This is a genomic window from Paenibacillus turicensis (assembly GCF_050461185.1).
In the GTDB taxonomy this organism is placed as follows: Bacteria; Bacillota; Bacilli; order Paenibacillales; family Paenibacillaceae; genus Fontibacillus; species Fontibacillus turicensis_A.
The window spans coordinates 57,672-115,342 of record NZ_JBCMOR010000020.1 but is presented as its reverse complement, the minus strand read 5'-3'; the positions used below and the strand labels follow the sequence as shown (position 1 = coordinate 115,342).

General features: G+C 38.8%; 56 protein-coding genes, 1 riboswitch and 1 other annotated feature (2 of these 58 cut by a window edge). Of the genes, 18 read left to right on the top strand and 38 right to left on the bottom strand.

What is annotated here, in order from left to right:
• Nucleotides 1-432, bottom strand: partial view of a YheC/YheD family protein gene (locus ABE099_RS20465; RefSeq protein WP_430033478.1) — the 5' portion only. It extends 237 nt beyond the left edge of the window; only the first 432 of its 669 coding nucleotides appear in the window; the start codon lies at nt 430-432; the stop codon falls past the left edge of the window.
• 203 nt (nt 433-635) lie between these two features.
• Here ABE099_RS20465 and ABE099_RS20460 point away from each other — a divergent pair, with 203 nt between their 5' ends.
• Both ABE099_RS20460 and ABE099_RS20455 read left to right on the top strand, forming a co-directional pair.
• Entirely contained in the window at nt 636-1,847 is a 1,212-nt protein-coding gene (locus tag ABE099_RS20460; RefSeq protein ID WP_430033476.1) for an AI-2E family transporter, read from the top strand.
• Nucleotides 1,848-1,892: 45 nt separating this feature from the next.
• Nucleotides 1,893-4,535, top strand: a complete 2,643-nt coding sequence (locus ABE099_RS20455) for a cation-translocating P-type ATPase (RefSeq protein ID WP_430033473.1) — start codon at nt 1,893-1,895, stop codon at nt 4,533-4,535.
• A gap of 110 nt (nt 4,536-4,645) precedes the next feature.
• Here the strand turns inward: ABE099_RS20455 and ABE099_RS20450 are convergent, their stop codons facing one another.
• Complete coding sequence (locus ABE099_RS20450) at nt 4,646-5,683, bottom strand: copper amine oxidase N-terminal domain-containing protein (protein WP_430033470.1); 1,038 nt, start codon at nt 5,681-5,683, stop codon at nt 4,646-4,648.
• 222 nt (nt 5,684-5,905) lie between these two features.
• On the opposite strand from ABE099_RS20450, the gene ABE099_RS20445 reads away from it, so the two are divergent.
• On the top strand, nt 5,906-6,475 hold the full coding sequence (locus tag ABE099_RS20445; RefSeq protein ID WP_430033468.1) for a hypothetical protein: 570 nt from the start codon (nt 5,906-5,908) through the stop codon (nt 6,473-6,475).
• A gap of 126 nt (nt 6,476-6,601) precedes the next feature.
• On the opposite strand, the gene ABE099_RS20440 is transcribed toward ABE099_RS20445, so the two are convergent.
• Nucleotides 6,602-6,958, bottom strand: a complete 357-nt coding sequence (locus tag ABE099_RS20440; protein ID WP_210089235.1) for a HesB/IscA family protein — start codon at nt 6,956-6,958, stop codon at nt 6,602-6,604.
• Between the two features lie 410 nt (nt 6,959-7,368).
• Between ABE099_RS20440 and mqnE the strand changes: the two genes are divergently transcribed.
• Complete coding sequence (mqnE, locus tag ABE099_RS20435) at nt 7,369-8,475, top strand: aminofutalosine synthase MqnE (RefSeq protein WP_210089234.1); 1,107 nt, start codon at nt 7,369-7,371, stop codon at nt 8,473-8,475.
• Nucleotides 8,476-8,578: 103 nt separating this feature from the next.
• Nucleotides 8,579-8,824, top strand: a complete 246-nt coding sequence (locus ABE099_RS20430) for a NifU family protein (protein WP_210089233.1) — start codon at nt 8,579-8,581, stop codon at nt 8,822-8,824.
• Nucleotides 8,825-8,898: 74 nt separating this feature from the next.
• On the opposite strand, the gene ABE099_RS20425 is transcribed toward ABE099_RS20430, so the two are convergent.
• The 10 genes from ABE099_RS20425 to ABE099_RS20380 form a co-directional block, all read right to left on the bottom strand.
• Nucleotides 8,899-9,045: a hypothetical protein gene (locus tag ABE099_RS20425; RefSeq protein ID WP_430033464.1), complete on the bottom strand. Its 147-nt coding sequence runs from the start codon at nt 9,043-9,045 to the stop codon at nt 8,899-8,901.
• 122 nt (nt 9,046-9,167) lie between these two features.
• Complete coding sequence (locus ABE099_RS20420; protein WP_430033462.1) at nt 9,168-10,019, bottom strand: MetQ/NlpA family ABC transporter substrate-binding protein; 852 nt, start codon at nt 10,017-10,019, stop codon at nt 9,168-9,170.
• Nucleotides 10,020-10,103: 84 nt separating this feature from the next.
• A complete protein-coding gene (locus ABE099_RS20415) occupies nt 10,104-10,772 on the bottom strand; it encodes a methionine ABC transporter permease (protein ID WP_430033460.1) in 669 nt (222 codons plus the stop codon).
• Nucleotides 10,769-11,782 (bottom strand): methionine ABC transporter ATP-binding protein, encoded by a 1,014-nt coding sequence (locus ABE099_RS20410; protein ID WP_430033457.1) that lies wholly within the window; start codon nt 11,780-11,782, stop codon nt 10,769-10,771. The genes ABE099_RS20415 and ABE099_RS20410 overlap by 4 nt, the downstream gene beginning before the upstream one ends.
• An 82-nt stretch (nt 11,783-11,864) precedes the next feature.
• Nucleotides 11,865-12,001: riboswitch (SAM riboswitch) on the bottom strand.
• A 102-nt stretch (nt 12,002-12,103) separates the two neighbouring features.
• Nucleotides 12,104-13,561, bottom strand: a complete 1,458-nt coding sequence (locus tag ABE099_RS20405; RefSeq protein ID WP_430033454.1) for a glycoside hydrolase family 1 protein — start codon at nt 13,559-13,561, stop codon at nt 12,104-12,106.
• Nucleotides 13,562-13,576: 15 nt separating this feature from the next.
• The gene (gene licT, locus ABE099_RS20400; protein WP_430033452.1) at nt 13,577-14,416 is read right to left on the bottom strand and encodes a BglG family transcription antiterminator LicT; all 840 of its coding nucleotides are present in this window, start codon (nt 14,414-14,416) and stop codon (nt 13,577-13,579) included.
• A gap of 43 nt (nt 14,417-14,459) precedes the next feature.
• Complete coding sequence (locus ABE099_RS20395) at nt 14,460-16,370, bottom strand: beta-glucoside-specific PTS transporter subunit IIABC (protein WP_430033449.1); 1,911 nt, start codon at nt 16,368-16,370, stop codon at nt 14,460-14,462.
• A 249-nt stretch (nt 16,371-16,619) separates the two neighbouring features.
• Entirely contained in the window at nt 16,620-17,336 is a 717-nt protein-coding gene (locus ABE099_RS20390; RefSeq protein ID WP_430033446.1) for a Cthe_2314 family HEPN domain-containing protein, read from the bottom strand.
• Nucleotides 17,337-17,338: 2 nt separating this feature from the next.
• On the bottom strand, nt 17,339-18,016 hold the full coding sequence (locus ABE099_RS20385; protein ID WP_430033443.1) for a hypothetical protein: 678 nt from the start codon (nt 18,014-18,016) through the stop codon (nt 17,339-17,341).
• A 111-nt stretch (nt 18,017-18,127) separates the two neighbouring features.
• Nucleotides 18,128-18,472, bottom strand: coding sequence for a thioredoxin family protein (locus tag ABE099_RS20380; protein WP_430033440.1), 345 nt, complete (start codon nt 18,470-18,472; stop codon nt 18,128-18,130).
• Nucleotides 18,473-18,606: 134 nt separating this feature from the next.
• Here ABE099_RS20380 and ABE099_RS20375 point away from each other — a divergent pair, with 134 nt between their 5' ends.
• On the top strand, nt 18,607-19,803 hold the full coding sequence (locus ABE099_RS20375; protein WP_430033436.1) for a DUF2515 family protein: 1,197 nt from the start codon (nt 18,607-18,609) through the stop codon (nt 19,801-19,803).
• A 27-nt stretch (nt 19,804-19,830) separates the two neighbouring features.
• On the opposite strand, the gene ABE099_RS20370 is transcribed toward ABE099_RS20375, so the two are convergent.
• The 6 genes from ABE099_RS20370 to ABE099_RS20345 all read right to left on the bottom strand — a co-directional run bounded on the left by ABE099_RS20370 (nt 19,831) and on the right by ABE099_RS20345 (nt 26,131).
• Nucleotides 19,831-21,447 carry a putative polysaccharide biosynthesis protein gene (locus ABE099_RS20370; protein ID WP_430033433.1) on the bottom strand — a complete coding sequence of 539 codons (1,617 nt, stop codon included), beginning with the start codon at nt 21,445-21,447 and terminating at the stop codon, nt 19,831-19,833.
• An 85-nt stretch (nt 21,448-21,532) separates the two neighbouring features.
• Complete coding sequence (locus ABE099_RS20365; protein ID WP_430033430.1) at nt 21,533-22,276, bottom strand: Cof-type HAD-IIB family hydrolase; 744 nt, start codon at nt 22,274-22,276, stop codon at nt 21,533-21,535.
• Nucleotides 22,277-22,475: 199 nt separating this feature from the next.
• A complete protein-coding gene (locus tag ABE099_RS20360; protein WP_430033427.1) occupies nt 22,476-23,360 on the bottom strand; it encodes a metal ABC transporter permease in 885 nt (294 codons plus the stop codon).
• Complete coding sequence (locus tag ABE099_RS20355) at nt 23,360-24,313, bottom strand: metal ABC transporter permease (protein ID WP_430033424.1); 954 nt, start codon at nt 24,311-24,313, stop codon at nt 23,360-23,362. Before ABE099_RS20355 ends, ABE099_RS20360 begins: the two co-directional genes overlap by 1 nt.
• Before the next feature lie 4 nt (nt 24,314-24,317).
• A complete protein-coding gene (locus tag ABE099_RS20350) occupies nt 24,318-25,109 on the bottom strand; it encodes a metal ABC transporter ATP-binding protein (protein ID WP_430033421.1) in 792 nt (263 codons plus the stop codon).
• A gap of 41 nt (nt 25,110-25,150) precedes the next feature.
• On the bottom strand, nt 25,151-26,131 hold the full coding sequence (locus ABE099_RS20345; RefSeq protein WP_430033418.1) for a metal ABC transporter solute-binding protein, Zn/Mn family: 981 nt from the start codon (nt 26,129-26,131) through the stop codon (nt 25,151-25,153).
• 229 nt (nt 26,132-26,360) lie between these two features.
• On the opposite strand from ABE099_RS20345, the gene ABE099_RS20340 reads away from it, so the two are divergent.
• On the top strand, nt 26,361-26,786 hold the full coding sequence (locus tag ABE099_RS20340) for a hypothetical protein (RefSeq protein WP_430033416.1): 426 nt from the start codon (nt 26,361-26,363) through the stop codon (nt 26,784-26,786).
• 71 nt (nt 26,787-26,857) lie between these two features.
• Here the strand turns inward: ABE099_RS20340 and ABE099_RS20335 are convergent, their stop codons facing one another.
• The 3 genes from ABE099_RS20335 to ABE099_RS20325 all read right to left on the bottom strand — a co-directional run bounded on the left by ABE099_RS20335 (nt 26,858) and on the right by ABE099_RS20325 (nt 30,636).
• Complete coding sequence (locus ABE099_RS20335; protein ID WP_430033413.1) at nt 26,858-28,897, bottom strand: peptidoglycan D,D-transpeptidase FtsI family protein; 2,040 nt, start codon at nt 28,895-28,897, stop codon at nt 26,858-26,860.
• 126 nt (nt 28,898-29,023) lie between these two features.
• Entirely contained in the window at nt 29,024-30,175 is a 1,152-nt protein-coding gene (locus ABE099_RS20330; RefSeq protein WP_430033411.1) for a CvpA family protein, read from the bottom strand.
• Nucleotides 30,176-30,192: 17 nt separating this feature from the next.
• A complete protein-coding gene (locus ABE099_RS20325; protein WP_430033407.1) occupies nt 30,193-30,636 on the bottom strand; it encodes a hypothetical protein in 444 nt (147 codons plus the stop codon).
• A gap of 160 nt (nt 30,637-30,796) precedes the next feature.
• On the opposite strand from ABE099_RS20325, the gene ABE099_RS20320 reads away from it, so the two are divergent.
• The 3 genes from ABE099_RS20320 to ABE099_RS20310 all read left to right on the top strand — a co-directional run bounded on the left by ABE099_RS20320 (nt 30,797) and on the right by ABE099_RS20310 (nt 32,612).
• Nucleotides 30,797-31,939, top strand: coding sequence for an MFS transporter (locus ABE099_RS20320; protein WP_430033404.1), 1,143 nt, complete (start codon nt 30,797-30,799; stop codon nt 31,937-31,939).
• Nucleotides 31,940-31,999: 60 nt separating this feature from the next.
• Nucleotides 32,000-32,131 (top strand): hypothetical protein, encoded by a 132-nt coding sequence (locus ABE099_RS20315; RefSeq protein WP_280921127.1) that lies wholly within the window; start codon nt 32,000-32,002, stop codon nt 32,129-32,131.
• Nucleotides 32,132-32,258: 127 nt separating this feature from the next.
• The gene (locus ABE099_RS20310; RefSeq protein WP_430033400.1) at nt 32,259-32,612 is read left to right on the top strand and encodes a toprim domain-containing protein; all 354 of its coding nucleotides are present in this window, start codon (nt 32,259-32,261) and stop codon (nt 32,610-32,612) included.
• Here ABE099_RS20310 and cyoE read toward each other — a convergent pair.
• From cyoE to trpS, 3 genes are all read right to left on the bottom strand, one after another.
• Nucleotides 32,607-33,545 carry a heme o synthase gene (cyoE, locus tag ABE099_RS20305; protein ID WP_430033397.1) on the bottom strand — a complete coding sequence of 313 codons (939 nt, stop codon included), beginning with the start codon at nt 33,543-33,545 and terminating at the stop codon, nt 32,607-32,609. The two genes, ABE099_RS20310 and cyoE, sit on opposite strands and share 6 nt — an antisense overlap.
• A gap of 448 nt (nt 33,546-33,993) precedes the next feature.
• On the bottom strand, nt 33,994-35,370 hold the full coding sequence (gene fumC / locus ABE099_RS20300; RefSeq protein WP_430033394.1) for a class II fumarate hydratase: 1,377 nt from the start codon (nt 35,368-35,370) through the stop codon (nt 33,994-33,996).
• Between the two features lie 14 nt (nt 35,371-35,384).
• Nucleotides 35,385-36,371 carry a tryptophan--tRNA ligase gene (gene trpS / locus ABE099_RS20295; RefSeq protein WP_430033391.1) on the bottom strand — a complete coding sequence of 329 codons (987 nt, stop codon included), beginning with the start codon at nt 36,369-36,371 and terminating at the stop codon, nt 35,385-35,387.
• 65 nt (nt 36,372-36,436) lie between these two features.
• Nucleotides 36,437-36,703: a binding site (T-box leader), on the bottom strand.
• Nucleotides 36,704-36,844: 141 nt separating this feature from the next.
• On the opposite strand from trpS, the gene ABE099_RS20290 reads away from it, so the two are divergent.
• On the top strand, nt 36,845-37,813 hold the full coding sequence (locus ABE099_RS20290) for an aldose 1-epimerase (RefSeq protein WP_430033388.1): 969 nt from the start codon (nt 36,845-36,847) through the stop codon (nt 37,811-37,813).
• A gap of 200 nt (nt 37,814-38,013) precedes the next feature.
• Nucleotides 38,014-38,247 (top strand): alpha/beta-type small acid-soluble spore protein, encoded by a 234-nt coding sequence (locus tag ABE099_RS20285; protein ID WP_210089212.1) that lies wholly within the window; start codon nt 38,014-38,016, stop codon nt 38,245-38,247.
• Nucleotides 38,248-38,380: 133 nt separating this feature from the next.
• On the opposite strand, the gene ABE099_RS20280 is transcribed toward ABE099_RS20285, so the two are convergent.
• The 3 genes from ABE099_RS20280 to ABE099_RS20270 form a co-directional block, all read right to left on the bottom strand.
• Nucleotides 38,381-38,791 (bottom strand): O-methyltransferase, encoded by a 411-nt coding sequence (locus tag ABE099_RS20280; protein WP_430033497.1) that lies wholly within the window; start codon nt 38,789-38,791, stop codon nt 38,381-38,383.
• Between the two features lie 203 nt (nt 38,792-38,994).
• Nucleotides 38,995-40,377: an ABC transporter substrate-binding protein gene (locus ABE099_RS20275; protein WP_430033384.1), complete on the bottom strand. Its 1,383-nt coding sequence runs from the start codon at nt 40,375-40,377 to the stop codon at nt 38,995-38,997.
• A gap of 491 nt (nt 40,378-40,868) precedes the next feature.
• The gene (locus ABE099_RS20270; protein WP_430033381.1) at nt 40,869-42,677 is read right to left on the bottom strand and encodes a M3 family oligoendopeptidase; all 1,809 of its coding nucleotides are present in this window, start codon (nt 42,675-42,677) and stop codon (nt 40,869-40,871) included.
• Between the two features lie 98 nt (nt 42,678-42,775).
• Here ABE099_RS20270 and ABE099_RS20265 point away from each other — a divergent pair, with 98 nt between their 5' ends.
• On the top strand, nt 42,776-42,964 hold the full coding sequence (locus tag ABE099_RS20265; protein WP_430033378.1) for a YycC family protein: 189 nt from the start codon (nt 42,776-42,778) through the stop codon (nt 42,962-42,964).
• The gene (locus ABE099_RS20260) at nt 42,961-43,194 is read left to right on the top strand and encodes a hypothetical protein (protein ID WP_430033375.1); all 234 of its coding nucleotides are present in this window, start codon (nt 42,961-42,963) and stop codon (nt 43,192-43,194) included. The genes ABE099_RS20265 and ABE099_RS20260 overlap by 4 nt, the downstream gene beginning before the upstream one ends.
• 92 nt (nt 43,195-43,286) lie before the next feature.
• Here ABE099_RS20260 and ABE099_RS20255 read toward each other — a convergent pair whose 3' ends face one another.
• Together ABE099_RS20255 and ABE099_RS20250 are read right to left on the bottom strand one after the other, a co-directional pair.
• A complete protein-coding gene (locus tag ABE099_RS20255) occupies nt 43,287-43,985 on the bottom strand; it encodes a DUF2225 domain-containing protein (protein WP_430033372.1) in 699 nt (232 codons plus the stop codon).
• Between the two features lie 52 nt (nt 43,986-44,037).
• Nucleotides 44,038-44,436 carry a globin gene (locus tag ABE099_RS20250; RefSeq protein WP_430033369.1) on the bottom strand — a complete coding sequence of 133 codons (399 nt, stop codon included), beginning with the start codon at nt 44,434-44,436 and terminating at the stop codon, nt 44,038-44,040.
• Between the two features lie 393 nt (nt 44,437-44,829).
• Between ABE099_RS20250 and ylbJ the strand changes: the two genes are divergently transcribed.
• The 3 genes from ylbJ (at nt 44,830) to ABE099_RS20235 (ending at nt 48,525) form a co-directional block, all read left to right on the top strand.
• The gene (gene ylbJ, locus ABE099_RS20245) at nt 44,830-46,056 is read left to right on the top strand and encodes a sporulation integral membrane protein YlbJ (protein WP_430033366.1); all 1,227 of its coding nucleotides are present in this window, start codon (nt 44,830-44,832) and stop codon (nt 46,054-46,056) included.
• 99 nt (nt 46,057-46,155) lie between these two features.
• The gene (locus ABE099_RS20240) at nt 46,156-46,953 is read left to right on the top strand and encodes an NAD kinase (RefSeq protein WP_430033363.1); all 798 of its coding nucleotides are present in this window, start codon (nt 46,156-46,158) and stop codon (nt 46,951-46,953) included.
• Nucleotides 46,954-47,031: 78 nt separating this feature from the next.
• Nucleotides 47,032-48,525, top strand: coding sequence for a S41 family peptidase (locus ABE099_RS20235; protein WP_430033360.1), 1,494 nt, complete (start codon nt 47,032-47,034; stop codon nt 48,523-48,525).
• 280 nt (nt 48,526-48,805) lie between these two features.
• Here the strand turns inward: ABE099_RS20235 and ABE099_RS20230 are convergent, their stop codons facing one another.
• On the bottom strand, nt 48,806-49,117 hold the full coding sequence (locus tag ABE099_RS20230) for a YutD family protein (protein WP_430033357.1): 312 nt from the start codon (nt 49,115-49,117) through the stop codon (nt 48,806-48,808).
• Between the two features lie 140 nt (nt 49,118-49,257).
• Between ABE099_RS20230 and ABE099_RS20225 the strand changes: the two genes are divergently transcribed.
• Nucleotides 49,258-50,343, top strand: a complete 1,086-nt coding sequence (locus ABE099_RS20225; RefSeq protein WP_430033355.1) for a M23 family metallopeptidase — start codon at nt 49,258-49,260, stop codon at nt 50,341-50,343.
• A gap of 159 nt (nt 50,344-50,502) precedes the next feature.
• On the opposite strand, the gene yunB is transcribed toward ABE099_RS20225, so the two are convergent.
• The 7 genes from yunB to ABE099_RS20190 all read right to left on the bottom strand — a co-directional run.
• Complete coding sequence (gene yunB / locus ABE099_RS20220) at nt 50,503-51,294, bottom strand: sporulation protein YunB (RefSeq protein ID WP_430033353.1); 792 nt, start codon at nt 51,292-51,294, stop codon at nt 50,503-50,505.
• A 72-nt stretch (nt 51,295-51,366) separates the two neighbouring features.
• Complete coding sequence (locus ABE099_RS20215; RefSeq protein WP_430033351.1) at nt 51,367-53,541, bottom strand: ATP-dependent helicase; 2,175 nt, start codon at nt 53,539-53,541, stop codon at nt 51,367-51,369.
• A 429-nt stretch (nt 53,542-53,970) separates the two neighbouring features.
• Complete coding sequence (locus ABE099_RS20210) at nt 53,971-54,606, bottom strand: ketohydroxyglutarate aldolase (protein WP_430033349.1); 636 nt, start codon at nt 54,604-54,606, stop codon at nt 53,971-53,973.
• Nucleotides 54,607-54,636: 30 nt separating this feature from the next.
• Nucleotides 54,637-55,515, bottom strand: coding sequence for a 4-hydroxy-tetrahydrodipicolinate synthase (gene dapA, locus ABE099_RS20205; RefSeq protein ID WP_430033347.1), 879 nt, complete (start codon nt 55,513-55,515; stop codon nt 54,637-54,639).
• A 78-nt stretch (nt 55,516-55,593) separates the two neighbouring features.
• Entirely contained in the window at nt 55,594-56,193 is a 600-nt protein-coding gene (locus ABE099_RS20200; protein ID WP_430033345.1) for an SIS domain-containing protein, read from the bottom strand.
• A 143-nt stretch (nt 56,194-56,336) separates the two neighbouring features.
• Entirely contained in the window at nt 56,337-57,608 is a 1,272-nt protein-coding gene (locus tag ABE099_RS20195) for a PTS ascorbate transporter subunit IIC (protein ID WP_430033342.1), read from the bottom strand.
• A 34-nt stretch (nt 57,609-57,642) separates the two neighbouring features.
• Nucleotides 57,643-57,671: the final stretch of a PTS sugar transporter subunit IIB gene (locus ABE099_RS20190; RefSeq protein ID WP_430033340.1), read on the bottom strand. The gene runs 259 nt beyond the window's last position; 29 of the gene's 288 nt are visible here — the last part of the coding sequence; its start codon lies off the right edge, out of view; its stop codon occupies nt 57,643-57,645.

The following is a 57,671-nucleotide window of genomic DNA, read 5'->3' as shown; positions in this document are numbered from 1 at the left end:
AAGTCCTGGTCTTGCCAATCTACCTACCATTGATCGATAAATCCAATTTCCTTCAGGCTGTTTAGCTACTTTAACTCTATAATCAATAGGACGATTATGAATGCGAGCTAATTCGATTCCTTGCTGGATCATATATTTCCGTCTTACCTTCACCTTATTTAATGCGCGGAACATCTCATTAAAGTTACGAAAACTTCTCTTCCTTGCTAAATAAGTAAACGTATACACACCCATGTAATACGTTATTTTGATGACACCATATCCACCACCACCTACGAGTGGCTTAATCACAACCATACCAAATTGATGTAACATTTGTTGCAAATCGTGTTCGCTATACATTCGGGTTTGCGGAATGTGAGGTGCTACTTCTCCATGCTGCAGCAATGCTTCCGTTTTGAGCCACTTATTTGCTAGCTGTCTTCCTGCCATTGATCCATGCCCCCTTTCAGCTTTATATCCTATACATACTCAACTAGGGCAATTTGTTCCTGTATGATTGTCCAAGGCATATGCCTTTTTTGAATTTTCTGAAACCAAATGAATTTTATACGTATTATTTATATAGGATAGGAGCACAGCTATATTTAGAAGAGAGAGAACTATATTTTATAAATAGGGGGCGCTAAATATTAATGGCAGAATCTTCGACTAACAACACTAGGAGCAATCGTTTTTTTCAATTTTTCATTAACAATCGGCTTGTTGTTTTTCTCATGATCTTGCTTCTAATTGGTCTAAATATTTTTATCTTTTCAAAAATATCATTTATATTTAATCCACTTACTGTTTTTATTAAAACGATTTTATTCCCGATTTTACTCACAGGGGCGCTTTACTATTTGCTTAATCCACTTGTGAATATCCTTGAAAAAAGAAAAATCCCTCGTGTTTACACGATTGTTGCTTTATATCTAAGTATTGCGATGCTTATCACATTGTTATTAAACACCGTCATTCCACTTGTGCAGGAGCAAATTAATTCATTAATTCTTAATTTCCCTAAATACAGTGAGGAAGTACAGATCCAATTTGAGAGCTTAGTCGGCAGTGACCTCTTTGGTAAAATATCAAGCTCCAGCGGCTTTGATCCTTCGAAAATTGGGCAAACAGTGGCTGACCAAGCAACCGCTTTATTTAACGGTGCAGTTAGCGGTTTAGGCGGATTTATTGGTGCAGTGAAGGACATTATTTTAACGATCGCTACCATTCCGTTTATTTTGTTTTATCTATTAAAGGATGGCAAAAAATTACCTAGCTTTATTTTACGATTTGTCCCTGTAAAATTCCGTAAGCAAAGTGGTCGTGTAATGGCTGAAATGAATGATCAAATCAGCTCTTATATTCGTGGTCAGATTATCGTAAGTATGTGTATCGGTTTATTGCTATATATTGGATTTGTAATTATCGGAATAGAGTATTCACTCATTTTAGCAATTATTGCCGCTTGTACATCGATTGTGCCTTATCTCGGTCCAGCTATCGCGATTACACCTGCATTAATTATCGCGATCGTAACTTCGCCAATGATGTTGCTTAAGTTAATCGTAGTATGGACAGTGGCTCAATTTGTTGAAGGAAAATTTATCTCACCACAAATTATGGGTAAAACGTTAAAAATCCACCCGATTACAATTATTTTTGTCATCTTAACTGCGGGGAACTTATTTGGTTTCCTCGGTATCATTTTGGCGGTACCAGGTTATGCTGTCTTAAAGGTCATTTGTACACACCTGTTCCACTGGTTCGAACGAAGAACGCATTTATATGATGAAGAACCAGAACTTGTAGAGATGAATGAGAATGAAAATAATGAAGTTGTGCTAGAACCAAATAAGCTAAACTAAATCAATACACCTTAATGAACTTTACTACCTAAGGGGCTGGTTTTTTTGGAACACTATCGACATAGTGTAGACAAGACACTGCAAGAAGTACAAAGCTCTGTTTCAGGACTTACAGATGAAGAAGCTTTGGCACGTTTACAAGCTAATGGATACAACGAATTAAAAGGAAAAAGTAAAATACCACTCTGGAAATTATTTCTTGAAAATTTTAAGGACCCTATGGTAATTGTGTTGCTGATTGCTGCAGGCGTGCAGGTTGTATTAGGTCATCTAATTGAATCCCTCATTATTTTTTTAGTTATCATACTCAATGCAATTATAAGTGTTGTCCAAACAAAAAAAGCTGAGGGCTCGCTGGATGCTTTAAGACAGATGTCTGCCCCTCAAGCCAAGGTCATTCGCAAGGGTGAAAAGAAAACGATACCTGCTAGGGAACTCGTTGTAGGTGATATCGTATTACTCGATGCTGGAGATTATGTGCCTGCGGATGGACGGATCATAGAAGCGGGTAGCCTTAAGGTTAATGAAGGGATGTTAACTGGGGAATCCGAGCCTGCAGAAAAAAATGTGGAGCTGCTGCAAGAAGAGGCTCCCATTGGTGATCGCCTGAATATGGTATTTAGCGGTTCACTTGTTGTATATGGACGAGGCGTTTTTGTAGTTACAGGGACAGCATTAGATACAGAAATCGGGAAAATAGCTCAGTTAATTGAAAATGCTGAGGCGAAGGAAACCCCGCTACAACGTAAGCTGGAAGCTTTTAGTAAAAAGCTAGGGTTTTTCATTCTTGGCCTATCTATTCTTATTTTTGCCGTTGAGGTAGGTCGGGTATGGTTAGTGCAGGGGACAGAAAATATCGGTACGTCCGTTATTAATGCGGTGATGTTTGCAGTTGCTGTTGCCGTGGCCGCCATTCCTGAAGCCCTTTCTTCGATCGTTACGATTGTATTGTCTTTAGGAACAAATAAAATGGCAAAGCAACATGCCATTATTCGTCGTCTTCCTGCTGTAGAAGCGTTAGGCTCAACAAGTATTATTTGTACCGATAAAACGGGAACACTCACACAAAACAAAATGACCGTTGTGGATTACTATATTCCGCATGGAACCAAGGATGAATTTCCTACTAATCCTGAGGAGTTATCCAAAGAGGAGCAAAGATTGCTGCACATTGCAGTGCTTTGTAACGATTCGAATATTAATCAGGAGGGCAAAGAAATTGGTGACCCAACTGAGGTTGCCCTCATTGCCTTTAGCAATCGCGTAAACAAGGATTATCGTGAAATTAGAGATCAATTTCCGCGTGAAGCAGAGCTTCCCTTTGACTCCGATCGCAAGCTGATGAGTACAGTACATACGTTTGAAGGAGGAACTGCTCTACTGACTAAGGGTGGACCAGATGTCTTATTTAATCGTTGTACAAGTGTATTTATCCATGGTGAGGTCAAGCCGTTAACAGACGAGATTCGTAAACAGTTTGAAGAGCAAAATGAAGCCTTCTCCAAGCGAGCTTTTCGTGTTCTTGCCTATGCGTATAAGCCAATTCAAGATCAGAACTCACTTACACACGAGGATGAAAATGATTTGATCCTTGTTGGTTTAACGGCAATGATTGACCCGCCACGTGAGGCGGTATATGGCTCGATTGCAGATGCAAAAAAAGCGGGTATTCGAACGATCATGATTACAGGTGATCACAAGACGACTGCCCAAGCGATTGGCGTTGATATTGGACTTGCAGAAAAAGAAGACATTGCCGTTACAGGCAGTGAATTAGATCAAATGTCCGATGCCGAATTGGATGAAAAGCTAGAGCAAATTTCAGTATATGCGCGTGTATCTCCAGAAAATAAAATCCGTATTGTTCGTGCATGGCAAAAAAAGGGCAAAATTACAGCAATGACTGGCGATGGTGTTAATGATGCACCTGCTCTTAAGCAAGCGGATATTGGCGTTGCAATGGGAAGTGGAACCGATGTGGCAAAGGATGCTTCTGCCATGATTTTGACGGATGATAACTTCGTTTCCATTGTCCAAGCGGTTCACGTTGGCCGTATGGTATTTGATAATATCAAAAAATCGATTGCTTATTTGTTTGCTGGCAACCTTGGTGCGATTTCCGCTATCCTATTTGCACTTGTTGTAGGTTGGGTTAACCCATTTACGGCGTTACAGCTTCTATTTATTAACCTTGTTAATGATTCTTTACCCGCTATCGCATTGGGGACTGAAAAAGCTGAGCCTGACGTCATGGAGCGGAAACCACGTGACATAAATGAAGGTATATTTGCAGGTGGAATGCTTCAAACGGTGTTGATTAGAGGTTTACTAATTGGTGTAGCTGTTATTGTTTCACAATATATTGGACTTGGCACATCACCTGAGATTAGTGTAGCGATGGCATTTACAACGTTGATCTTAGCTCGTACACTACAGACCTTTACTGCAAGATCCAACACACAAACCATTGTACAGGTTGGGTTCGGGAGTAATAAGCTTGTGCTTGGCTCCATTTTGATTTGCCTCTGCCTTTATGGCGTCACCCTATTGCCTGGAATAAGAACAATTTTCGCGATTCCTGACGCGTTTGGTTGGGATGAGTTCCTCATTGCGGGTGGCTTGGCGTTAGGAGCGGTTATTTTGATGGATGTTATAAAATGGGTGCGTAATCGAAAATTCAGCAGTTAATAACATTTAAAAAAACAGATGCACAGATGAAGTCCCCAAAAGTTAATCAGTATCAACAAATGGGTGCAGTTCATCTTGCATCTGTTTTTTGCGATTTGTGGAATCGTAATTTATGGGATCGTTATCTCATCAATCACTGACGGATAACCACCATTAATATCGAAGGTTAATGTTGCCTTGTTTTTTTCATATTCATAATAAGTAGAATAGACAACAGCAGTAACAACATACTTTCCACCTACATATTTCACATTGACGGGGTCATGCATCATGTCATTTCCAGGACCTGACGGATCACGATCATAAACACCTCTATATGCCTGATTCACATTAATATTGCTGTATTGATACTTATCACGTAAAGCTTTTGCAATCGGAGCGGTCATATAAATTGAGGCTTGACGGTTTTTAGTGTTTGCATTTAACACATGATCGATCCCTTCAAGATCATATAACATCGTAATTTCAACGCTATCTTTATCCCAAATCTTCACTAAATAATTAACATTATACTGGATTCCATCGTACATGAGTTGACTGTTATTGCCGCTTAATTCTTTTAAAATAACATCCGCAGTCACTTTACTAGCAGGGCTCGCAGGCTTAGAGGACGGTACTGCTTCTGAAGTTGGTGCAGGTATAGTACTAGGAGCAGAATTAGAGTTTGCTGTTGCAGTCTTGCTTGTTGTTGTGCTTGTACTTGTATTTGAAGTCGTCCCAGTAACAATAAAGATCGTATTATTTTTAATTGAGATGCCTGCCCCTGTTGCCTCACTTACTAGACGTAACGGGATAAACATCTTCCCTTTTACAATGCGAGGTGCAACCTGTAAGTTGCTCACACGTCCATCTATAATCGCTTGCTTCTTCCCTGCTGTAAGCTCAATCTTTAAGTTTTCTTTTACTGCGGTGACAGTTTTAGTCCCACCATCCCACTGAAAAAATAAATCTAGTTTTTGAAAAATCGGAGTAAACTGCACTAACGTTGTGCCCTCCGTTTGAATCGGCTCTACCTCAAATTTCACCCTTTCACCATTAACAAAAATCGGAATCTTGGTTGATGCCTCTGCCTTCCCTTGAGCATTGGGTAACCCAAACATAGTAAATGCGAGTATTAATGTAATACAGTATATTGCTAATTTCTTCATTTCTAAATCCCCTTATCTTGATGTCTATGTAGGTAGTAGTAGGTATAAGTTCCTATTTCATCCTTAAGATTATATCGGTAGCAGAAATAACTTAATTAACATTCAAGAGTTCTGAACATATCTTATTGTATTATTGTAATGTGGAAAATCTAACAAGCATTCTTAAAGGTGTTGCCTATTAAAATTTTCCATGGTACGATGTGGAAAAACAGGGGGTTCAAAATGCATAAAATTTTATTAATACTTTTTTCCGTTTTTATTATTGCAGGATGCACTAACAAAACTGAGTCTGAGTTTAAAGAACTAGTTACACAAGCTGAGACGCATTACAACAATGCAGACTATATGTCGTCTTTAGAAGTTTATAAAAAGGCTCTGACAATTAAGGAAGACGTTGAAGTCCGTAAAAAAGCAAAAGACATTGAGGACGAAATTACAACAATTAAAGAAATAGTTAAACTTCATTCTAACATACTAGACATTTCAACCGATCTAAAAAGTATAACAACAGACTCTCAGCTTGTAGACTTATCTGAAGGTTTGATTTCCAATCTACTTAAAATAGAGGACATGGAGACTTCAAAAGGTCTTGCTGTTGATCAATACATAGAGACATTAAAAGCTTCTACTCAAATAAGTCTACTCAAACTTCAAGCTGGAACCTACTCACTGACACACTCAACAAGATCAGCAAGTAAGGATGCCTACACCGATGGTTCGGAGCTAAATAATAAGATAAAAGATTTTATGGAAAAGTATCCTCTTCCTGAAGGATTCTCATCATTTAAATAACAAATAAAAAGACGCAGTGTATGGGAATTCCCAATATACCTGCGTCTTCTTTTTATTATCAAGTATTTATATTTCTATAGGATTAAAATCGCCATTCTCTATTAACACCTCACTACATCAACGATTTCAATCACAAACCTCAGGCTTGCCTTCCTCATTCCGCATTTTAAATGACTGTCCACAGCCACAGGAAGCGACTGCATTTGGATTGTGGATGGTAAAGCCACCACTCATACCAGATTCCTGGTAATCAATTTCAAGTCCGTTTAAAAAACGTACACTTTCCTTATCTACGACGACCTTAACGCCTTTGATGTCCATGAATACATCTTGATCACTTTCTTCATTGTCAAGTCCCATGCCATAAGAAAACCCGCTACATCCACCTTCATTAACACCTAAGCGCAAAAACATATTTGGTGTTTCATCCTGTGCAATCATGTCTTGAATACGTGCTAAGGCACTATCTGAAATATTAATCATAATATACCTCCTATAATTAAGGCTCAGTCTTTAAATCACTACATGACAACCAACCTATGGTAGCGAAGAGACAGAGGGATTCTGGAGATTGTCTCTTAAAATCAAATTCCACCAATTCATTATTTCAATAAAAGGAATAAGATTTTAACAACAATCGAAAGAACTCTCTGGATCGTAGCTTCTATCCTCCAGTCGTTGTCAGGTATTGATTTATAAATAGAGCCAAAATAATTAATCAAGCTTATATTTAAAAGTATACTCCTTTTGTCACCCAATAGTAAATGAATGAGCAATTGTGATATTTTACACAGACATACATAATATTCAGCAGTAACATTTGTTGCCCTTCTATGAAATGGAGGTTTATAATAGAATGAGCTTTGGATTTAGGAAACGGAGGTAGCTTGCTAATGTTAACAGTCGAAACAACAGGTATGGATAAAAGAATGGCTGAAATTGTAGAGAAGGTAACACATGGAGAACGATTAAGCCTCGAAGATGGCGTTTATTTATATAAAAGTGATGATCTACTCACCATCGGTCAACTGGCAAACCAAGCAAATTTAAAGAAAAACGGTAAAAAAGTATATTTTATCGAAAATATGAGCCTTTACTTCACAAATGTATGCGAATCCTATTGTGCGTTTTGTAATTTCCGCAAGGATCAAGGTGAAGAAGGCTCCTACACCCTATCTGGACAACAAATGGTGGACTATGTGAATCAACATATTCATCCTAACATTCGCGAGTTTCATATTGTAGGTGGACATAACCAACACGTACCGTTCCAATATTATGTGGACTCCTTACAAGCATTGAAGGATAACTTCCCAGATGTAACGATTAAGGCTTATACCGCAGCAGAAATTGACTTCTTCACTCGTATAAGTGGATTATCGATTACGGAGGTGCTTAGAGAGCTACAAAAAGCAGGTCTTCAAACCCTGACTGGTGGCGGTGCTGAAATCTTATCAGACCAATATCGTGAAAAAATGAAGGTGGATAAGGCAAACGTAGAGCGCTATTTAGAGGTACACCGTACAGCACATCAGCTTGGTATGAAAACACATACGACCATGTTATACGGCTCTATTGAATCCCATGAGGACCGGATTCGCCATATGCTGCATGTACGTGATCTGCAGGATGAAACTAACGGCTTTATGGTCTTTATTCCATTATCTATGCAGCCACGCAACAAAAATGCAGGCATTATGCGCCGTAATTCCGCTTATGAAGATTTAAAAACATTAGCAATTAGTCGCTTGATGATAGATAATATTCAGCATATTAAGGCGTATTTCATTAACATTGGTGTACAGCTTACCCAAGTGGCAATGTCCTTTGGTGCATCAGATGTACATGGCACGATTGTAAAGGAAAGAATTAGCCATGCGGCAGGCGCTTTGACACCTGAAGGCTTAACACGTAAAGAATTAATTTGGCTCATTCAAGGTGCAGGACGAATTCCAGTTGAACGTGATACGTTCTATAATGAGATTAAGGTTTACGAATAAAAGTGAACAGAAGAGATTGCTTAGAACTTTTTAACTGTGATCTGAGCCATTTAAATTTAAACTTTTTTATACTATAATAGGGGAAAGAAAGGAGTTGAAACTAATGAGTGAAAAAACACATGACCAATTGTATGATGAAGTATTGGAAGTGTTAGATAAACTTCGTCCGTTCTTACAACGTGACGGTGGCGACGTGGATCTCGTAGATGTTGAGGACGGGATTGTTAAATTGAAACTGCTCGGCGCATGCGGCGGTTGCCCAAGCTCCACCATTACTTTAAAAGCAGGGATTGAACGTGCCTTGTTCGAAGAAGTTGAAGGTGTAGAAGAGGTCGTTCAAGTATTTTAATAAATAGCTATTAGCAACACAGACATCGCAATTGGTCTGTGTTGCTTTTTTATGCGTAAACTCTGTAGAGTTAATCATTTTGTTTTGCTCAAAAACCCCTCAAAAACAAAGACAATTCCAACAACACCAGTAAGAAGTGCAATAAAATTTAATCCAGTTGAACATAACGCAAGTAAAATAGCAAATAAAAGAATTCCTATTCCTAAACCTTGGCTCTTCATTTTATCCCCCTTTACCCTTGATAAACAAAAAAGACCACACCTAATTTAAATATTATAATGGGTGTGGTTTGAAAAATGAATAAATAGTATGTTTTTTATTGTTTTTTGCGTTGTTCTGTCACTTAAAATACAGGCACTAACGCACCTTTGTACGTATCATTGATGAAGGTTTTTACTTCATCGGAAGTTAAAGCCTTCACTAGCTTTTTGATTGCATCAGAATCTTTATTGTCTGGACGAGTTACCACAATATTTGTATACGGAGAATCTTTATCTTCGATAAATAAAGCATCCTTCGTTGGGTTAAGTCCTGCTTCAATTGCAAAGTTTGTATTTATAAGTGCAAGGTCAACTTCATCTAACTGACGTGGAAGCATTGCCGCATCATTTTCAGAAATGACAAGGTTTTTGGAGTTTTCTACGATATCATTTTTAGTTGCTTCATTGCCTACGCCATCTTTTAGCTTAATTAAGCCTTGTTTTTGAAGCAATAACAACGCACGACCACCATTAGTTGCATCGTTAGGAATCGCAACCTTTGCTCCGTCAGGAATTTGGTCAACGGATGTAATCTTTTTAGAATAAGCACCAAACGGCTCAACATGAATACCAGCAACAGAGACTAAATCAAAGTTGTTATCTTTGTTTTGTTGATCAAGGTAAGGTTGATGTTGGAAATAGTTTGCATCAAGCTGCTTTTCAAACAATTGACGGTTAGGCTGATTGTAATCAGTGAACTCGATTACCTTCAAATCCACGCCTTCTTCCTTCAACTTAGGTGCAATAAACTTCAAAATATCAGCATGAGGTACAGTTGCGCCAACCTTTAATTCCACAGTTTCTGTCTTTGTATTATTGCCTGCGGCTGCTCCAGTATCGGAACCTGTTGTACCCTTATTTTCTGCCTTACTGCCACATGCAGACAGTACCAGAACAAGTGCTAAAGTTAAAAACGTTAATGACCATTTTTTCATAACTACGATTCCCCCTAAAAGTGTTTTTAAAATAAGGTTGGTATACATGGTATATGTGGTATATGTGATGTTTCCTTATTTCCATTATTTCCGTGTAAAATGACTTACTAATCGATCCCCTACCATTTGTAGTATTTGTACGAGGATGACCATTAATACAATGGCAACAATCATAACTTCAGATTGATATCTATAATATCCATAGCGAATGGCAAGATCCCCTAATCCTCCACCGCCAACCATCCCCGACATCGCTGTGTAGGATACAAGCGTAACCACAGTAATGGTCATCGCCGCGATAATGCCTGGTAACGATTCAGGTAACAATACTTTGCGAACAATTTGCCAAATTGAAGCCCCCATCGCTTGTGATGCCTCAATAACACCACGATCTACCTCACGCAGGGCAGTTTCAATCAATCTTGCAAAAAATGGTGCAGCTGCAATTACTAAAGGAACGATGGTCCCTTTTACACCCATTGAAACGCCAACAATTGAACGAGTGATCGGAATAAGTGCAACGATTAAAATAATAAATGGAATGGAACGTAATATATTAACGACTAGCGATAACACTCTGTAAACCCATCTTGATACCCAGAAATTAGACCTCGATAGGACAAAAAGCAATACACCAAGCGGCAATCCCACTAAAAAGGTAAAGAGCGCGGAATACCCTAACATGAGCAAGGTATCTGTAGAGGAAGTGCCTATCTCCTCCCAATTTACCTGTGAAAAGTCTATCCCTTTCATGACTCTATTACCTCCACATCTAAATCACGTTCTCTTAATTTTTGTATCGTCGTATCGATATTACTTGCTTCCCCTTCAAATGAAACAATCAATTGACCATACGGTGTTTCTTTAATTTTGGAAATTGTACCTTGTAGGATCGCAAAATTCACATTTGTTTCCTGTACAATTTGTGATAATACAGATTCATAAGTGGCTTTACCAAGGAACGTAATTTGCACTAAGCGTCCAGATTTCTCTAGCTCTAGATCACTCCATTTTTGACTGCCACCCTGCACATCACGATAAATAAAATCTTTAGTGACATGATGTTGTGGCTTCAAAAATACTTGTGTAACAGGACCTTCCTCTACAATATTGCCATCATGGATGACAGCTACTCGATCACAAATACTTTGAATGACATGCATTTCATGCGTAATCAACAAAATCGTCAGGTTAAACTTTTTATTAATATCCATAAGTAGCTTTAAGATTGAATCGGTAGTTTGTGGGTCCAGAGCAGAGGTTGCTTCGTCACATAATAATACATCAGGATCACTAGCAAGTGCTCTTGCAATACCAACACGTTGTTTTTGTCCACCAGATAATTGGGCTGGATATTTATTACGATGCTCCTCTAATCCAACAAGCTGGAGTAACTCATTTACCTTTTGCTCTATTTTTGCCTTGGGTGTACCAATTAAGGTTAAAGGAAAAGCAATATTGTTAAACACGGTTGCTGACGATAACAGATTAAAGTGTTGAAAAATCATTCCAATCTTTTGTCTTTGTTGCTGTAACTGCCACTTTTTAAGTTTCGTAAGCTGTATGTTACCAACCCATACCTCACCTTTTGTTGGACGCTCAAGTAAGTTAATACAGCGAATCAAGGTGCTTTTCCCTGCACCAGAATGTCCAATCACTCCAAAAATTTCACCTTTATTTACTTTAAGGTTTAAATTGGACAAGGCGGTTGTCTTTTTGCCTTTAGTACCGTAAACCTTCGTCACTGATTTTAGCTCAATCAAAGAAATTTCCCCCTGGAACATCAAAAGTTTATCAAAAAACCCTCCGAATAAGATTCGAAGGGTTGAAATTCCTAAATTCTCCTTCTCATCTGCCAAAACCGTATATCCATACGATTTTGAAGGATTTAGCACCATGACACTCTACCTCGTTAAAGCAAAAACAGTAGAATCGGTTGCTGGGCTTCATCGGGCCTTTCCCTCCACCACTCTCGATAAGAAAATATGCTGTTGTCTTAAACTTATTTCTGAGTATAGATTCTTTCTCTCATTTTGTCAAAAGAAAAATAATAACAAATTTAGTTATGTTCATTTAAAGTTAACCTATAAACCATTTTTCTCAATAACCTCTTTATACCAATAAAAGCTATCCTTCTTCATCCTAGCTAATGTTCCGTTACCATCATCGTCTTGATCTACATAAATCATCCCGTATCTTTTTTCCATTTCAGAAGAGGAATAGCTAATGAGATCAATAATGCCCCAAGCTGTATAGCCCATTAATTCAACACCATCTAGAACAGCCTCATGCATTTCTTCAATATGGGATTTAAAATAACTAATACGATAATCATCCTTAATACGCCCATCCTCTTCAACCTTGTCATACGCACCTAGTCCATTTTCAACAACGAACAGCGGAATTTGATAGCGATTATATAACGTATTTAAAATGATTCTTAGGCCCGTCGGGTCAATCTGCCATCCCCATTCGCTTAGAGGTAGATATGGGTTTTTTACACCCCCCATCGTATTGCCACTTACCTTTTCCAAGCCTTCACTATCCTTACTAGCCACAAAAGAATTGTAGTAGCTAAAGGATAAGAAGTCAGCCCTGTAGGTCTGTAATAGCTCTTCATCACCCTCCAATTGCTGGAGCTCTATTCCTTTTTCTTTGAAAAAACGTTTCATATAGTTTGGATATTTCCCTCTAATCTGTACGTCTGAGAAAAATAAATTAAACTCATTATTGCGGTGTGCAGCTAATACGTCGTCAGGGCTGCATGTATGCGGATAATGTAACAAGCTCGTGAGCATACAGCCAATTTTAGCCTCTGGCATAAGCTCATGACCGTACTTAACAGCAAGTGCACTTGCTATAAACTGGTGATGAAGCGCCTGATAGACTGCTTGCTCAACGTTCTCAAAGCGATCTGGAACAATTCCACCATTCGTAAATGGATGACGAACGATCCCATCAATCTCATTGAAGGTAATCCAATATTTCACTTGATTCTTATATCTATCAAATACGGTCTTGCAGAAGTTACCAAAGAAATCCACAACCTTACGTGATGTCCAGCCTCCGTATTCATTAACTAAATGCATCGGCATTTCATAATGTGATAAGGTGACAAGCGGTTCAATCCCATGTCTGTGCATTTCAGCAAATAATGAATCATAAAACTGCAAACCAGCTTCATTAGGCTGCGCTTCGTCTCCATTAGGATAAATCCGTGTCCATGCAACCGAAAGACGCAATACCTTTAAGCCCATCTCAGCCATTAACGTTAGATCCTCAGGGTAACGATGATAAAAATCAATCCCTCTACGTTTAGGATAATTAGCATCAGATGGATCAACCATCGCTTGTTGGACTTGATTATCATCGATTGCATTTAAACCCTTATAGTCATTTTTATTTATATTTTTTTTGTTCGTTGCGATATCGGCAGTGGACATCCCTTTACCGTCTTTGTTCCATGCTCCCTCCGCTTGGTTAGCAGCTATCGCACCTCCCCACATAAAGCCTGTAGGAAAAACTCTTTTTGCTTGTTGCATTCCTCTACATCCTCCTTAAATCGACCGATTCATAACTCTTCCAAGATGTATAATCAAATACATCATTTCATCATTAGACATGTCACTATTAAACTTAGCATGAATATAGCTTTTAATTGACTCAACACATTTTGCTTCCTCAGGATACTTTTCAATGATTTGCGGTAAAAGATCAAATTCTTGTGGCTCAAGCATTTTATTTTCTAATAAACGCTGCACAAAAAATTGAAGATGAGTTAAAAACCGTGAATAATTGATACTCATCGTATCCATTTCCATCCCATAATGTATCTTAATAATATTTAAAATGTCTTTAACTGTATTGGTCATGAGCATAACCTGATTCATGTTGTCATCCGTTTGCTGCGCATTCACTAAATGAAATGCAATATTAGCCGCCTCTTCTTCAGGCAAATGGACGTCAAGTCGTTCATTGATGAGAGCTACGCCATATTGTCCAATCTGAAACTCCTGTGGATAAAATTTGCGTACCTCCCACAGCATACGATTTTGAATTTGAATGTTAGCTTGCGATCGTTTGACAGCCATATGCAAGTGATCCGTCAAAGAAAGATACAACGTTTCACTCAGATGCTTTGATAACACTCCTTTAGCATGCGATATGATTTCATCTGTCAAAATCAAGTACTCTTTAGGAGTTTCTCTCATCAATGCAACCATCTCAGAGGACATACCTTCGTTTTCAAGGACATAGACCTTTTCAATCTCTGCTGGATTGACGAGATCCCCTGGCTTGCTTTTAAAGCCAATGCCTTTCCCCATAACTATGACCTCTTTTTGATCTTGTCGCTTAGCTATGATGACACTCACATTAAGGACTTTAACTACTCTCATATCGCTTCTCATCTTTCGTGCACCTCTTTTATATAGATTTACACTACAATACAGTAATTAAAGGCTTAGAGGGCCCTGTTACACTTTCATTTTGATGACCTAAAACTTCTAAGTACTGTGCTGTATTGGTAATAATGACTGGTGTTGTAACATCATAACCGGCTTGCTTAATCGCCTCAAGATCAAACTCGATCAGTAAGTCTCCATGCTGAATAGTAGCGCCTTCTTGGACATGAACCTCGAAATGTTGTCCTTTTAATTTAACAGTATCAAGACCGATATGAATTAAAACCTCGACACCCTCAAGGGATCTTAAGCCAATGGAATGTTTTGTTTTAAAAATGGTGTCTACTACACCGTCAAATGGAGCAACAACCTTTCCATTTGTAGGTCTAATTGCCATCCCTTTTCCCATCGCTTCTTGAGAGAATGCCTCATCATTCACTTCCGCCAAAGGAATGACCTCTCCTTCAAGTGGCGCAAACACAACCGTTCTAGTCTTTGCTTGATTAACATGGTTCACAGCACTTTCTTTATTCACAACGATTTCTTTTTCTACTGTTGAAGTTTTAAAAGCTCCTTGTGTTGCTAATTCAGGTTCTGGATTATCAAAACCGATAAAGTATACGGCAATCGGTGTTACGACAAGTGAAATAGCTAACGTGATCAAGGCATAAATAAAGTTATTTCCTTCACCTATAAACATAGGTAGTGAAGCTACACCCGGTCCAACTGGTGCATATGCTTTTAAGCCAACATACCCAGCAAAAGCGCCTGCAGTTCCTGCACCAATCATACATGCAATGAGCGTCTTCTTGAGACGTAAGTGTACCCCATATAGCGCAGGCTCAGTAATTCCAAATAAACCTGAGATACCAGCAGGTAACGCAACTTGTTTCAATTTAACATCCTTAGCCATCACCCATACTGCTAGTGCACCAGCACCTTGCGCAATATTGGAGGAAAGCATTGCACTATGAATTAACATTTCATATCCAGGTGATGCCATTGCCGCGAAAATAATAGGATAAAATACTTTGTGCATCCCAAACATAACGATTAATGGCATTAAGATAGAAAGCAATGCTACAGTAGGCCAACCAATTTGATCTTGCACCCAAAATAATCCTGTGGATAAGCCTTGACCTAAATAGTTGCCTAAAGGTCCTAAAACAATAAGTGACAATGGCGCCATAACTAGAATAACAATTAATGGCTGTAAAAATATTTTTACGGGTTTTGGAGATATTTTACCCGCAAAGCGTTCGACATAAGACATAATCCAAATCGTTAAAATGACTGGTAGCACAGAAGATGCATAAGCGACATTGGGTACAGGTAAACCAGCGAAATAAACTGGTGTTTCTCTCCCAAGTAAAGCAATTAGCTTAGGATGGACAAGCACACTTGCTAATGCTACGGAAACATAAGGATTTGTTTTGAACTTTTGCGAACTTGTATACGCTAAAAGTAACGGTAAGAAATAAAAAGCACCATCAGCAATAATAATTAAAAGCTGATAAATTTGCCCTTCCTTAGACATAAGGCCAAGGCTTGTAACTAGTAATAGTAAAGCTTTAAGCATCCCAGATGCAGCAATCGCAGGAATAATCGGTTGGAAAATACCCGTAATTAATTCAGCAAAGCTACCAAACAAACCTTTGAAGCTACGATCCTTCTTGGTTGTTACTACCTCTGTTTCCTTTGTCTCAGGCAACATTTTATTTAATTCATTGTACACATAGCTAACATCATTCCCAACAATAACCTGAAATTGTCCCCCACCATGTAGTGCCCCCATAACCCCATCTAATGCCTTAATCTCATCAACATTAGGTAGCTTGGTATCCTTTAATTTCATTCTTAATCGTGTTGAGCAATGAATAACACTTTCAATATTCTCGGCTCCGCCCACTTTATTTAAAATTTCTGTTGCTAATTGTTTGTAATTCATCGTTTACCCCCCTAAAAAATTCCAACAAAAAAAGACCTAAGACGGGCAGGAAAGAAACAACTTCTATCCTCCCCAATCTAGGTCTTGCCTGATTTACAGTAACACGCCTATAATTGGAAATATTTAATTTTATTAAATAAGGTTCGAAAAACTTATATACACCGCGGTTTCTAAAGCGTTTTCACGTTTAATATATCATTTCCTTTATGCAAATGCAATACCCTATACAACTGTTATTTTTTGCATAGCTCAATTATCCTTCACTTTTTTCCACCGTTGATTACTATATGAAAATGTCGTTAACATCGTCTCACACACCATGTTAAACCCTTGCTGTAGATCATGAAGATGGGAATCCAAGTCTTCAAGCTTGATTTTTCCATATAACGCCTGATGACGTTGCCACAAATCATCCTTCATTTCTGAATTCATATAATGAATTTCCGTGTTTCTACGCCGTCTTAACTCAGATAATGCTTCCTTGTATTGCTCCTTTATCGCAAACAGCTTATTTCCAAGGTCAGGATGTGTTTTCATATAAGCAAACTGTCTAAGCACTGTAAAATACGAAAAATGAGTCTTTATCTTAGAGGTATGAAGATCAAACAATTCATTTAATACGGTACCTAACTTATCTAAAATTGAAAAAACACGGATAAATCCATCCTTATAAAAGAAAACATATCTAGCATAGTCCATCTGCTCCGCAGCATTCATATCCTCTGTCGAGCTTTTTACGACCTTATTTCTGAAAAACTTAGCTGCAAATAAGCATCCCTCTAGCTCATCCAATGAGGATAACAAGCCCCGACACCAAATTTCTAATTTACGAAAATCATGAGAAGGATCTTTGGAATCATTCATTTCTTTTTGAAGCAAATTAATTGTTTCTTTTATATTTAGAAATGTGTCAGCAAGCAGGCCTTCATTTTCCCGAGGAGGTTGACCAAGTAGTTCACGCAGCATGCTTATTCCCTCATTCCATCATAATTCTCAAAATTCACCCGCCAGCTTAATACCCACAACAAAGCAAAAACCAATGCGATCGCAAACAAATGAGTAAAAGAAATAACGATTAGCTGGTTGTGTAACAGGTTAAAATACATAATAACACCGGACCCTACATATAACATGGCCGCCAAGGTAACGAGGATACCTAACCTTCGAATGGATGGTGCATCTGGATGACTCCAAAATGCAAAATGTCCTACTATCGCAACGCCAGCGAACAATAAAATCCCTTCTACCACAGTTGACTCAAATCCATGTGTCAGCAAGCGGCTAACAACAAAATACGCATACATGGTAACAATTAAACAGCCATAGCTAAAAAAATTGGTGGTTACAATTCCTGTAGACGCTTGGCGCTTAGCTGCTTCTGTAGACGGTGATGACACCTCCATGTAAAGCTTAAAGCTTAATAAAACAGCACAAATAAAGTTAATTAGATCCAAATAAATTCGTGTTGTGATTGGCATCCATGAGGAAGCACGTGTTAGAAGGAACATGATAATCGTTAAATATACCAAGTCCTTCCTTACCTTATTGCTGAGCCAAATAATAATTAAAAGGATGCCAACAGCTACTGTACTCATTACATTTATGATTTGAGGTAGCTCAATTAAAACCTTAGGGAAAAGCAACATAATCAAAGGTCTCCATACACTTTTCCCTAAAGCAGCATAAAATATTACAATACAGCAAAAAATGCTATATACCCATATGGCTCTGCGACTAGCTATACTTTTGCCCATCACTTATGAAGGTAAATTACTGTAAACTGCAACAGCTTTGTTTAGGAAATCTTCAATTTCTTCCCGTGATTTACGGAACTTATTTACAAAACGAATTAATTCCTTCCCATTGGCGTAAGCCACAAAGCTTGGAATACCTAAAATGTTTTGCTCCTGACTGACATCCCCAACCTGCTCAATATCGACTTCGACTATCGTTAGCTTATCAGCATAATTTTGCTCAACCTCAGGCATAAACGGATTAATAAACTTACAATCAACACACCAATCTGCTTTAAAAACAGCCACGGTTAGTGTAGGTTCTGCAATTTGCTCTTTAAATGCTTGTTCTGATGTAATGGATTTCATATCTGTTCATCCCTCTCTATCACTTTTATTCTTCTAGTCAATCAAAATTGGGAGTGGAAGTCAACTCTACTGGGCATACTAAGCATAAAAAGAAAAATTAAGACGAACTTAAGTCAAAGTATAAAACAGAAAGTGTGGTCATCTTGCAATGGAGTAAACTATTTTTACAGCTTCCTTTGCTTATCGGTGAAACTTTACGTATAAAAAGAGGCGCATGGTCTGACTCTGCCAAGCTTAGACAACAAACATTGAGTTTACAGTGGAATGAAGCTTCTGCAAGGACTGTAATTTCGGAGCTAGAAAAGCTCCTAAGTCGAGATCAGTTCGATCGAGTGGAGACCTCCTCATGGAGTGAAGCGGATTTAAGTCTGGCTGAGGAAATTGCCGCTGAAACAGCAAAAGCAGGAATGAGTAATATTACACGAACAGCTAGCTATCTTAAATGCTTTCAGCAATATCCCGAGCTACATTGGGCATTTCTAGCACATATGGTGTCTCGTAATGCAGGATGGAATATGACTGATTTACACGGCACATTAATTCAAGATTTTATTTCGAAGGAAGATAAGCCTGTGTACTATCGTTTTCTAGAGCGAAGTAATGCGCTTATTTTTCAAGATGCCTATCCCCAGCTTATGCTATATATGAAAAGCCGTGAGCGTGGCATTAGCCATTTTCATTTACTCCCTTATTTTCATGTGTCACGATTTATGAAGCCGTTCTGGGAACGATTTTGGATTGATCGTAACAGTGCCTTGCTTACCGTCGCCTTAATCATTAATGAACAAAATTATATTGAATCGCGTGTCATTACAAATTCCTATTATCAAAAAAAGGTAAGTAATAAAGCTAAGTTTCATTTGTTTAGTATGGGTGGATTTAACCAAACGTTATTTCCGATGATGAATCCCTCTAGCGCTATGATCGATCGATTTGCCGGACGCACTGTATCAGATTTTTCAAGCCTACAGGAGCGAATTCAGCTTGGCAAAAATTTATATGCAATTTTAATGGGACTTCAGGATGTGCGTTACGAAGCCTTATATTTTGCGGAGCAGGTTCCTCATACCGGTTCTAGAGCGGATTATGCACCTGAATTATTTACTTGGGATAAAAAAGAAACGTTGCCCGCTGGACAACGCTTCTACAGCCCAAAGCTGTTACATATTTGGCATGATACCCCTTATGAGCCAATTACAAAGGAAGATTGGTTTATAAATCACAAGATGCTGCATACCATTAGCAAACCAAAGCTCCCTTTGTTATGCGATATAACGAAGGAGTATTACGCGAATATGACCAAGCTTACGTTTGGAAACTCTGTAATATAGCTAAAGCTTAGTAATCCAATCTGTAACTTATCCTCTAGCTCTATATTTCACGCGCATAATCGGACTTACCAGCTTACGGATCAGTCTCGGATAGCTGTCCAATTCATCCTTACGAATGACGTTAAGCATAATAAGTAGAATCGGATATACGATTAATACACCAATTCCCACCAGCATACAGGTAAGGAAAAAGGCGACACGGAAATGCATGATGTGCACCATTTGAATCCCTAGCTGATTTAAACCATAGGTTACACCTGCAAGCACAATTACACTGATGATTAGGCTAACCCAACGATCGCCCATTAGCTTAAATGGTACAAACTTCTTCATGGCATAAATATTTAAGCAGGTGATCACAAGGAAACATAACCCTGTTGCAATAATAACACCGTATATGCCTAAAGCTGGAGATAACGTATAGTTTCCGATAATTTTAACGATAAGGCCAATCCCCACATGCACCATCGATAAATTAGGTTTGCCAATGCCTAGCAGGATTGAATTACTAGTCATCATTGTAATTTGGAAAATCGTCATCAATGTTAGCAAGCCCATAATTTCACTGCCATCTAACGTTTTGAACAACAATCCATTTACAGAATAAGAAGCCATCCCTAACATAATAACCATCGGTAATCCTGTTAAAATTGAAATTCTCATCGCTAAAGTAACTTGGTTTGTTAAATGCTTGTTATCTTTTCTTGCATATGCCGCAGAAATAACAGGAATTAGCGACGTACTTAATGCGATCGCCAAAATTGGCGGAATCCCTGCCACCATCTGCGCACGTGAAGCTAGATAAGCAAGTGCCTTTTCCGCTTCAAATTCCCCAATTTGTCCTAGGAGTAAGCCTTTTACCATACTTGTATCAATAAAGTTCACTGCACTTACAGCGAGTGAGGTTAATACAATGGGTATCGACAATTTAAAAATACTCATGTAAATTTGGCCTAATGGCATTTTGGGTCCTGGCGAAACTGTGTCTAGCATATCTGCTTCCTTACTACGTAGCTTCAACGCAAAATATAACATGACCGCAAATGCCCCAACACTTCCAAATACACTCCCAAAGGAAGCACCTGCCGCTAGCCATTCATCTGAATATCCTAAATGCAACATAAAAAAGGCTAAACCAATCGCAGTAATGACACGTAAAATCTGTTCTACAATTTGAGAAACTCCAGAAACGGTCATATTTCCGCGCCCTTGAAAATACCCTCTCATCATTGCAATCGTAGGGAAAATTAACAAGGCTGGTGCAATTGCCCGTATAGCTATAGATGCCTGCGGTACTTTAGAATACGCAGCATAATACGGTGCAGCAATGTATAAACCCAGCGTAGCAACAATCCCCATTATTACGGAAAAAATTAAAGCTGCATGATAAATGCGCTTCGCTTCATGAGGTTTGTTTAATGCATATTTCTCTGAAACCATTTTACTTAACGTACTTGGAATTCCGCCAGATGCAACAGTTAATAACATTAAATATACATTGTTCGCAATCCCGTAAGCAGCGTTTCCTAAATCACCAAAAGCGTGCTCCAACGGTACACGTTGCGCAATTCCAAGCAACCGAACTAATAACGCTGCTCCAGCAAGTATCAGCGTCCCTTTTACAAATGACTCCTTTTTAGCCAAGTAAATCCTTCCTTTCAACAGTGCCGACCTAGTCACATTGGCTAAGGGGGACTTTGTCTAATAAATCTTATAATTGTTATCGATACTATGATTTTAAAATATAATCCCGAATAATTAACGCAATACCATCTTCATTGTTGCTCGCGGTAACGACATCCGCTTCTTCCTTCACGGTTTCTTGTGCATTGCCCATTGCAACACCTAGCCCTGCCGCTTTTATCGCTGCTAGGTCATTTAAGCTGTCGCCAACGGCAACCACCTCAGACATTTCAATACCAAGCAATTCCTTACAAACACGTTCAATTGCCGTCGCTTTATTAATCCCCTTCGGGTTAATTTCCAAATTCCAAGGAGATGAATTCGTAATTTCTAATCCATTTGTATCCTGCAAGGTAGTAATAAGCTGGTGACGCACCTCTTGATCCTCAGTGTTATACCCAAACTTCATCCATTGCTGTGTATCAATAAGTGAATCATCCCAGTTACGCTGATTATAATTCCCCTCAACAGAATAAGCCCAAAACCAAGTGCCTGTCTCTTTTCCCAATTTGACCATTAGCCGGACTAGCTCTTTATCCATCATTTCACGGTGGTGAAGCTCACATGGTTTTTTCCATACTTCACTACCATTTACCGTAATCATTGGCGTACTTAAGCCTAATTGTTCACCATACGATATGGCCTCATAGAAAGATCGTCCTGTTGATAAGCAGACATGAACACCCGCATCTATCGCTTTGCGTATCCACTCTGCGGTCATAGGTGTTACTTCCTGTTTGTCATTTAACAATGTGCCATCCATATCTAATGCTAACAATTTGTATTTCAAGATGTCGTCATCCTCCGTTCATATGCTGCAAACCCTAGTCAAAAAAATCACATAAGCTTATTCTACCATGAAGCAAAGGAAGCCACCAAGCTTTACTTACATTAACATTCATTTAGATTACCTGTACCATCAACAAAATAGCCACTCTCCTTCACTTATTAGTAAAGGAAAATGGCTGTTTCAATATTAGCTATTTTTATTAATCTACAACTACCGATTTTAACCGACGTCGTTTACTGAACCGCGCAAGCAAACCATGTCGTGGCGATAAAATAAACACCAGTGCAAAAATAATGCCCGCAACACTAATCATCGCACCTGCAATGGAAGCATCTATCCATTTTGCACTGTAATAGCCACCTACAGCACTTAAAATTCCAATAAACGAACTGTATACGATCATCATGCCTAAGCGATCTGTTAATAAATACGCCGTCGCCGCAGGTACAATCAACATTCCAACAACTAGGATTGCTCCTACACTTTCGAATGAAGCCACCGTCGACAAGGATACTAGCCCCATCAGTAGGTAGTGAAATAACATCACAGGGATGCCAAGCGCTGCGGCTAGCGCAGGGTCAAACGCGCATATTTTAAACTGCTTATAAAACACAGAAATGACAACTAAAATAATGAATAGTGTAATTCCTAACATCCATACGGCCACAGGTCCCATATCATAACCATTTATAATCAACGTGTTCCACTGAACATAAGCGATCTCTCCAAACAATACACAATCTAGATCCAGATCAATTTGTGAAGCGTTGCGGCTTATAATAATGACGCCAATTGCAAATAATGCCGTAAATACGATCCCGATGGATGCATCACTTTGTAAGCCCCCATTTTGCAACAATTGAATGAGAAATACCGTAATGAGCCCTAAAATAGCTGCACCAAGCAACATCAGCATGGAGTCTCTTGAACCACCAATTAAAAAAGCAATAGCTATACCTGGCAATACAGAATGACTAATCGCATCCCCAACTAACGCCATTTTACGTAAAACGAGAAAACAACCTAAGATGCCACAGCTAATCGCAACGAGGGAGCCCGTTAAAATAATCCAAAAATCACTCATTATAGCTCCCCTCTTTCTACCGTTGATTTCGTTGATACGATCGGTTCGACATCTAATTGACGCTTCAAATCATATCGATGTTTTGCTTGCCTCATCCACTTAAATACTAAACCTTTGGCAGGAGCAAACAGAAAAGAAAAAGTGAATAATGCCGTTGCCGACAACACGGTAACTGGTCCTGTAGGTAAATTAGAGACACTAGAGCTAATCATCGTCCCCACCATACCTGATAAAGCACCAAACAAACCTGCCAAAACAACCATTACACCTAACGTCTCACTCCAATACCGCGCAGCTACCGCTGGGGTAATAAGTAATGCTGCAACCAAAACAACACCCACTGCTTGAATGCCAATGACAACCGCGATTACCGTAAATAATAATAACAGTTGCTCTAGCAATGCGACTTTAAAGCCTAATCCCCTAGCAAATGCAGGATCAAAGCAAATCAGCTTAAATTCCTTAAATAACAACGTACAAACCACGATTAACACAAGCGAAATGCCTGCCATTAAATATACATCAGATAACATCATGGATGCGGCTTGACCAAACATATATTTATCTAGTCCACTTTGGTTGCCACTTCCACTATGCTGAATTTTAGTCATAAGCACTACGCCAACTCCAAAAAAGACAGTGAGTGTAATGCCTAATGCTGCATCCTGCTTAATTCTAGAAAATTTCGTAATGATATGAATCCCTAACGTAGCGATGACGCCCGAAACAATCGCTCCAAGCATAAAAAGCCCCATTGATTTAACTTCTGTTAACATAAACGCAATGCAAATCCCAGGTAAAGCAGCATGGGCTAATGTATCGCCTAATAAGCTTTGCTTACGCAAAAAAGTAAATGCACCAATCACACCACTACCCAAGCCTAACAACAAGGAGCCCATTAAAATCCATAACATATTTGGGTCTAACATAAAATTCACAAGTGTATTCCACATGTTCTCACCTCACTTCTACAGGTGCTTCTACAGGTGCTGTAGGGGATTCTAAAGATGGATTTACGACATCACTGAGAATTGCTAATCTACCGCCATAGGCCTGTTGCAGATGATCACTAGTGAAGGTCGTTTCTGTAGGTCCCGCTGCTACAATCGTTTTATTAATTAAAATAACGTGGTCAAAATATTCACGAACCGTAGATAAATCATGATGAACAACAAGGACGGTTTTCCCTTGATTTTTAAGCTCATGCAGTAGTTGTATAATTGCCTTCTCCGTTGTTGCATCTACACCTGCAAAGGGCTCATCCATTAAGTACAAGCTAGCATCCTGCGCTAATGCCCGAGCAAGGAATACACGTTGCTGCTGCCCACCTGAGAGCTGACTAATTTGTCTACCTGCAAATTCAGCCATACTTACCTTTTCCAAGCAATCCATCGCTATTTTACGTTCTTGTGCACCAGGCCGTTTAAACCATCCCAAATGCCCGTACCTTCCCATCATAACAACATCAAGTGCGTTTGTTGGAAAATCCCAGTCGACTGACTCTCTCTGCGGAACATAACCAACCTGCTTACGGTTTTGCTGATATGTCCCTCCAAAAATTGAAACTTCACCATCCACGACAGGGATAAGTCCCATTGTCGCTTTTAATAATGTAGATTTACCTGCCCCATTAGGCCCCAATATTCCAATCAGCTTACCTGACGGAACCTGAAAGGATACAGATTGAAGCACTGATTTCTTTTGATAAGCTACCGTTAAATTTTTCACTTCTATTGGATATGTTTCCATATTAGATTCAACTCCTTTTTCCCAGTAATCCGTCTTATATCTTATTTCAAAGCCTCTACAATGGTGTTTACATTATGTTGAACCATTTTAATGTACGTATCTGCATCTGAGCCAGGTTCTCCTAAAGAATCAGAGTATAGCTCGCCCCCAATTGTTACTTCATGTCCTAATTGCTTAGCGCCTGCAATGACAGCCTCCATTGATTTTGTAGGAATACTGGATTCAACAAACACCGCTTTGATTTTATTATCGATTAAGTAATCACGGAGCTCACTTACATCCTTAGAGCCATATTCCGCCGCAGTACTTATCCCTTGTAGCCCCATTACCTTCATGCCATAAGCGTCACCAAAGTAACCAAAGGCATCATGTGCCGTAACCAAGACTCTCGATTGTTCTGGAATTTGAGCAATTTTCTCCTTTACCTCTGTATCTAGCTTCTCTAAATCTTTAATGTAGGCTTCTGCATTGTTACGATATAACTCCGCATTGGCTTGATCATATTTGATCAGTACATCACGCACCGTTTCAGTAGCGGAAATCCAATGCTTTACATTAAACCAGATATGAGGGTCAAATTCAGTCCCACCTGTATCTTGTCCTGAGCGAAGCACAGCTTTATCAATATTTTGTGAAACAGCAGCAACTGGCTTTTGATTTCCTAATTTTTTAAAAATATCATTGAGCTTCCCTTCCAAATGTAAGCCACCATAAAAAATAATATCCGCTTGATCTAGGCGCTCCATATCGCCATGCGAAGCTTTATATAAATGGGGATCCACGCCTGGTCCCATCAGTCCTTTGACCTCTACCTCATCCCCACCTACAACCTCAACAATATTCGTAATCATCCCAATCGTTGTAACTATGTTAATTTTGTTGTCAGCAGAGGGCCGAGTTGCTTCACTTCCTGAACTATCCACCTTACTACATGCCGCAATAATAATGAGTGCAACAACGCCTAACGTCATCTTCAAACGCTGAAATGGTCCCTTTTTAACGGGAAGCTGATCCTTTTCCATTTGAACCTCTCCTTTTAAACATAGTTTTATATTTTAGTACAAGCTAATTTTCTTTCTCATAAGACTAAGTTTTATCCGAATATAAAAATGTTTCCCTAAGGCAAATTTTAAAGCATAGACAGCTAAATGGCAAGAAAAAAATTATCCCTTTATTCTTATAAATAGTCTATATATTTACATAAAATGATATATATGATAGAGTTTATTACAAATATTAGGAGGTGTAGTAATGAATTTTAATTTTATTAAAAGAAGAAGTATTAAACAATTTGCACTCTCAAGTCTTATGCTTTGTTTGCTTGTAGCACCACTTTCTTCTGTAAATGCCTCTAACATCAATGAACAAGATCAAATTAATCTAAATGATATCAATGAAAGATCTGGCCTAATAACTCCGTTAGATTCATTAACCTATAAAATTGGAGAGACATCTACTCATATTTATTTTAGTGGTAAAGTTACTATTTCTTATAATGCAAAAGGAGGAAGCCAGGGGATTCATATCGGGGTATATCAAGTTGGTGCAGGTCCTGTCTCTGTAGAATCAGGATTTTTCGCTGGCAAGGGATCTGTAACTTATAATTTACACAAGTATCATTATATAGTAGTAGAAGGTGATACTGGAGTATCCGGAACATATACAGTAACCTACTAAGACATAAATTACCTAAAAAAGATACCTGTTCGTAAAAATGAACAGGCATCTTTTTTATTCTTAATGGATTATCAATTTCGCTTATCCTTCTCTTGCTTTAACCCCTTCTTAGGGACACCGTCAAGTCCATATTCTTGATCATAAGCGTCAAAAATTTTACGAGCGACAGGAGCAGCACTAGTGGCTCCAAAACCACCCTCAGGAATAACTACAGCTACCGCTAGTTTTGGATTTTCGCGTGGAGCAAAGGCGATAAACACCCCATTATCGCGCATTTTTCCGTTTGCACGTTGTTCAGATGTACCTGTTTTTCTCGCGAAGGAGTATGGGAAACCAGCAAATGCTTGACTTACATTCGTTTCCATCCCACCGATAACAGTTTTCCAATAGGACTCATTAAATTTCACTTCATTTAATACTTTGGGTTTAAATTCTTCGATAACATTTCCTTCTGCATCCGTAATTTTTTTCATCAAATGGGGTTGCATTCGTTTACCATGGTTAGCCAACGTCACAGTAAACTGAGCTAATTGTAGGGCTGTATATCTTCCTTGCTGTCCAAAGGAAGCATAGGCCAATCTAGCTAGCGCTGTTTCTGTGGGGTTGTTATATTCTAAAACGCCTAAAAATTCTTTAGGTAAGTCAACTTCTGTACTAACACCCAATCCAAATTCCTTCATGTAATCATGCCATATACCAATTCCTTTAGCTCCATATTTTTGATACAATTTTTCCCCAACCATTTTAACCATAAAGGTATTTGAGGATTTTCTGATTGCATCCGCAGGGCGTAATGATCCATAAGCATGGGAACCAGAGTTACGCACACGAGCCGAATTATTTTTACCAAAGTAGGCAACACCACTATCGTTGTAATAAGTACTTGGCGTATAAAATCCTTCATTTAAACCAATTAAGACCGTCAACGGTTTAATTGTAGAACCAAGCAAGACGGTAGAATCAAAATTATGACCTGATTTTCCTGAACTCATTGGTGTAACTGTTCCATTTTGATAATTACCAGAAATTTTTGCCCAGTTCTCTGGTGAGATACTACCACTACTCCATACGTTAGTATCATAGTCTGGCATACTTGCCATTGCAACAATGTTACCTGTATCCACTTCCATTGCTACCGCATATCCTGTTTTCGCATTAGGTTGGGTAGAGCCCGATACGGCATGGCTACGTACCCACTTAATTTGATCCATAATCGCTTGCTCCGCAGTCATTTGCACCTTTTTATTTAATGTAGTATGCACATCGTAGCCTTTTTCAGGTGGGGTTATATTTGAAACCCCTAAAGCCATATTACGTGGATCAATAGGTACACTTTTATAACCATTTTTGCCACGAAGATATTCCTGATATTGTAGCTCTAGCCCATCATAGCCAACATCTTCAGTTTCTTTATATTGGACGGCAGGATCATCATTTTTACTTGCTTTAATATCTTTATAATATTTTAAGTTTGTTGAGGCATTTGCATATTTTCTTATATAACCCACCGCTTGAACCGCAACGGTATCTGGATCATATTTTCGTATACCTTCTTCCACGATATCAATTCCAGGAAACTCATTTTTCCGCTCTAAAAAGTAAGCTACCTCGGCTTTATTCAAATCCATTTTAATGCGACGAGGGATAAACCCACCATTCATCGCATAATTTAAGTCCATCGACTTAATAATATCTTCTTCGGTAAGTGGTTTTTCTTGTTTAGAACCATATTTGTCAAAAACATCTTTTAGCTTTTTAGCTAACGCAACAGCTTCCTCATAATTTTTTTTACCTGCTTCGGATGCTTGATTATATGAATTTTTTTGTAAGGTCAAATAAAGTGACTGAACTGGAATAGAATATGCTAATTTCTCCCCACCATCCGCTAAAATGGAGCCACGAATTGGAGATAAAGGGACTTCCTTCACACGCATACTCGCTTCTTGTTTTGATAAAGATGGCCCTTCTACAAATTGTAGGATAGCAAGTCGTACGATAATAACGGTAAAAATAGCAAAAGCACTAAAGAAAAAAATGTTAAGTCTTATATTAAAATGACGTTGCATTTGATCTTCTTGTTCGCGTTGATCCTCAGAATAAGCACGCTTCATGATTTTCATGTCCCACCTTCATTAAACTAAAACCTTTTTTTACTTTTCTATATTAACATAACGGGAAAGGGAACTGTGAAGTTACAGTTATTACAATTTTGAAAAAAATTATTGCCCCTAAAATAATTAGATACCTGAAACGAGCTTATCCGCAACATGGGTTTCAGCAAATTTAGGTGGGTTAAACCAGTCTCCACTACTTGCCCAAGTGCTATCTAAAGGGATCCAACGGTTGGATTCCGAAAGATATACTTCATTCCAAGCATGGGGTCCATAACCACCCTTACCATCGTAACCGAGTCCTGTCACTACTTTCACCTGCAAGCCTTGGGATCTTGCCATCACTGCGTATAGTCGAGAATAGTCAATGCAGACACCACGCTTCGTATCATACGTCATCTGTGGCGTTTGCTCATGCCATATTCCTTTTTCTTCATAATCCTTCACTTTATTGTTGTCATAAACAATTTGCTTGCCAACCCAATCATATAACTTACGAGCCTTTTCTTCATCATTTCTTGCACCAGAAGTCACCTTAATCGCTGTCTCCTCAATTGATGTTGAAATATTAGCATCAATGACCTCATACTTACGTTGCCACATTCCGTTTAGCTCTTGACCCACCGTACGTGTAAATACTGGTAGTTTCTCCTCAATAAGATTGCCTGCCAACGGCTTAATAACACGATTAGCAACCTCTTGATATGGAGGAGAAGCCTGTACATAATGGCTAAATTTAGTTTCTGGCATTAGTGTGACTACGATAAACAAAATAACAATAATGACTAAGGAGCGTGCTACTCCGATGACCAAGCCAATAATTCCCCCAAATACACGACCAAAGCTAGTTAAAGAAGATGAACTATTAAAAAGATGCGTGCCCCCACTAAATACATAACGTTGAATAAGCGCTAATACAACGCGTATGAGCCAATATACAGCAAGGAAAACAATTGCAAACCGCATGAGCGGGAAATCTCGAATCGCAGTCACAAACGTATACCATGTTTTCTCCCATAGTGATAAATCTCTTGTTGGAATGACAACATGCTTAACTAACCAGTTCTGAACCACAGGTGCCATCCACATCGTAAGTGGCAGTGATAATGCAATCCCAACCACTGAAAGCACCCCACCACCTACTAACGAGAGTAATTGATTTGCAGACCTAGAAGCTCCACGCAACATCCCTTGCAGAACAGATCCTAACAAGATAAATATAATAATGATCGTTATAAAATTACGCTCCTGTAGACTCTGTACCCAATCTGTTAGCATGTGTGCCTCCTTCTTATTTACTTCTTATTATTTCTCTTCGCCTCTTGAATAAAGGCAGTAATCGTGTCATTTACAGACCATTCACCTAAAGATACACCATGTGATGAGATTCTCACCTTATCATTCCCTGGTTTACCAACGACTTCAAGGTTTTTCGTTGTAATGGTGTACGTTCCATCGCTATTTTGAGTCCATTTTGCTTCCTTCGCTTCATTTTTAAGCATATTCAGCACTTGATCTTTACTTAAGTTTACTGCTTGATCCGTCACGGAAGTTAATGCACCGCTAATGTCCTTGAGTGAAATTCCACTGTAAATAATTATAAAGGCAGCAATGATCAAAACCAAAACCCACTTAATTACAGTCTTCACAAAATTAATAACCATTAATAAGACAACAAGTGCAACCACAATCACAAGCCAATTTTCTTTTAAAAACGTAATCCATACGTCTGCATTCATCTTTACTATAAGCCCCCTTATCAATTTATCCATATTTTCATCACATCATCGCAATACGCTTATTATACATGATGGTTATGTATGAAGTCATTTTCTCAGGTCTAAGTTTGTCCAGCAGAGCGTACTAGTTTATTAGAAGACTTAAATAGGAGGTCAGGTTATGAAGATGGCATTTTGGCTTTATTTTTTTATGTTTCTAGCCTTTTTTGATTTACATGCCGCTTATCCCATTTTAACACCGTATGCCTTATCGCTTGGCGCCGCCCCTGCCTTTATTGGCTGGATGATGGGCATCTATGCCCTTACTCATTTACCTGGCAACCTGATTGCCGGACAAGGTGTTGACCGTCATGGGAGCAAAGGATATATGGTTTTTAGCTTAATAACAGCAGGAATTATCCTATTATTGCAATCCGCTGTTACAGCACCTTGGGAGCTCCTTGTTTTGCGCTCGATTAGCGGCTTTGTCTTAGCTTTTTTATCTCCCGCTTGCTTAGCGATGCTTACTTCCCTTTCAAGCAATGCCGCACAGCAAGGGAAGCTATTAGCAGGTCATGGCGTCGTGCATACATTGGCGTCGGTTCTATCTCCCGCGGCAGGTGCACTTTTAGCAGCTAAAATGGGCTTCACCTTTACATTCCAATTTTTAGGCTGGTTACTTATTGCAACAGGAATCATCGCCATATTTACAATTAAAGAAAATCGCACGCTACTTCAGCCTACGACAAATCAAAAAAAGTCAGTCCCACTTCAATTTAAAATTATTCCTTTTCGCTATTATGTATTACCGTTAGCCGTGTCGTGTGCCCAAGGGATTTTATTTTTTGAACTCCCTTTACAAGCAGGTGGCACCGCTCATATTATGCATACAGGTATTTATTTTTCAATTATTAGCCTTGGTTCCTTATTGACATTATCCTTGTTATTTTTGAATCATTTTTCTCCCTTTTACAGAGTACAATTTGGAATCCTGGGCATTGCCTTAGCTTTTTTTGCCTTAGCCGCAGTACCGGAAATCCCTATGTTAGTCACTTTATTTATGTTAGGTATGGCAAAAGGAATTGTGTTCCCTGCAATGGCTTCTTTATTCATAGAGCTTAGTGGTGGAAAACGACTAGGGACCGTATTTTCATATCAATCGATTGCGATGTCCATTGGAGCATTTATTGGACCGATCTTAGCTGGTGTCATTCATGGAAGCTCCTCCCCTTATTTTGTTTCATTTTTTATTCTAATGATTTGTCTCATTACCATCTATCCCGCAAATAATTTAACGACCGTAGGCTCTCACACAAGAGTTTAGGAGATCACCTACATAAAATACCTTGTAACATTGAACATACGTTTATGAGGAGGGGAAAACATGAGCTATATCGATCCATGTGCTCCAGCATGTGGTGCTCCTGCACCAGTTTATGGCTTCTGGACAACAACAGGAACAATTCTTGTATTGTACATCTTGCTTGTCATCATTTTGCGTGCACCTTTTGCATAAAAGAGACCTAAAAACCCCTTGTACGGCTAACCACTCTGGTTAGTCGTATTTTAATTTCATTAAGTGTAAACTATAAAATATAGTTACATGACTTCATATGTATGCTTTAAAGCAGAGGTGAACTAACTTGGACATCACAATCATTGTAGAAGGTAAAAATGATCGAAGCAGGCTAAAGCGATTACTGAGCGACGAGGTTCAAATTTTGTGCACATTCGGGACACTGAATAGTCAAAAATTAGAAACGTTACGCAAAAAGATTGGCAATCATGAAGTTTATTTGTTTATGGATAATGATGCGGCAGGAAAAAAAATTCGAGGTGTGCTCAGGGATGCTTTTCCAGATGCTGAACATATTTATACAAGGCGAGGTTATGCAGGTGTGGAAGGTACACCTAATGAATATTTAATTCAACAACTAGAAAAGGCCGGACTAGAGGAATGGATCAACTACCCTCCGCCCGACCTATTAAATTTATAACCAAGTTGTATCCAATACAATGACAAGTAACATAATCGTTAAATAGTTAATGGAGAATAAAAACACTTTTTTAGCCCATTTATCATTGTCTTGTGAGTTAAAGCCTTTAACCGCCATAAACAACCATAAAACCGATAAAATCTCACCGACAATTAAAAACCAAATGCCTGTGTAGTTGTATACATACATCAAGATTGGAATCGGAATTAACAGTGCAATATAGGGAAGCATTTGTAGCTTTGTTCTTGGTATTCCCTTCACAACAGGAAGCAATGGGAAACCCGCTGCGCGATATTCCTCTACACGACGAATTCCAAGCGCCCAAAAGTGAGGGGGTTGCCACAAAAACAACATTGCAAATAACAAGATTGCACCCAAGTCAATTTTTCCTGAAACGGCAACGTATCCGATCACTGGTGGCATCGCTCCCGAGATTGCCCCTACAGAGGTACTCCATGTTGATGTACGTTTTAGCCACATTGTGTATACGAGCACATAAACGACCATACCCACGATCCCACATACACCTGCTAACCAACCAGAAAATATAAATAGTGTTGTTAAACCAACAATACCAAGGATAATTCCATAAGCGAGAACCGTCGTTGGTGATATTTTACCTGTAGGCAACGCTCTTTGCTTAGTGCGCTCCATTTTTGTGTCCATTTCACGATCCAAATAGTTGTTAAACACACAAGAAGATGCCATCACAAGCAATGAACCCAGTAATGTCCATATTAAAGTACTATAGTTGATGCTCCAGTGTGAAGCTAACCAGAAGCCTGCAAAAACAGCAATCCCATTGGAACGTAAAATTCCTGGCTTTGCAAGTGCAACAAAATCCCGCCACGTAGCGGAAGAGCCTTGTGACGTTGATGTTAATGACATTGTGGCTGAATCTCCACCAGAATGATAATTAGCATTTTTCGCCATACGTAAACATCCCTCCAAATGAATAAAAAATCCATATCTATTTAGTAGTAATTTTTTGTTGTTTTTATTCTCTTGCTATAAACTTTATCACATCATAAGCCAAATTTGTTTACCAATACTTTGAGAAAATACGATATATGTGTCTATTCAGTGAACAAAAAAACTCTAACCTCAATGCAACATTGAGATTAGAGCTTTCGTTAAATAAATTTCAAAAATCATAGGTTTGAATGAGGCTCAATCTTGAAATTAGTTCTTGACCGCTAACCCAAATTAGCGAAGAGACAGAGCGATTCTGAAGATTGTCTTTTAAAATCTAATTCCATCCATCAATAGACTTTAATAAAAAGGAATTTGATTTTAACACAATCGCAAGAACGCTCTGGATCGTAGCTACCAGACTCCTATCGTAGTCAAGTACTAATTTCTATATAGAGCCTTAAATGATTTAAATCATTTTTTCAGGCTTCACCATTTGATCAAATTGTTCTTCAGTTAGAATGTTTAATTGAATTGCTGCTTCCTTTAAGGTTAAGTTCTTTTTATGAGCAAGCTTGGCAATTTGCGCAGCCTTTTCATAACCGATATAAGGATTAAGCGCTGTTACAAGCATTAAAGAATGCTGAAGATGCTGATCAATGACTGGGAGATTAGGTTGTATCCCCTTCGCACAATGCTCATCAAATGAAATCATTACATCTGCTAATAGACGGCATGATTGTAAAAAGTTATAGATGATCACTGGCTTAAACACATTTAATTGAAAGTTTCCTTGGCTTGCAGCAAAACCAATACTGGTATCATTACCTAACACTTGGCATACGACCATTGTCATCGCTTCGCTTTGGGTCGGATTTACCTTCCCAGGCATAATTGAGCTACCTGGTTCATTTTCGGGAATAATCAGCTCTCCAAGTCCACTACGAGGTCCACTTGCTAAAAAGCGCACATCGTTTGCGATCTTCATCAGATCAGCACTTAACGCTTTGAGCGCACCATGCACATGGACAAGCTGGTCATGGCTTGTTAACGCATGAAATTTATTGGCTGCAGAAGTAAACGGGATAGATAACTCCTTACCAATGCCTTCTGCCACTAATCGCCCAAAGTCAGGATGCGCATTTAGACCCGTGCCTACTGCAGTCCCGCCAATAGCTAACTCCAATAGCGATTGAGAACTATGTTGTATAAATGCTTCACATTTGTCCAGCATTTCATGCCATGCACTAATCTCTTGGCCTAAAGTTAGTGGTGTTGCATCTTGCAAATGGGTACGTCCAATTTTAATGACATCCTCAAATGCTTTTGCTTTATGTGCTAAAGTTTGTTTAAGTTGACGTAGTGCTGGCAATACCTGCTCATGTATAGCTAAGTATGCTGCAATATGCATGGCCGCAGGAAAAGTATCGTTAGAGCTTTGGCTTTTATTTACATCATCATTTGGATGAACCTGCTCCTGACTGTTCTGGAGCGTAAGCAATTCATTACTACGCCTTGCAATAACTTCATTCACATTCATATTGCTTTGCGTGCCACTCCCTGTCTGCCAGACAATAAGGGGAAAATGGGCATCTAGTTTGCCTGTTATAATTTCATCAGCAGCATCAGCAATGGCCTGAGCTTTTTCAGCGCTTAATGAACCTAAAGCCTGATTTGCTAATGCCGAATGTTTTTTAATTTGCGCTAGACCATATATAACAGTAAGCGGAATCTTTTCGTCGCCAATTTTAAAATTTTGCAAGCTACGCTGCGTTTGTGCGCCCCAATATTTATCATTTGGAACCTCTAGCTCGCCAAATGTATCCTTTTCAATTCTAAACTCCATAACTATTCACCTCATTATCTTGGCAGGAAGCCCATTAGATGGCGTACTTCCTTGATTGTTCTTGAAGCTTCCTCTCTTGCACGCTCAGCCCCCTGTGCTAAAATGCTAGTTAGCTCGCCAGATTGACGGATGTCGTGATAGCGTTGCTGAAGGGGTTCAATAAAACTCACCACAACCTCAGCTAATTCCTTCTTAAACGTACCGTACATTTCTCCCTCATACTTCTTTTCAATCTCAGCTAGCGTTAAACCCGAAAACTGACTATAAATCGCCATCAGGTTACTAATTCCTGGCTTCTCAGCAGGATCAAAAGTTACTGCACCACCTGAGTCTGTGGTTGCACGGCTAATTTTTTTGCGGATTACCTTTGGATCATCTAGCAACGTAATATAACTTCCTGCGTTAGGACTACTTTTACTCATTTTAACCGTAGGATCATCTAGTGCCATAACACGAGCACCCACCTTTGGAATAAATGGCTCTGGAAGAGTGAAGTATTCGCCGTAACGAGAATTAAAACGGGTAGCCAAATCACGAGTCAGCTCTAAATGTTGCTTCTGATCATCTCCAACTGGGACTAAATCAGCATTATACAATAAGATATCTGCTGCCATTAATGCAGGATATACAAATAGCCCTGCCCCAATCGTTTCCTTCCCTGAAGATTTGTCTTTAAATTGAGTCATGCGCTCAAGTTCTCCCATAGATGCCAGCGTAGTCATAATCCATCCTAGCTCAGCATGCTCCGGCACATGTGATTGCATATATATTTTAGATTTGGTTGGATCAACACCGGCAGCGATATACAGGGCTGCTACCGATTCAGAGCGCTCTCTTAAATCTGCGGGATCTTGAGGTACAGTAATCGCATGAAGGTCCACCACCATATAATTACAGTCATAATCATCCTGCAAGGCAACATAGTTTTTTATAGCACCAATGTAATTTCCAATTGTAATATTACCGCTAGGCTGCGCACCTGATAATACTTTCTTTTTCATTAGAATATCCTCCTTTAACATTTAACTTTCAAAAAAACTGAACGCAAAAAAATCCCATCATCCCCCAAAGGGACGTGAGACCGTGGTGCCACCCTTATTCGTCAAATGGAATCATTCCCAGTGATAGAAATGAACATGTGCCATTTGACCTCAAATGTTCAAATAACGACGAACAAGCCGTCTGGCATACTATGCTAAAATAAAAGTATTCAAGCAGTTGTGCTCAGAACTCCCGAGTCCATTCAGCATTAGGCTACTTACCGATTCTCATCAGCCATCGGCTTTCTGACAAAGCACATCCTAAGCTTACTTATCTCGATCAACGTTTTCCAATTTATGTTACTATCTGCTACTTTCTTAATGCAATCATAATCGTAGTTTGTCAAAGATGTCAAATCTGATTTTTCGTGACACTAAAAAAGTGTTATGATAAAGCATAAGTTTAAAGATTATGTGGGAAAAGGAGCATCGATATGAACAAAGTGACCAAAGGGCAATGGAATGGTTATGATACTTACATCTTACATAGCCCTGAACTTGAAGTCACGCTGCTACCCCGTTTAGGCAATAATATTATTCGCTTGTGGGATTGTAAACATCAGCGCGATGTGCTTCGCCACCCAGATGAAAATGAGCTGGAGTTTTATTTACAAAAGCCGTATCATTTCGGCATACCGTTATTATTTCCACCTGGTCGGATCAACAAAGGGCAATTTCAGTATGAGGGTCAACATTATGCATTTGATCGTAATACTGCAAATGACAACCATATTCATGGTTTACATCGTATTCAAAGCTGGTGTGTCAGCGATATTGAAGAAGAGGAAGATAGCTGCGCCGTTATCACCGAATTTGATACACAAAATGATGAAAATTGGATGAGGCAATTTCCAGTTCATCTTAAATTAGAAATGACGTTACGTCTTCAGGGTTCTGTTCTTACGCAGTCATTTAAAATTACACATTTAGGCGATAAAGCCGTTCCTATCGGTCTTGGGCTTCACACTTGGTTTCTTCTCGATGGTGAACCAGAGCGATGGCAAATTAAATTACCTTGCGAAGGCATTTACGAGCTTAATGAGGAACAAATTCCTACAGGCAACATCGAACCATTAGGGGATCTATCACTTTTAAAAGAAGGCTTGAACTTAGCTAATCAAAATTTTGATACCCTTTTTCATATCGGCAACCATCCTGCAGAAGCACTGCTTTTACGCGAGGATGGTTATGGAATTAAATATGCAGCCGATGAAGCCTTTAAGCATTGGGTGCTATTTACAAAAGGGGAGATTGATCAGTTTTTCTGTATTGAGCCCTATACTTGGTTACCTAATGCTCCTAATCTTTATGTCTCACCACAAATCAGTGGTTTAATTGATCTTCAACCACAACAAACAATCTCAGTTTCAACACAGCTCGAGATCCTATCCGCATTACAATAATTCAAGAAGAGTGAGTTAAGGAATCCAGATCCTTTACTCACTCTTCTTTTTGTAATCTAATCCCTTTAGCTATATCCATGCTTCTCGTTGTTCACCTAACCTTCCGTGTAATATTTACCAATATATTTACTTTGTATCTGCTGTATATTTTCTCTCCTAAAAACCATACTAACATCACAACAGCAAAGGAGGTGACACACATGGCAAATAACAATCAAGGCGGTAGCCGTACTAACAACCTTGTTGTTCCTCAAGCAAACGCTGCTCTTCAACAATTGAAATATGAAGCTGCTCAAGAGTTAGGCGTTACAATTCCGGCTGACGGTTATTACGGGAACTACACTTCTCGTGAGACTGGATCTCTCGGAGGTTACATCACTAAACGTCTAGTACAAATTGCGGAGCAACAATTGTCAGGTCGTTCTAACCTGTAATTGTCATTACTCCATATCAACATATGAGAAACAGGCGTACTGTGCATAACAGGCGCCTGTTTTTCAATACATATTACTATTCCCTACTTCTCTTAGTACATAATTATTGCATGGTTTCTTTTATGATTTCTTTTCAAGAAGTCATGTCATTGTTATATGTATGTTTACGTCCTTGGTATCTTTGAACCATCAAACTTGCCATATTATAATTGGATTCAATAATAGCATCTACGATAATTTTTCCTTGACGTAACGCAAACTCATAACTAATTTCTCCATGAGTCCAATAGTGCTTAAATTTCAAGGCATCAATCGCCATCTCACGAAATGTTTTAAATTGCTCTCCATTCAGACCCATTTCCTCTTGAGCTAACATTCCACCACGTCCCGCAATTGGATTATGCTTAATTCCAAACTTGCCGATCACATTGTTACGAATCTGTATAAATACGGTTCCAGACGACATCGCTTTTAGCTCTACTTCTAATTCCTTAAAGACAAGATCAATTTGCCGAGCAAGAGAAAGTTCTGTAGTATTCAAAATACATTCTCCTTTTATAGTTAATTTTACCTATTTATTAGGTATTAAGACTCATTATATTCCATAATTATACTATCATCAACACAAACTACAAAAATAGGTATAAATTGCTGTAAATTGAACAAAAAAAGAGTATATCTCACACAATTATGGAGACATACTCTTAGATACAAAAAATATAAAGACAGAATCCAATTGTTTAAACCTTATTTACTACTATCCTTAGACGCCTCATCTTTTATTGCCTTATCTAATATGACTTGTCCTTCTTGCTCTATTGTCTGAAGTGCTTCGTCCATCGATTTTTTGTTATCCTGAACTAATTTCAGCTCACGATCAACAATCGGCTGATACTGAGGATAAAAGCTTTGTGGAATTTTGTTCATGTCTATTGAAACTGCGCCTTCCAACTTCGGTTGTAATTTGTAGAACACATCTAGGCTAACGCCTTCAAATTCCTTTGAATAACCCATTCGGGACATAAGCCCGTTATTTAATGATTTCGATTTAACCTTAGCAAAATCATCGCCGTTCACGTATTTCATAAATTCCCAAGCCGCATCAGCATTTGGTGAGTTGGCTCTTATTGCAAACACTTCATTAAACTTAATATTTCGAGATTTGTCTGGCTCCGCCGGATCAACAGGTCCCGCAACGATACCAACTTGAAAAGGTTTATAATCCTTCATCGATTCCTTAGCATTTTTCATAACACTTAATGAATAAGCATTGCCAGTAGTCATTGCTGAACGCCCCATAACAAACAACTGACTTTGATAAAAATCCTCTAGGGTCCCCCCTTGGAACGTACCGTCCTTAGGATTGTAAATTACACCCGCATCTATTGCCTCTTTAGCAAGCTGGTAGGTCTGTTTCCATGAATCCGTATTTAATGTAATTTTCATCGTGTCTGTGTTTATATATTTTAAGCCTTGGGTAGATGCGATTTTCAAAGCTAAGCTATCAATTGTCATCCCATAATCATTGCCAAATCCATAAATACGGGTTTTCTCATCACCATCAGTGGGAAAGCGGCGGGCTAAATCAAGGATTTCCTTCCATGTCATACTATCATGTGGTACATCAACCCCATGTTTAGTGAATAAATCTACATTATAAAAAAGAGCGTTTCCATAAAATGAGGGAGCTAATCCGAATAGTTTACCCTCCCCTTTGTCCTTAAGGATCTCGATCAATGCTGGGTAGATGCTTCCAATATCATACTTATCACGTTCGATCAGGGTATTAAGCTCCATTAATTTACCTTCCGCAGCAAATTTTTCATACTCATCCATGCTCAGCGCAACGACATCTGGCTGTTCCTTCTCCATAAGATCTGCTAGCGCTTTGCTTAAATCCTGAGTATCCCCCTGATAGATACTATTTGTCGGAATCACTTCAACATCAATATTAGGATATTTTGACGAAAAAACATCACCATATTGAGTAGCAAAATACGCTGCATCCATATACATGATTTTAAGACTAGAGTGCTGCTCTTTTTCCTTGGCTGGTGCACTAGAGCAACCTCCAAACAAAACACCACATAACAAAATCAATAACGTCTTACCAACCCATTTTCTTCTCATCATAACCTCCAAATAATAGCTTTATTTTACTTCTCATATTAAAAAAGTAGAAGCCAAAGGGAAGTAATCTGAAGAATCTTGGCTAAATGCTTGGAAGAGGATGAATAAGCAATCTTCGTATCTAAGAAGTTGTTGTGCTAAGATTCTTTTCAGAATAGATCAACAATCATCTTATCTAATTCAAATTCTATATTCTAGGTTGGTCAAAATATAAGAGGATTGTGCGAAATAAAATAACATTAATAGTTTTTTATGTAAGTTTGATGATGCAATACAATTTGTAAATATAAAGAATAAAAATTTACATAAATAATTAGTGATTTTTTTCACTTTAAAATACAATATTTCCCTTATCTATAAATCTACGATAGCATTTATTCATTACTATGTAAATAATAATAGGTCAGAAACAACACTCACCCCCTTACATTTTCTAGGTTAGATAACTAGAAATTATAAGGGGGTGACCTAATTTTATAAAAAATTGTTTTTTAGTTCTCCTCAGTTAATGCCAAGAAATCCTCGACATCTTGAATCGCAAGCTTCATCGCATCTTCCCAGAAATCAGGCTGCGTTAAATCAACACCAAGATGCTTGGAAGCAAGCTCCTCTACATTCATACAACCTGTATCCTTCAACAATGCATCATATTTAGCTGCAAAAGCAGTCCCTTCTCGTTTCGCAATCGCATAAATGCCTGTGCTGAACATATAACCAAACGTATACGGGAAATTATAGAACGGAACACCTGTAATATAAAAGTGTAGCTTAGATGCCCAAAAATAAGGATGATAACTGCTAAGTGAGTCTAAGAAGGCTTCACGTTGCGCTTTTTCCATTAATGTAGAGATTTCCTCTGCCTCTATTGTTCCTTGTTTACGCAACTCATAAAACTGTGTTTCAAACAAGAAACGAGCATGGATATTCATAAAAAATGCAATACTACGTTGTACCTTATCGGCAAGTAAAGCGATTTTTTCTTCTTTAGATTGTGCATTTTCTACTAAGGCATCCGATACGATCATTTCAGCAAAAGTAGAAGCCGTTTCCGCTACGTTCATCGCATAATCTTGATTAAACATCGGTAGTCCATCCATCAAATATTGATGATATGCATGTCCTAACTCATGCGCCAATGTGGACATGTTGGAAACTGTCCCCCCAAAGGTCATAAAAATACGAGTTTGCTTGCTGACTGGCAAAGAAGTACAAAATCCTCCTGGACGTTTCCCATTACGATCTTCGGCTTCAATCCACTTTTGATTAAATGCGTGGGTAGCAAAATCAGCTAGTTTGGGACTAAACTTAGCAAATTGCTTCACAATTTCTTTAGCCGCGTAGTCATAGGTGGTTTGTCCTGTTGAATTCCCGACTGGGGCATCTACATCACACCAGCTTAGCTTATCGACACCTATCATTTGGGCTTTACGATCCATATATTTAATAAATAACGGCTTATGCTTATTAATTACCTGCCACATCATGTTGAGAGTGTCCTCTGACATTCTGTTAATCGCAAGTGGTTCCTTAAGCGCATTATCCCATCCACGATTTTCATATAACTTCAGTCTGAACCCAGATAGTGCATTTAAAGTGTCTGCACTATAGTCTGCGGTATCCTTCCATGCCTTTTCCCATTGCACAAAGGTAGCTTCACGTACATCACGATTGGCATCATCCAGCTTATTCGCCGCTTGTCCTACCGATAGTAGAACTTCATTTCCTTGCTCATCCTTGCTTGGAATATGAATATTAGCTACGATCGTATCATAGTGTTGACCCCAAGCATGATAACCAGATACAGCTAAATCAGAAGCTAAGCTTTCTAATTCAGGAGACAACTTCTCCTTTGCCTCATTTCTCTTTTCAGTTAGCACAAAAGCGATTGGCTTAACTTCTTCCCGCTCCATCCAGCCCTGCCATACGTCATCAGAGGTAAGGAATAAGAGGTTGTGGAATAAAGTCATCATATTAGAGGCTTGGGCACCCAATGAAGTGACCTTACCAGATAACTGTACTGCCTTTTTGTCATGTTGATCCTGTGCAGTTAAGCATTCCGTAAAACTAGATGCCTCTAAAATTCGAGCGGATACACTTTGTAATTGCTCAATTATGGGATCAAGCACATAGGTCTCCTCTACAGAGGTCGGTGCTTTTTGATTTTTTAAGACTTCATTTAATGCTTGAATGTCCTTTTCTAATTGGTTTAAAAATTGCGGAAAGGCTTGACCTGTTGATCCTCCTTCAAACAAGCTATCAAGGTCCCAAGTTAAAGCTACGGGTTCATTTAAATGTGACAATATTATTCATCCTTTCTAAATACCACAGACATGGATATGATAATGTGGTAATATACATTTTAAATAAAATTCAAACTAAATTAGGAGGGCAATGCTCCATGCCACCATTAAAAATATCTGCCGAAACTGCAATCAAACTTTCAGAAAAGCTTAAGGTTCCCATTGAACATTTAATGCACATGCCTCAACATATATTACTTCAAAAGCTTGCTGAGCTTGCCAAAGAAACGCCAAATGAGGGGCAACAAGACCCAACTGATTCAACAGATGAGGATAAACAATCATGATTCCCTTTAATCGCGCATTACCTTATGACATCTTTACGAAGGATGTCTACGTTCCTAATTGTCCTTTTTGTGGACAAGAGCAGGTGTTAATTCCAATAAAACCTTCTGAAATCCAAGCCGCACATGAGGGCAAAAAGAAGCTCGTTGTTTTTCCTTGCTGCGGTAACAAATTGTTCGTCACAGACAGTGATCAAGATTATTTAATGACGGATACAATTGTTAGGCGATAACACGTAATTAAGATAGCACATAATACTATGAATATGAAAAGCCTCTCGTTTTGCATTTTTGCTATCCGAGCAAAAATGCAAACGGTTCTAGATTATGATTTCATTTCATCAGGTAACTCATGTCCACCTGACAGCATATCTTCGCGTAATAATGCCCACTGCTCTCTTGAAGCACGAATCATCGCTGCGTCCATGATTTTTTTATCATTAATAACTCTAGAAAACCATTGAACCGCTTCATTATAACGACCTACTCTACGGTTAAGTTCTCCAATCAAATACATCAGACGAGCGTCACTGCCACTAATTCCCTCCAATTCATATACTTTTATGTAAGACTCTAATGCATATTGTAAAAATCGAAGCTCCTGCTCCTTATTATTTTTATAACGATATAGCCAAGCAATATGATGAAGCAGGCTAGCGATAATACGATCCTTCTCCCCAATCGTTTGAGCACAAAGGAGCGCTAACTTATACGTTTCTAATGCGGATTCCCAATCTCTTTTCCCACTAAAATCTCGTTTAATATAGCGACTACCTATATTTTGTTGATACTTTGCACGTTGCTGATCATTTAAACGGTCTAACGAATTTTCTGTGGAGGCAAATCCACAAGACGGGCATACACGTACAACATAAAAATCAGGATTTTCATTATTATAATATCTACAAAAATCAGTATCACTACTTGCTGCACGTTTAAAGCTAGGACGTACTCTAGACGTCATAAATTCATGTTCACAGCACACACATTTAATTTTAATTTGAAATAATGGTTCCAGCTCCACTTTGTGTCTTCCTCCCAACATTGGTCATGAGCTAAAGAATACAACAATCGGCTTAGGGAGTATTTACAAAATGAAATGCGGGTCCAGATAGCCGTTTTAGTACAATTTCTTTAAGTGATTTCTCCACCTGAATTTGTTCCAGAGCTTCTTTCATACAGCTTAACCATGCTTCTGCTCTTTCTGGTGTAATCGGAAATGGCATGTGTCTTGCTCTCATCATTGGATGACCATGTGCATCAGAATACAGCGATGGACCTCCTAAAAATTGAGTTAGAAACATCTCTTGCTTTTCCATCACAGGGGTAATATCCTCAGGAAACAATGGACCTAACAAAGGATGGTCTTGTACCTTCGGATAAAACGCTTCAACTAGACGTTTAATTGTATCTGCACCACCAAGCTGATCATAAATGCTGTCACTTTGCTTCAAATTTCCCAACTCCAAGCTCATTTATTAAATCGATGATGGTATCCCTTCATACACAACCACCGATTTTTTGCTTAAAGCTTATTATATCAAAAAAAAATAAAAGCTCCTAATAGGAGCTTCCACGTATAGTTGTACAAAAATATTTTAGTAACTGCTCCAATCCTCTTCACCAGAATGGATATGAGAGGCGCGAATAACATAAACAAAGGCGCATACGAGTAATCCTGCTATATAACTCATACTATCACTCCATTCACATAAATTCTAGGTACCAAGTCATTGCTTCTATAGTCTTATTCTAACACAATTTTGAAATGAATCCACCCTTTCTGTAATCGCTTTCTTAGGTTTTTTTTGTGATGTTTGTCCTCTTTCTCTCATAAGCTTAACTATGACTAGGATGGAGGAATTAAAATGAAATTAAAGCATCTTCAACATATATTGCTCATTTTATTATTATTTATGTTAAGTATTCTTATGTTTTATTATCCAGACTCTGCATGGAAATCTGGGGTTCGAGGACTTGAGATATGGTGGGATGTTTTATTCCCCTCCCTTTTTCCTTTTTTTGTTATTTCCGAGGTGATGCTTGGATTCGGTATTGTACACTTCCTAGGTACGCTACTTGACCCTTTGATGCGTCCGTTATTCCGTATTCCTGGTAGCGGAGGCTTTATCGTTGCAATGGGCTTTGCTTCAGGTTATCCCATGAGTGCTAAGCTCACTACTAAGCTACGTAAGGACAACCTCATTACACGAAGTCAAGGGGAACGTCTTGTTTCCTTTACAACAAGCTCTGATCCGATCTTTTTAATTGGCGCGGTGTCGGTCGGTTTTTTTGGTAACCCTAAGCTAGCATTGACTTTAGCGCTTGCCCACTATGGGAGTGGCATGTTGCTTGGAGTAATTTTAAGATTTACTGCCCCTAAAGCTGAAAAAATCAATACACAAAACGAGGTAGCAGGTAAAATCAGTCTCAAGCAAGCCTTTCTAGCTATGCACGAGGCAAGACTTAAAGATGGAAGAAGTGTTGGCCTTTTACTTCAGCAGGCTGTGACCTCCTCCTTACAGCTTATGACTGTAGTTGGTGGTTTGGTCTTGTTTTTTTCTGTTATACTTGAAGTCTTTACAGTGTCTGGTATTATGAGCTATTTAGCCCATGGTTTAGAGTGGATATTAGCACTTATATGGCTACCACCTAATTTAGCCGATTCCTTAATTGGGGGGTTATTTGAGGTCACATTAGGAGCAAAAGCTGCCGCTACAACCGCAGTATCACCAATGCTACAGGCCGCAGTTGCCGCTTTTATATTATCGTGGGGAGGCTTATCTGTACATGCTCAAGTTGCTAGTATTTTAAATGAAACAGATTTAAGATATACCCCTTTTCTGCTTGCACGCCTGCTCCATGCTGCTCTAGCTGCATTAATGGTCACTTTATTATGGCGATTTACGATGGGGGCATCCAGTTCATTTATTAATTTGGGTATCCCTGCGCTTAATCCAACTGAGTACCTATCCAAATGGGCCATATTTACAACGAGTTTAAGCTGGTTCATGTACATGATTGGCATGATGCTATTCCTTTTGTTACTGAAATCTTTACTAAAAATACCGGTTTATTATTTCAAAAAAAAATGAAGCAAATCATCACAACATTAAAAAACATACAATGAAACATTGTTTTCTATGAAAGAATTGATTATGATCGTTGTAACTAATGATAAGGAGCCTTTAACCTTGAAATATTACGTACTTGATCGTGGCGATGAGCTATCTGTTAATCTTAGTCAAACCTTTCATAAGCTAGCGTTTGAGCATGGACTTAGGCTCGATGCAGAATACCCTGATATCGTCGTATCCATTGGTGGGGATGGGACAATGCTCCATGCCTTCCATACATTTATCGATCGACTTTCCACTACCGCCTTTGTTGGTGTACATACAGGGCATTTAGGCTTCTATGCAGATTGGAAAAGCGATGAGATTCCACAATTGATGAGTCTGATGGAGAGCCATGCAAATGGGGAGCAACCTAGAATCGCATCCTATCCTATTATTCAACTGGATATTATTAAAAAGTCAGGCACATTATCTACCTTATGCTTAAACGAGTTTACAATTAAAAGTGTAGATGGCACATTGATGGCACAAGTGGATATAAATGATCAAATGTTTGAAATGTTTCGTGGCGATGGCATTTGTGTCTCTTCACCTTCAGGTAGTACGGCCTATAACAAAAGTTTAGGAGGCGCCGTTGTTCACCCTTCCATTGAAGCCTTACAAATTTCCGAAATTGCATCGATTAACAATCGTGTTTTTCGTACAATGGGCTCTTCATTGTTGTTACCTGCACACCATCATTGTGATATATACTCTCGTAAGGAGCAAAATTTGATGCTGACCATTGATCACCTTAGCATTCCTGTCAATGATCTTATTTCTGTTCGCTGCCAAGTTGCTGAGCAAAAGGTTAGTTTTGTTCGTTATCGTCCATTTCCATTTTGGACAAGAGTACGTAATGCGTTTCTAGATTAAATGTTATTCATGTATATGTATTCATGGGATTTATGATCAAAGACATAGATTCAATTTAGAGAGAAAAGGAAGATACCCATGTTGTTTACAAAGTTTAAAGCAAAGTCTCATGCACTCATTATTGTACTTAGTATAAGTGTATCTTTATTCACTCTGCCGCAAGCCCATGTATTTGCACAAAATACAACCACTGCTACCACTGTGGAAGCCTCAAGCTCTGAGGAACGAAATAAAGAAATGTCCTTGTTTGGAGAGGTACTTGATTATTTAGATACTTATAATATTCAAGGCGTTGAGCGGGAGCAATTTGTTGAAAATGCATTAAGAGGAATGGTTTATACACTAGAAGATCCATATAGCGATTATTTTACAAAAGAAGAGCTGCAAGCCTTTCAAGATGGAATTTCGCAATCGTACACAGGCATTGGCGTTACACTCCGCTTTAGAGATAATAAGTTATATGTCACTGATGCTCTTGATGGCTCCCCTGCTAAAATTGCGGGCATTAAAAAGGGAGATATCATTACCAAGGTGGATGGACAAGCTATAACTAGCAAGGAAGATACGATCCTTATTCAAGGGAAAGAAAACAGTTCTGTTGTTTTAACGATCTTACGTCAGGGCAAAACAATGACGTTCACGATAAATAGAGCTTCGTTTTCACTTCCATCTGTTAGAGGACAAATGTTGCCTTCTACAAAGGTAGGATACATCTCTATCGCTTCCTTCTCTGAGCAAGCTGATGAGCAATTTAATCAGAAATTACAAGCGCTGAAAAAGGAAGGCATGACTTCACTTGTCCTTGATTTAAGGAACAACTTAGGTGGTTATGTAGATGCAGCAAACAACATTGCTAAACAATTTATTAAAAACGGAATTTTAATGTATACGTCTGACCAAAGTAATGAGTTATCCCCTGTTAAAATTAGCGGCGGTACTAATATAGGAATGCCCGTTGTTGTATTAGTGAATGAGCAAACGGCAAGTGCTTCCGAGATTTTAGCCGGTGCCTTGCATGATAATGGTGTAGCGGTTACTCTAGGTTCGCAGACGTATGGGAAAGCTCGTATTCAAAACATATTCTCATTATCTAATGGTAGCGCATTAAAGCTAACCGTTCAGCGTTACTTAACACCAAATAAAGTCGATTTTAATCATATCGGACTACGTCCAGATATTGTCATCGATAATAATGCTACAGCGCAATTAATAAGTGGAATGTATAAGGCTGGCGTTAGAAAATTGGAGCTGAGTGGAAGTGTTTATGGCATTGCCATTAATGGTAGCCAATTTGCTGGTGAGCTGGATGTAATCCAAAATCCAACTAAAACAAAAACATATACCCAAGCTCGTGTGTTGTCCTCCCTAATTCGAGGTGATATAAGCTGGAATAATCAGACGCAAAGACTCATTATAAAGGATAAAAACGGAAAATCAAAGGTATTTACAAAATCTTCAGGAAATGTGAAATTAATACAGGATGAAGCGTTTATCGAGCTACATGAGTTTCAACGCCAATTTCCAGGATTAAGCTGGAGTTATCATCAAGACACACTAAAGTTAGCTTATTAGGGCGTGTCTGAAAACTTACTCAAGGTCATCTATTACTGCCTTTTCACCTCCTACTGCGTTACTTTTCCTTGACTTACCTCGGTAAGCCTGCGAAAAAGTGCCTTGTATGAATCAAAAATTCGCCAATATCTACTCCCTGCTGACTTTTTAGACACACCCTAGTCATAGCTCAACAATAAAATAACCCGAGTGATCAACAAATTCTAAGAATTTGTAATGATCACTCGGGTTTTCGTGTCTATTTTATGATGTTAAAGGTTAAGATGCTTAACTTTTAAGCTTAAGCCTCTGTATTTTCAACTGGAGCTGTCGTATTATTTTCTTTCACTCTTTGTAACACAAAATAGGCACAACCAAAATTGCAATATTCGTTAATGTAATCTGTGATTCCGGAAAATGCTGTGTCTCGATTCGCTTTGGGATGGGTATCACGTAAAAAACCTTTAAGTCTTAGCTTTTCATAACCCCAGTCTCCGATAATGTAATCATATCGGTCAAGAACCTCACTATATTTCTGTTTAAATGCTTCCGGATTCCAAGCTTCGCGATAATTTTGAATTAATTCATATGTTTTATTACCTATTTGAATCAAGCTTTACTCCCCCTGAGCATTATAATCACGATTTATTATAACATAGCTCGTCTTTGAATACGATCATAGACTAAGAATCAGAATAAAATTAGAAATTTTAAACAAACTAAGCTCATTGCTTGTTTAAGGAGGAGTTTGGTTTGCGGTCATTGCAATTTAAAGGTACACGTCGTTTTTCTACCAAGGTATGGATTAGTCTTTGCTGTGTAACTGCTCTCTTTGTAGTCTACTTATTTTCAGGTATAGGAGGCGCAAGAGCAGAAGCTCCTGACTTGCCTATCCAAGCGATGAATAAAGATGACGTATATAAGCAGCGTTTAACCTTATATAAAGATATTTCACTACTTACTAATGTCCCTTGGTATTGGTTAGCTGCATTAGATCAATATGAGAGATCGATTACACCTCAAAAAAAAATAAATAAATCGAATCATCGCCTAACGCAGATCTCTTTTCAAGAACGGCAATGGGAAGGGGCATTAAATCCCAATCCTTCTGATCAGAATCCAACAACAATTGCGATGTTTGGTGGAATTGGAATTGATGCAAATGCAGATGGCAAAGCAGATCCGAACAGTGACCGAGATGTGTTATTCACTGTCGCTACCTATTTATCTAAATCAGGATATAAAGAAGATGATATCCGAATTTCATTATGGCGTTATTATCAAAAGGATTCTGCGGTCAGACGTATTCATCAGTTTGCCAAAATATATAAGCAATATGGTCAATTAAAGCTAACCGACAGTAAATTCCCTCTCCCTTTAAAAAGTGTTTATACGTACCGAGACACTTGGGGCGCGCGTCGGGGCTGGGGTGGCTTACGAATTCATGAAGGGACTGACATTTTTGCCCCTCATGGCACACCTGTTCGAAGTGTATGTAATGGTATTATCGAGACCAAGGGCTGGAACCCTTATGGAGGCTGGAGAATTGGTATACGTGATCTTAACAATCGTTATCACTATTACGCACATTTACAGGGCTACAACAAAAAAATTGAAGTTGGTACCATCGTTGAAGCAGGACAAGTGATCGGTTGGGTGGGTAGTAGTGGTTATGGCCCAAAAGGAACGCAAGGGAAGTTTGCTCCCCATCTGCATTATGGCATTTATCGGGATACAGGCTCGCAGGAGTGGGCATTTAACCCTTATCCATTACTTAAACAATGGGAACGGCAAGAGAAAATAAACTTAACGAAGAAAAAGGCTGAAACTACGAGGTAGTTCGGCCTTTTTCTTTTTATTAAAGTCTATTTATGGATGGAATTTGATTTTAAGAGACATTCTTCAGAATCGCTCTGTCTCTTCGCTAATTTGGGTTAGCGGTCAAGAACTAATTTCAAGTTTGATCCATTTTTCGTATTAAAGTTACAAAGCAAAAGCTTAATGAGTAGTTGATTTGGTTTCAGGAACTTCCTTACTGCCTGAGCTAGTGCCACCCTCTCCACTTTTTTCTGGCTGCGCCCCAGGCAAGGAGATCGTCGGCGCATTTGAACCATTATTCCCGACTGGATTGCCTTTATTGTCATAATAATACATCGGCACATCACCAACAACCAGCAAATAAGAAATTGGAATCTCCGTTTCAACTGCCTCTGCCCCCATATCAAAAGGAACAACAACAGCTAACTCTGTTTTTACCCGTAAGTAGACCTCAACTAAAATCATGTTGATCCCAGCATCTTGCCGTCTTGTGTTTAGATCAACCTTCACGTCCCCTTGCGGCTCAATTTTGATCGGGATATTAGGCCCAAAGGAAGCAATCAAAGGACTGCCTAATGCTTGCCCAAGCGGGATATGCTCTGATAATTTGGATACATCCTCTAACGTCTTGCGCACTGTTTTAATCGTATCTGAAGTAATGCGCATATGTGCAGAATAGTTCAACATAAAACCATTAATTTTGCCAGAACTATCTTCCTTCCAATCAATTAGGTCGGCGATATCTGCTTGGTTGGCTACCTGTGCCATAATAGCATCACTAATTGATTTTGTGGCAATTTGCTTCACACGAATATTGGCTAAATGCTTAATAGGCTCCTTCATATTACGTTCAACGTAACCGATAAATTGAAAAATAAACAAAATAAAAACAGCACTAATTATGAGCCACAGCTTACGTCTGCTTACACGAGATCGTCTCTTCCGACTATGCCAACCTCTTCTAAATCTCATCCCCATGCCCCCTTGATGGCGGTTCATCATCTATACAAGTTATGCATAGCAAGGACAAAAAAGAAGAAAAGCCTAGCCATTTTCAAGTAAACCAAGTTCCAGACAAAGCGCTAAAGACAATGTTTTTTGTACCGTCCCAAATTTCACCTTAATATAATCATGATCGATGGAAATGAGTGTACCAATGCCAAACTCTCGATGGTTCACCTGTGCCCCTACCGTCAGCTCATTTCGATGGTGTATTAAGCCTTGTGTATCTATAGCTGGTCGAATTTCTCCGCCCCCATGCTGGGTACAATATTGTCGTACATTCGTCATAAATATGGATTCTGCAACTTTCCGATTATCTTTCTTCGTATAACTAATTAACTCTAAATGAGCTTTTGCCCTAGTCATGCCCACATAAAATAAACGAGCCGCCTCTTCAAGCGTGGACATACCACTGCCTTTTTTCCCTGTATCATGTGCTGAGGGTATGACACCATCAATAAGGTCAATCATATACACTCGTTCAAACTCCAAGCCCTTTGCACTATGAAAAGTAGAAAATGTGACTGCTCCATCATGGGGATGGAACCTGGATTGCTTCATTAACAACTCTAATTCCTTTAAGCGATTCGCAAAAGCCGCCATCGTATTAAGAGGTTCAGCTATTTCTGCTAATGTGTCCAAAATCCCTATTAAGTTCTCCGCATTAAAGCCTAGACGCTCACTCATTCGTAAAATTGCTTTCTCATACCCTAACCGTTCCCGAATTACTGTGATGGCATGAACAGGAGGCATATCCTTCATTTGCGTTAATACGTCTCTTACCTCTTCAAGCTGCTTGCGTTGGTATTCCTTTAACTCCATTTTTGATAATAACGTCTCAAACACAGATTCACCTTGGTTTAGTAGCGTCAGTTGCTTCATTTGAACCTTCGTAATATAACCATTTATTTTCATATAAATTTGTTCAAAAATATCAATCCGCTTATCCGTAAATGTCATCCGCATTAAATTTAAAATATCACTTACAACCCAATGTGAGAAAAATTTAAAGTCACCATCCTTCGCATAAAAAGGAATACCTGCACGTTCAAACTGGTTCATGAGCAAAATAGAGCTATGATGATTCCGATATAAGACAGCAACCTCGGCGTAATCTCCATTTGCACTATATTGCTGTATTTCTTCAATTAAATAATTGAGCTGATGATAGGCGTCTTGGCATGTCTTGAGCACAATTTGCTCGCCTACCTCGTTATGTGTAAACATACTTTTATCATAACGTTCTCTATTTCGCTTAATAAATACATTTGCCGCCTGAACAATCGTAGAGGTAGAACGATAATTTTGCTCCATAAATAAAACGTTGCAATCGGGGAATTTCGTTTTAAACTGTAACAAATAAGAAGGCTCAGCCCCTCGCCAGCTATAAATAGACTGGTCATCGTCACCAACGACACATAAATTGTGATGCTCCTTCACCAACTGCTCTATGATCGCATATTGCAAAAGTGATGTATCTTGGCTTTCATCTGTTAGTACATAATCATACCTAGATTGATATTTATGCAAAAGTACGGGGTTCTCATCTAGTGCCTTATAGGCGATTACCAGCATATCATCATAATCCAGCAACATAGTTGAATGCTGCTCTTGCTTATAATGCTCGTAAGCCTTCATCACCTCAAATGCATGAGGAACATTGCATTTTACCGTTGCCCACTGTGACATGGGTAGCATTTTATTTTTTACATAGCTAATGAAGGTCGTTAGCTCATCCATCTGATCCTCTGTTAAATTCTCTTCCGTCATCTCAAAATAAAGCTGTCTGAGGATCATCAATTTGTTAGGTGAATTAATAACTTCCTTTTCTTCCATTCTGCCTTCGATCAGCGTGTAGGCTTTACGTTGTCCGTATAAATAATCACGAACAATTTCATAAGCTAGGCTATGAATCGTGGAGAAGCTTGCTGTAGGCAACGTAGGAAAAAATCGTTGAAAGCGTTCCTGCATATGGGTAGCCGCTGCTCTACTAAAGGTTAATGCCTTAATCCGATTAGCAGGAATATGACAAGCTTCAATAAGGAAGCCAATTTTCATTATTAATGTTGTTGTTTTCCCTGAACCTGGCGTAGCAAGCAACAACATTGGACCTTCGGTATGTAACACTGCCTGCCGCTGTATTTCATTTAATGTAACGCCTGCTTCATGCTCTAGTGCTAGCAACTGCTGTGTCTTCGTTATTGTTGATACATTCATACTATATATAAAGTCCTTTCAGTTGTTTAACCTTCAATAAAATATCCTTCATTTAAAAGAGGGGATCAATTTTGAAATTTAGTGCATGACAACCAACCCAAACTAGCGAAGAGACAGAGAGATTCTGAAGATTGTCTTTTAAAATCATCTTCCATCCATAAATAAACTTCACTAAAAGGAAGATGATTTTAACAACAATGGCAAGAACCCTCTGGAACGTAGCTACTAGCCTCCAGTTGTTAATAAGTACTAATTTCTAGATAGAGCCTAAAAACACTCACATTATCTATTTTACGACACAGGTCAAGTGAAACATTTTTTGTCTCTCAATGCGTTAAATTGACACATAAAAAAACCTCCAACAACCTATGCTACAAAGCATAAGTATTGAAGGTCTTCATTAAATACTAATCTATAATAAAAGTTGTATTACATTGCTGCTCTTGTTGCTTTGATGATTTCAGTAATTTTTCTAGCGTTTTCTGCAATTTCAGCTTTGGAGCCTTTTGTTAACAATCCACCCAAGCCTACAGAATCTACACCATTTTTAATCCATTCAGCTAAATTGTCTAGTGTTACACCACCAGAAGCCATTACTGGCATATAAGGCATTGGTGTTTTTACAACGTTAACTAGAGATGGGCCATAGAAGTTAGAAATGGGGAATGCTTTTACAAATGAAGCGCCCAATTCTAATGCTTGAACCATTTCGGATACAGTTGTACAGCCAGGTCCGTAAGGGATACGGTAACGATTACACATTACAGCTACCTCGCTGCTCAAGGTAGGAGCAATAATAAATTTAGCGCCTGCTAAAATAGCTAAACGTGCTGTTTCACTATCAAGAACAGTTCCTGCACCAACCAAAATTTTATCTCCAAACTTATCATTGATCGCTTTAATTACTTCGCCAGCGTTTGGAAGTGTATAGCTAATTTCTAATACATCTACTCCACCTTCAAGACAAGCCTCTGCAATTTCAAATCCACGTTCGATGGTTTCTACTCTTACGATGGCCATTGCCCCTGTTTCAATAATTCTTTTTTCTATATCTGGTTTAATCATAATGGTACCTCCACTAATGAAAATTTTATATTATAGCTTGTAGTAGCTAAGCATGTCTTTAATTTTACTTACTGCTTCATCCTCTAGAGCAGCAACTGGGAAACGCGCAGGACCTACTGGAATACCAGCTAATTCAACTGATTTTTTTAATACAGATGGAATTGTTCCCAATTTCAAAACAGCTCTTAGCTCTTCAATATCGTCTTGTGCTTTTTGAGCAGCCTCTAGGTCGCCATTTACATAGTTCTCATAAATAGATACATCAAGCGCTGTGATCAAGTTCGCAGTTGCGGCAATTGCCCCTGTAGCACCCATTTTTAATGCTTTTAAAATCAAGGAATCAGAACCAGATAATACTACAAAGTCTTGTCCTTTTGCAGCTTCGATATAGCCTTCAATATTTTCAAGCTTACCGCTACTGTCCTTAACGCCGATAATATTGCTCACCTTTGCAAGCTCTCTAACTGTCTCTATCTCTATATTGTTGCCTGTCATTTTAGGAATGTTGTACAAAATAATTGGTGTTTTTACAGAAGAAGCAACGGCTTTATAATGTGCAATTAGTTCTGCTTGTGTAAGAGGGACAAAATAAGGTGTGATCATGGATATCGCATCTGCACCTAGTTTCTCCATTTTTTGAGAAAGAGCGATCACTTCGCTTGTGCTGTTGCCACCTGCGCCAACATAGACAGGTACTCTTTTATTTACCGTATCAATAACGATTTTTGCAAAAGATACCTTTTCTTCTTCAGTTAAAACGTGAAATTCCCCATTTGTACCAAGAATAAAGATACCACTTACGCCATCTTTGATTAGCTTTTCAATTAGTTGCTTAGTTGCTGCTTCATTTATCTTTTGATTTTCATCAAAAGGGGTAACCATTGCGGCGATAATTCCTTTTACTTCCACGATTTCATCCTCCTAGCAATTTACATTATGCAATATTACGTCTTACTACTATAATTTAACGATTTAAAGCTTATCGATTTAAACTGTTGTAATTGATTTGCCTAAAGCGCCACCTGGATGCCACTTCACGTATTTTTCAGGAGTCAAATTTCTTTCCTCTTGAAGCATGACACTTAAGCTTTGTAAAGCGATAATTTCAGCTACGATGGACGCACGTGGCGGTTTGTTTAATGTATCGCCTTCCAATTTAACGCCAGCATGAAGGAAGACGTCTCCCTTGTTAGCTAACCAAGAGTTTTTATTGCCTGTTACGGAAATAATTTTAGCTCCGTTATTTTTCAAAGTCTCAACCGTTGCTTTTAATTCCTCAGTTTCTCCACTGTTCGAAATCGCAATTACAACATCGCCTGGAAGAACTTGGCCTGCTGAACCATGTACTGCTTCTGTTCCATGGAGCTCATAGGTTGGTGTTCCTGTTGATGATAAAAGTGAAGCAATATAACCAGCAACATGTCCCGGTTTACCGATTCCTGTTACATGAACTCGATTGTGATTTTTTTCAGCTTCGAGAATAAGATCACGTGCTTGCTTAATTGGCGCTTCATCAATAGAGCTAATATAAGCCTTAATTTCATCTTCTAAAATATTCAAAAAGTTAGGTAAAGTTTGATCAGCCATAGGAGCCTCCAAGTAGTCTTTTTTTGTCATCATCTGTGTTCTAAGCTAGAGACAATAATGGATACGTAATGGAATCCCCTGTGAGTCAAAGAGACTTACAGGGGACGAAAGATTTTGTTATTAAAGATATAGTTTCGCTTTAATTACAACGGTTTAATGAATTGTAGGATGCTATGCAAGATTGTACCGAATACGTTATAGTCGATGTTCGGGAACGTTGCACCTTCGATACCTAATGTTCCGTATACTGGATACAAAATAGTTGGTAAGAATGCAAGCAATAAACCAACTACGAAGGAACCAGCTACTGCACCTCTCCAGCCACCTGTGGAGTTACCGAATACCGCTGCTGTACCACCTGAGAAGAAACAGATATGTGCAGCTGGGATAATAACTACAGGGAACACGCTAGGGAAGGAAGCCATAACTACGATCGCTAGCAAACCAGCAGCGTAAGCAGAAATGAAGCCCACGATTACTGCGTTAGGAGCATAAGGGAATACAGTTGGAACGTCTAATGCTGGACGAGAACCTGGGATATATTTCTCAGAAATAACTACGAATGCAGCTGTAATTTCAGCCAAGAACATACGTACACCAGTCATCAATACGGACATACCAGCAACAAATGTAAATGCTTGTACAAGCGGGAATACTAACCAGTGTTGTGTACCAGCAAGCTCTTGTGTAAACGCTTGACCTGCTTTTAATGTAGCAGTGTAGAACAAGATCAACATAACAATTGCAAGGCCCATCAAGAAGTCTCTGAAGATGGAAAGCCATTTCGGGAATTTGATGGATTCAGTAGTTTGATCTTCATATTTACTGAAGATTTTACCGATATAACCAGACAAACCGTAACCAAGCATGTTAAAGTGACCAATTGCTTGCTCGTCTCCACCTGTCATTTTACGCATAAATGGTTGACAGAATTGTGGAAGCGCAGCGGACAAGAATCCAAGTAATGTACCACTTACAAGAATCGTTGTAGTACGGTCAAAGCCATGCGCACTCATGATTAATACTAATACGCATGAGAAGAAAAGACTGTGACCTGTTGTAAAGAAGATGTTTTTAAACTTGGTAATGCGAGCAAACACTAAGTTTAATACGAAACCAAGAATCAAAGTAAGCGAAACTTCAAAGCCATATGTGCTTTGTGCAAGTGCTGTCGCTGCTTCTGGTGAAGCGATAACCCCTGTAATTCCAAAGCCATATTGGAACAATTTATTGAAGTTTTGCAAAGCACCAGTCATTGCACTGGCACCGATACCAAAAATCAAGAACCCGATAAGTGTTTTGGAAGCCCCGGTGAACACTTCTGTTGCGGATTTCTTTTGTAGCACTAGACCGATAAAGGCTACGACACCCAATAATACCGCAGGTGTACTAAGTAAACTAATTATGAAATTCACAAACAATCCCCCTTGCATAATTTATGTTAAGTTACTAATTTCCCTTCGAAGCAAGGAATTTTT

Excerpts from the sequence above, each read along its gene's own strand:
- ABE099_RS20460 (WP_430033476.1), top strand. The coding sequence starts at position 636 with ATGGCAGAATCTTCGACTAACAACACTAGGAGCAATCGTTTTTTTCAA.
- ABE099_RS20450 (WP_430033470.1), bottom strand. The coding sequence starts at position 5,683 with ATGAAGAAATTAGCAATATACTGTATTACATTAATACTCGCATTTACT.
- ABE099_RS20445 (WP_430033468.1), top strand. The coding sequence starts at position 5,906 with ATGCATAAAATTTTATTAATACTTTTTTCCGTTTTTATTATTGCAGGA.
- ABE099_RS20440 (WP_210089235.1), bottom strand. The coding sequence starts at position 6,958 with ATGATTAATATTTCAGATAGTGCCTTAGCACGTATTCAAGACATGATT.
- mqnE (WP_210089234.1), top strand. The coding sequence starts at position 7,369 with ATGTTAACAGTCGAAACAACAGGTATGGATAAAAGAATGGCTGAAATT.
- ABE099_RS20430 (WP_210089233.1), top strand. The coding sequence starts at position 8,579 with ATGAGTGAAAAAACACATGACCAATTGTATGATGAAGTATTGGAAGTG.
- ABE099_RS20425 (WP_430033464.1), bottom strand. The coding sequence starts at position 9,045 with ATGAAGAGCCAAGGTTTAGGAATAGGAATTCTTTTATTTGCTATTTTA.
- ABE099_RS20420 (WP_430033462.1), bottom strand. The coding sequence starts at position 10,019 with ATGAAAAAATGGTCATTAACGTTTTTAACTTTAGCACTTGTTCTGGTA.
- ABE099_RS20415 (WP_430033460.1), bottom strand. The coding sequence starts at position 10,772 with ATGAAAGGGATAGACTTTTCACAGGTAAATTGGGAGGAGATAGGCACT.
- ABE099_RS20405 (WP_430033454.1), bottom strand. The coding sequence starts at position 13,561 with ATGCAACAAGCAAAAAGAGTTTTTCCTACAGGCTTTATGTGGGGAGGT.
- licT (WP_430033452.1), bottom strand. The coding sequence starts at position 14,416 with ATGAGAGTAGTTAAAGTCCTTAATGTGAGTGTCATCATAGCTAAGCGA.
- ABE099_RS20395 (WP_430033449.1), bottom strand. The coding sequence starts at position 16,370 with ATGAATTACAAACAATTAGCAACAGAAATTTTAAATAAAGTGGGCGGA.
- ABE099_RS20390 (WP_430033446.1), bottom strand. The coding sequence starts at position 17,336 with ATGCTGCGTGAACTACTTGGTCAACCTCCTCGGGAAAATGAAGGCCTG.
- ABE099_RS20385 (WP_430033443.1), bottom strand. The coding sequence starts at position 18,016 with ATGTTGCTTTTCCCTAAGGTTTTAATTGAGCTACCTCAAATCATAAAT.
- ABE099_RS20380 (WP_430033440.1), bottom strand. The coding sequence starts at position 18,472 with ATGAAATCCATTACATCAGAACAAGCATTTAAAGAGCAAATTGCAGAA.
- ABE099_RS20360 (WP_430033427.1), bottom strand. The coding sequence starts at position 23,360 with ATGAGTGATTTTTGGATTATTTTAACGGGCTCCCTCGTTGCGATTAGC.
- ABE099_RS20355 (WP_430033424.1), bottom strand. The coding sequence starts at position 24,313 with ATGTGGAATACACTTGTGAATTTTATGTTAGACCCAAATATGTTATGG.
- ABE099_RS20350 (WP_430033421.1), bottom strand. The coding sequence starts at position 25,109 with ATGGAAACATATCCAATAGAAGTGAAAAATTTAACGGTAGCTTATCAA.
- ABE099_RS20345 (WP_430033418.1), bottom strand. The coding sequence starts at position 26,131 with ATGGAAAAGGATCAGCTTCCCGTTAAAAAGGGACCATTTCAGCGTTTG.
- ABE099_RS20340 (WP_430033416.1), top strand. The coding sequence starts at position 26,361 with ATGAATTTTAATTTTATTAAAAGAAGAAGTATTAAACAATTTGCACTC.
- ABE099_RS20335 (WP_430033413.1), bottom strand. The coding sequence starts at position 28,897 with ATGAAGCGTGCTTATTCTGAGGATCAACGCGAACAAGAAGATCAAATG.
- ABE099_RS20330 (WP_430033411.1), bottom strand. The coding sequence starts at position 30,175 with ATGCTAACAGATTGGGTACAGAGTCTACAGGAGCGTAATTTTATAACG.
- ABE099_RS20325 (WP_430033407.1), bottom strand. The coding sequence starts at position 30,636 with ATGAATGCAGACGTATGGATTACGTTTTTAAAAGAAAATTGGCTTGTG.
- ABE099_RS20320 (WP_430033404.1), top strand. The coding sequence starts at position 30,797 with ATGAAGATGGCATTTTGGCTTTATTTTTTTATGTTTCTAGCCTTTTTT.
- ABE099_RS20315 (WP_280921127.1), top strand. The coding sequence starts at position 32,000 with ATGAGCTATATCGATCCATGTGCTCCAGCATGTGGTGCTCCTGCACCA.
- cyoE (WP_430033397.1), bottom strand. The coding sequence starts at position 33,545 with ATGGCGAAAAATGCTAATTATCATTCTGGTGGAGATTCAGCCACAATG.
- fumC (WP_430033394.1), bottom strand. The coding sequence starts at position 35,370 with ATGGAGTTTAGAATTGAAAAGGATACATTTGGCGAGCTAGAGGTTCCA.
- trpS (WP_430033391.1), bottom strand. The coding sequence starts at position 36,371 with ATGAAAAAGAAAGTATTATCAGGTGCGCAGCCTAGCGGTAATATTACA.
- ABE099_RS20290 (WP_430033388.1), top strand. The coding sequence starts at position 36,845 with ATGAACAAAGTGACCAAAGGGCAATGGAATGGTTATGATACTTACATC.
- ABE099_RS20285 (WP_210089212.1), top strand. The coding sequence starts at position 38,014 with ATGGCAAATAACAATCAAGGCGGTAGCCGTACTAACAACCTTGTTGTT.
- ABE099_RS20275 (WP_430033384.1), bottom strand. The coding sequence starts at position 40,377 with ATGAGAAGAAAATGGGTTGGTAAGACGTTATTGATTTTGTTATGTGGT.
- ABE099_RS20265 (WP_430033378.1), top strand. The coding sequence starts at position 42,776 with ATGCCACCATTAAAAATATCTGCCGAAACTGCAATCAAACTTTCAGAA.
- ABE099_RS20260 (WP_430033375.1), top strand. The coding sequence starts at position 42,961 with ATGATTCCCTTTAATCGCGCATTACCTTATGACATCTTTACGAAGGAT.
- ABE099_RS20250 (WP_430033369.1), bottom strand. The coding sequence starts at position 44,436 with ATGAGCTTGGAGTTGGGAAATTTGAAGCAAAGTGACAGCATTTATGAT.
- ylbJ (WP_430033366.1), top strand. The coding sequence starts at position 44,830 with ATGAAATTAAAGCATCTTCAACATATATTGCTCATTTTATTATTATTT.
- ABE099_RS20235 (WP_430033360.1), top strand. The coding sequence starts at position 47,032 with ATGTTGTTTACAAAGTTTAAAGCAAAGTCTCATGCACTCATTATTGTA.
- yunB (WP_430033353.1), bottom strand. The coding sequence starts at position 51,294 with ATGAGATTTAGAAGAGGTTGGCATAGTCGGAAGAGACGATCTCGTGTA.
- ABE099_RS20215 (WP_430033351.1), bottom strand. The coding sequence starts at position 53,541 with ATGAATGTATCAACAATAACGAAGACACAGCAGTTGCTAGCACTAGAG.
- ABE099_RS20210 (WP_430033349.1), bottom strand. The coding sequence starts at position 54,606 with ATGATTAAACCAGATATAGAAAAAAGAATTATTGAAACAGGGGCAATG.
- ABE099_RS20200 (WP_430033345.1), bottom strand. The coding sequence starts at position 56,193 with ATGGCTGATCAAACTTTACCTAACTTTTTGAATATTTTAGAAGATGAA.